This is a genomic window from Candidatus Anaeroferrophillus wilburensis (assembly GCA_016934315.1).
Taxonomy (GTDB): domain Bacteria; phylum Desulfobacterota; class Anaeroferrophillalia; order Anaeroferrophillales; family Anaeroferrophillaceae; genus Anaeroferrophillus; species Anaeroferrophillus wilburensis.
Map to the genome: position 1 here is coordinate 1 of JAFGSY010000021.1, position 57,671 is coordinate 57,671.

The 57,671-nt window shown below is 54.1% G+C and carries 45 protein-coding genes, 1 tRNA gene and 1 pseudogene (1 of these 47 running past the window's edge); 25 read left to right on the forward strand and 22 right to left on the reverse strand.

Annotated elements, in window-relative coordinates; translation table 11 throughout:
• From JXO50_05070 to JXO50_05080, 3 genes are all read right to left on the reverse strand, one after another.
• Positions 1-201: DUF3417 domain-containing protein (locus tag JXO50_05070; protein MBN2332463.1), on the reverse strand; the 201-nt coding region annotated here is incomplete at its 3' end.
• 102 nt (positions 202-303) lie between these two features.
• Entirely contained in the window at positions 304-4,629 is a 4,326-nt protein-coding gene (locus tag JXO50_05075) for a glycogen debranching enzyme N-terminal domain-containing protein (protein ID MBN2332464.1), read from the reverse strand.
• 283 nt (positions 4,630-4,912) lie between these two features.
• Positions 4,913-8,359 (reverse strand): PAS domain S-box protein, encoded by a 3,447-nt coding sequence (locus JXO50_05080; protein MBN2332465.1) that lies wholly within the window; start codon positions 8,357-8,359, stop codon positions 4,913-4,915.
• A 164-nt stretch (positions 8,360-8,523) separates the two neighbouring features.
• Here JXO50_05080 and JXO50_05085 point away from each other — a divergent pair, with 164 nt between their 5' ends.
• Entirely contained in the window at positions 8,524-9,075 is a 552-nt protein-coding gene (locus JXO50_05085; protein MBN2332466.1) for a hypothetical protein, read from the forward strand.
• A complete protein-coding gene (locus JXO50_05090) occupies positions 9,026-10,414 on the forward strand; it encodes a sensor domain-containing diguanylate cyclase (GenBank protein ID MBN2332467.1) in 1,389 nt (462 codons plus the stop codon). The genes JXO50_05085 and JXO50_05090 overlap by 50 nt, the downstream gene beginning before the upstream one ends.
• 70 nt (positions 10,415-10,484) lie before the next feature.
• Here JXO50_05090 and JXO50_05095 read toward each other — a convergent pair whose 3' ends face one another.
• The 9 genes from JXO50_05095 to JXO50_05135 all read right to left on the reverse strand — a co-directional run bounded on the left by JXO50_05095 (position 10,485) and on the right by JXO50_05135 (position 20,969).
• Positions 10,485-12,119 carry an AMP-binding protein gene (locus tag JXO50_05095; GenBank protein ID MBN2332468.1) on the reverse strand — a complete coding sequence of 545 codons (1,635 nt, stop codon included), beginning with the start codon at positions 12,117-12,119 and terminating at the stop codon, positions 10,485-10,487.
• A 1-nt stretch (position 12,120) separates the two neighbouring features.
• The gene (locus JXO50_05100) at positions 12,121-12,867 is read right to left on the reverse strand and encodes an ATP-binding cassette domain-containing protein (protein ID MBN2332469.1); all 747 of its coding nucleotides are present in this window, start codon (positions 12,865-12,867) and stop codon (positions 12,121-12,123) included.
• Positions 12,854-13,624 (reverse strand): ABC transporter ATP-binding protein, encoded by a 771-nt coding sequence (locus JXO50_05105; GenBank protein MBN2332470.1) that lies wholly within the window; start codon positions 13,622-13,624, stop codon positions 12,854-12,856. Before JXO50_05105 ends, JXO50_05100 begins: the two co-directional genes overlap by 14 nt.
• Positions 13,625-13,656: 32 nt before the next feature.
• Entirely contained in the window at positions 13,657-14,670 is a 1,014-nt protein-coding gene (locus JXO50_05110; protein MBN2332471.1) for a branched-chain amino acid ABC transporter permease, read from the reverse strand.
• Between the two features lie 2 nt (positions 14,671-14,672).
• Positions 14,673-15,539: a branched-chain amino acid ABC transporter permease gene (locus tag JXO50_05115; GenBank protein MBN2332472.1), complete on the reverse strand. Its 867-nt coding sequence runs from the start codon at positions 15,537-15,539 to the stop codon at positions 14,673-14,675.
• A 94-nt stretch (positions 15,540-15,633) separates the two neighbouring features.
• Positions 15,634-16,239, reverse strand: a complete 606-nt coding sequence (locus JXO50_05120; protein MBN2332473.1) for a nitroreductase family protein — start codon at positions 16,237-16,239, stop codon at positions 15,634-15,636.
• A gap of 163 nt (positions 16,240-16,402) precedes the next feature.
• A complete protein-coding gene (locus JXO50_05125; protein MBN2332474.1) occupies positions 16,403-17,671 on the reverse strand; it encodes an ABC transporter substrate-binding protein in 1,269 nt (422 codons plus the stop codon).
• Between the two features lie 473 nt (positions 17,672-18,144).
• The gene (locus JXO50_05130; GenBank protein ID MBN2332475.1) at positions 18,145-19,485 is read right to left on the reverse strand and encodes a sigma-54-dependent Fis family transcriptional regulator; all 1,341 of its coding nucleotides are present in this window, start codon (positions 19,483-19,485) and stop codon (positions 18,145-18,147) included.
• Positions 19,482-20,969, reverse strand: coding sequence for a PAS domain S-box protein (locus tag JXO50_05135; GenBank protein MBN2332476.1), 1,488 nt, complete (start codon positions 20,967-20,969; stop codon positions 19,482-19,484). Before JXO50_05135 ends, JXO50_05130 begins: the two co-directional genes overlap by 4 nt.
• Positions 20,970-21,251: 282 nt before the next feature.
• Between JXO50_05135 and JXO50_05140 the strand changes: the two genes are divergently transcribed.
• The 4 genes from JXO50_05140 to JXO50_05155 all read left to right on the forward strand — a co-directional run bounded on the left by JXO50_05140 (position 21,252) and on the right by JXO50_05155 (position 24,528).
• Complete coding sequence (locus JXO50_05140; GenBank protein MBN2332477.1) at positions 21,252-21,842, forward strand: HDIG domain-containing protein; 591 nt, start codon at positions 21,252-21,254, stop codon at positions 21,840-21,842.
• Positions 21,843-22,284: 442 nt separating this feature from the next.
• Entirely contained in the window at positions 22,285-22,590 is a 306-nt protein-coding gene (locus tag JXO50_05145; GenBank protein MBN2332478.1) for a helix-turn-helix transcriptional regulator, read from the forward strand.
• The gene (locus JXO50_05150; GenBank protein ID MBN2332479.1) at positions 22,535-22,915 is read left to right on the forward strand and encodes a hypothetical protein; all 381 of its coding nucleotides are present in this window, start codon (positions 22,535-22,537) and stop codon (positions 22,913-22,915) included. Before JXO50_05145 ends, JXO50_05150 begins: the two co-directional genes overlap by 56 nt.
• A 389-nt stretch (positions 22,916-23,304) precedes the next feature.
• Entirely contained in the window at positions 23,305-24,528 is a 1,224-nt protein-coding gene (locus JXO50_05155) for an acyl-CoA/acyl-ACP dehydrogenase (GenBank protein ID MBN2332480.1), read from the forward strand.
• Positions 24,529-24,622: 94 nt separating this feature from the next.
• On the opposite strand, the gene JXO50_05160 is transcribed toward JXO50_05155, so the two are convergent.
• The 6 genes and pseudogenes from JXO50_05160 to JXO50_05185 all read right to left on the reverse strand — a co-directional run bounded on the left by JXO50_05160 (position 24,623) and on the right by JXO50_05185 (position 31,589).
• A complete protein-coding gene (locus tag JXO50_05160) occupies positions 24,623-25,204 on the reverse strand; it encodes a 2-oxoacid:acceptor oxidoreductase family protein (protein MBN2332481.1) in 582 nt (193 codons plus the stop codon).
• Positions 25,201-26,049: a 2-oxoacid:ferredoxin oxidoreductase subunit beta gene (locus JXO50_05165; GenBank protein MBN2332482.1), complete on the reverse strand. Its 849-nt coding sequence runs from the start codon at positions 26,047-26,049 to the stop codon at positions 25,201-25,203. Before JXO50_05165 ends, JXO50_05160 begins: the two co-directional genes overlap by 4 nt.
• Positions 26,046-27,191, reverse strand: coding sequence for a 2-oxoacid:acceptor oxidoreductase subunit alpha (locus JXO50_05170; GenBank protein ID MBN2332483.1), 1,146 nt, complete (start codon positions 27,189-27,191; stop codon positions 26,046-26,048). The genes JXO50_05165 and JXO50_05170 overlap by 4 nt, the downstream gene beginning before the upstream one ends.
• The gene (locus tag JXO50_05175; protein ID MBN2332484.1) at positions 27,191-27,484 is read right to left on the reverse strand and encodes a 4Fe-4S binding protein; all 294 of its coding nucleotides are present in this window, start codon (positions 27,482-27,484) and stop codon (positions 27,191-27,193) included. The genes JXO50_05170 and JXO50_05175 overlap by 1 nt, the downstream gene beginning before the upstream one ends.
• 104 nt (positions 27,485-27,588) lie before the next feature.
• Entirely contained in the window at positions 27,589-29,019 is a 1,431-nt protein-coding gene (gene pyk, locus JXO50_05180) for a pyruvate kinase (GenBank protein MBN2332485.1), read from the reverse strand.
• Positions 29,020-29,029: 10 nt separating this feature from the next.
• Positions 29,030-31,589 (reverse strand): annotated as a pseudogene (locus JXO50_05185) (amino acid permease).
• 582 nt (positions 31,590-32,171) lie between these two features.
• Between JXO50_05185 and JXO50_05190 the strand changes: the two are divergent.
• Entirely contained in the window at positions 32,172-33,431 is a 1,260-nt protein-coding gene (locus tag JXO50_05190) for a DEAD/DEAH box helicase (GenBank protein MBN2332486.1), read from the forward strand.
• Between the two features lie 111 nt (positions 33,432-33,542).
• On the forward strand, positions 33,543-33,743 hold the full coding sequence (locus JXO50_05195; protein MBN2332487.1) for a cold-shock protein: 201 nt from the start codon (positions 33,543-33,545) through the stop codon (positions 33,741-33,743).
• Between the two features lie 186 nt (positions 33,744-33,929).
• Here JXO50_05195 and JXO50_05200 read toward each other — a convergent pair whose 3' ends face one another.
• Positions 33,930-34,076: a hypothetical protein gene (locus JXO50_05200; GenBank protein MBN2332488.1), complete on the reverse strand. Its 147-nt coding sequence runs from the start codon at positions 34,074-34,076 to the stop codon at positions 33,930-33,932.
• Positions 34,077-34,192: 116 nt separating this feature from the next.
• Between JXO50_05200 and JXO50_05205 the strand changes: the two genes are divergently transcribed.
• The 3 genes from JXO50_05205 (at position 34,193) to JXO50_05215 (ending at position 36,731) form a co-directional block, all read left to right on the forward strand.
• A complete protein-coding gene (locus tag JXO50_05205; GenBank protein ID MBN2332489.1) occupies positions 34,193-35,059 on the forward strand; it encodes a hypothetical protein in 867 nt (288 codons plus the stop codon).
• A 174-nt stretch (positions 35,060-35,233) separates the two neighbouring features.
• Positions 35,234-36,394 carry a UxaA family hydrolase gene (locus tag JXO50_05210; protein ID MBN2332490.1) on the forward strand — a complete coding sequence of 387 codons (1,161 nt, stop codon included), beginning with the start codon at positions 35,234-35,236 and terminating at the stop codon, positions 36,392-36,394.
• Between the two features lie 19 nt (positions 36,395-36,413).
• On the forward strand, positions 36,414-36,731 hold the full coding sequence (locus tag JXO50_05215; GenBank protein ID MBN2332491.1) for a UxaA family hydrolase: 318 nt from the start codon (positions 36,414-36,416) through the stop codon (positions 36,729-36,731).
• Positions 36,732-37,005: 274 nt separating this feature from the next.
• On the opposite strand, the gene JXO50_05220 is transcribed toward JXO50_05215, so the two are convergent.
• Positions 37,006-37,081, reverse strand: a tRNA-Gly gene (locus JXO50_05220).
• A 288-nt stretch (positions 37,082-37,369) separates the two neighbouring features.
• Here JXO50_05220 and JXO50_05225 point away from each other — a divergent pair.
• The gene (locus JXO50_05225) at positions 37,370-39,154 is read left to right on the forward strand and encodes a KamA family radical SAM protein (protein ID MBN2332492.1); all 1,785 of its coding nucleotides are present in this window, start codon (positions 37,370-37,372) and stop codon (positions 39,152-39,154) included.
• Here JXO50_05225 and JXO50_05230 read toward each other — a convergent pair.
• Positions 39,151-41,025 (reverse strand): PAS domain-containing protein, encoded by a 1,875-nt coding sequence (locus JXO50_05230; protein ID MBN2332493.1) that lies wholly within the window; start codon positions 41,023-41,025, stop codon positions 39,151-39,153. The genes JXO50_05225 and JXO50_05230 overlap by 4 nt on opposite strands.
• A gap of 69 nt (positions 41,026-41,094) precedes the next feature.
• The gene (locus JXO50_05235) at positions 41,095-41,886 is read right to left on the reverse strand and encodes a cytochrome C (protein ID MBN2332494.1); all 792 of its coding nucleotides are present in this window, start codon (positions 41,884-41,886) and stop codon (positions 41,095-41,097) included.
• A 634-nt stretch (positions 41,887-42,520) separates the two neighbouring features.
• Here JXO50_05235 and JXO50_05240 point away from each other — a divergent pair.
• From JXO50_05240 to JXO50_05300, 13 genes are all read left to right on the forward strand, one after another.
• Positions 42,521-43,963, forward strand: coding sequence for a sigma-54-dependent Fis family transcriptional regulator (locus tag JXO50_05240; GenBank protein MBN2332495.1), 1,443 nt, complete (start codon positions 42,521-42,523; stop codon positions 43,961-43,963).
• The gene (locus tag JXO50_05245) at positions 43,953-45,311 is read left to right on the forward strand and encodes a cytochrome C (GenBank protein ID MBN2332496.1); all 1,359 of its coding nucleotides are present in this window, start codon (positions 43,953-43,955) and stop codon (positions 45,309-45,311) included. Before JXO50_05240 ends, JXO50_05245 begins: the two co-directional genes overlap by 11 nt.
• Before the next feature lie 482 nt (positions 45,312-45,793).
• Positions 45,794-46,453, forward strand: coding sequence for a cytochrome c3 family protein (locus tag JXO50_05250; GenBank protein ID MBN2332497.1), 660 nt, complete (start codon positions 45,794-45,796; stop codon positions 46,451-46,453).
• Positions 46,454-46,619: 166 nt separating this feature from the next.
• Complete coding sequence (locus tag JXO50_05255; protein ID MBN2332498.1) at positions 46,620-47,720, forward strand: hypothetical protein; 1,101 nt, start codon at positions 46,620-46,622, stop codon at positions 47,718-47,720.
• Between the two features lie 75 nt (positions 47,721-47,795).
• Positions 47,796-48,404 (forward strand): cytochrome C, encoded by a 609-nt coding sequence (locus JXO50_05260; protein MBN2332499.1) that lies wholly within the window; start codon positions 47,796-47,798, stop codon positions 48,402-48,404.
• Positions 48,405-48,413: 9 nt separating this feature from the next.
• Positions 48,414-50,402, forward strand: a complete 1,989-nt coding sequence (locus JXO50_05265) for a hypothetical protein (GenBank protein MBN2332500.1) — start codon at positions 48,414-48,416, stop codon at positions 50,400-50,402.
• A 226-nt stretch (positions 50,403-50,628) separates the two neighbouring features.
• Positions 50,629-51,198, forward strand: coding sequence for a hypothetical protein (locus tag JXO50_05270; GenBank protein ID MBN2332501.1), 570 nt, complete (start codon positions 50,629-50,631; stop codon positions 51,196-51,198).
• Positions 51,199-51,451: 253 nt separating this feature from the next.
• Positions 51,452-52,054: a cytochrome c3 family protein gene (locus tag JXO50_05275; protein ID MBN2332502.1), complete on the forward strand. Its 603-nt coding sequence runs from the start codon at positions 51,452-51,454 to the stop codon at positions 52,052-52,054.
• Complete coding sequence (locus JXO50_05280) at positions 52,030-52,641, forward strand: hypothetical protein (protein ID MBN2332503.1); 612 nt, start codon at positions 52,030-52,032, stop codon at positions 52,639-52,641. Before JXO50_05275 ends, JXO50_05280 begins: the two co-directional genes overlap by 25 nt.
• Complete coding sequence (locus JXO50_05285) at positions 52,638-53,684, forward strand: 6-bladed beta-propeller (protein ID MBN2332504.1); 1,047 nt, start codon at positions 52,638-52,640, stop codon at positions 53,682-53,684. Before JXO50_05280 ends, JXO50_05285 begins: the two co-directional genes overlap by 4 nt.
• A gap of 110 nt (positions 53,685-53,794) precedes the next feature.
• Entirely contained in the window at positions 53,795-55,441 is a 1,647-nt protein-coding gene (locus JXO50_05290) for a cytochrome C (protein ID MBN2332505.1), read from the forward strand.
• A gap of 536 nt (positions 55,442-55,977) precedes the next feature.
• Positions 55,978-56,364: a cytochrome C gene (locus JXO50_05295; GenBank protein MBN2332506.1), complete on the forward strand. Its 387-nt coding sequence runs from the start codon at positions 55,978-55,980 to the stop codon at positions 56,362-56,364.
• Positions 56,365-56,454: 90 nt separating this feature from the next.
• Positions 56,455-57,671: the start of a hypothetical protein gene (locus tag JXO50_05300; protein ID MBN2332507.1), read on the forward strand. 1,708 nt of this gene lie beyond the right edge of the window; the window shows 1,217 of its 2,925 coding nt (coding positions 1-1,217); its start codon is at positions 56,455-56,457; the stop codon falls past the right edge of the window.

A 57,671-nucleotide genomic window follows, 5' to 3' on the forward strand; every position in this document is an offset into this window, starting at 1 on the left:
CTGCAAACGTTCCTGGGAAACGAGCGTTGAAAACACCAGCGGGTTGCCGCGGGATTCATCCCACAGTCGGGGATCCATCCGGCGGAAAAGTTCAACGGCATCCCGGTGCCAGGACCACCAGAGGTTGCGGGCCAGGAGTTCGAGAAAAGCAAGCGGCTGTGGAACCTTGGGAAAAACATTGAATGTTTGCAGATGACTCATGATCGTGTCCTTGGTTGGAATAGAGGTTATCTTCTTTATCTGTCATGGATTTGCCCACCAACGGCCCATGGGAAAAGTTTGCTTGCCGGAAGAATGCCAGACTTACTGTCGATCCTCCTGCAGCCGCTGGAAAACCCGCAGCAGTTCACTGACTCCCCAGGCCTGTGCGTCGCAGCCCCGCTGCCGGTGGGGAGCATTGCCGTCGGTTATTTCCGGCAGCTGGCCGATGCAGCCCCGGTTGAACAGCAGCGTGCTGCTTGCCATCCAGGAGCTGGCAGTTTCCCATCCCTGTCGGCCGTAGGTCATGGCCCAGGCTTCACAAAAGTTCGGAAAAAGCCAGGTCCAGGCGGTGCCGTTATGGTATGCCGGTTTCCGGCAACTGTCTTCATCGCCGCTGTACTCCCCCTGGTAAGGGTGCTGGGGGTTGTTGAGCAGCTGATCCCGATGAATGATCGCCAGTGGTCGGCGGACCGGCCGGTCAGCCAGACTGCGGATAGCTCCGGGAACCAGCAGCTCGGCGCAGGCGGCCAGAATCTTCTGGCAGATTTCAGGGTTACTGACCGCCCCTAAGGTGATGGTCAGCAACTGATTAGGCCGCAGGGCGTCATCAGCTTCAGCTTTGCGGGCCGGGTTCCCCGGTGGCGTATGGAGACAATCGGCAAAAAAGTTATCCTCCTTGAGCCAGAAAAGATCGACAATTGACTGCTCAACCTGCCGGGTCAGCCGGGACCATCCACCCTGTTTTTCCTCCGGGTCAAGGATGGCCAGGAAGACCAGGGAGGCCCGCCATAATGCCTGGATTTCAATGGGATATCCTTCTCTCGGGGTGCCTGCGGGGTGGTTGGTATCCATCCAGGTGAAATGTGCCGGACTGAAAATCAGTCCCGACTCGTGGTCCATTTTGACGCCGTTGGCGGTGCCGGTAATCAACGAGGTGCCGATGGAGAAGAGAATGTCACGAATCGTCCGGCCGCCGCAGCCGGTTGCCAGAAAATCCTCACTTCCTTCAGCCGCCACCAGTTCGGCACAGTCAACCAGAAACCACAAAGGGGCATCGGAGGTATCACGGTTGCCGGCATCATTGCCATGGATGGCATTGGGCAGTGTGCCCCGTTCTTCAAAACGACCGAATTGCTGGATGATCGCCTTTGCTTCACTGAGCTTGCCGGCGGCAATCAGGCCTCTGGCAACAATCAGCGAATCGCGACCCCAATCAAGAAACCAGGGGTAGCCGGCAACCACCGATTGCAGAGAGCCCCGTTTGACCAGGTAGTGCTCGATTGCCAGCGCCAACGCTGTATCAAGAGTATATTCAGTGATGGGCACCTGGTCAAGGAGGGTGGATGTGCTTTCCCGTAGGGCTGCCTGGAGGTTGCCTGGGGGATCGTCAGCAGCAAGTGCTTCAGCACTCAAGGTTGCCACCTGACCGCCGGTGAGCAGGGAGGAAAAATAACCCGGGCTGAAAAGGTCGGAATCGGGATCGAGACCACGCTCAGCCTCACGGGGATGGTAGACCATATAGTGCCACTCAGGCTGGCTTGTAAAGGCAGCATTGGCCATCCGGATGACCAGCCGGTGATCTGCTGTCGGTGAAAAGATAAAGCCGTCCGCTTGCGGTTCAACGGCCGCCGGCCAGTGGTGTTCGGCTCCCAGGAAGGCTTTGGTGGTTTCGTGAAAGCTGCGATCTTCAATGTCAGGCCGGAGAATCAGTTCAACCTGCTGATCGTCGGCCAGACGGCCGGCAATCCCCGCCGCCGGCAATCTTGCCCATTGCAGACGGACGGCATTGCGTCCAGGGAGCATCGTGAAGGTAATAGCAAAAGCCACATGCTCTCCCTGGCCGGTGGGGATCGTGTAATGCCACCTGCCGCCGGTGCGGTAGTCGAAGGAAAAGGAGTCGAGACAGTCACCGTTAATGGTCTGGGAATACCCTTGAAAAACCAGCCAGGCCCGGCAGCGGCTGAAGAGAATCTGTCGATCAACGGGAATCTCCCGGTTAAGGTTGGCGGCCAGCAGGGCGTCATAGCGACTGTTGAGGGTGTCCCAGAAAATATTGGTGCGCAGCATTCCTCCGCGGCCGTTGGTACTCAGCAGCAAAAGAGGGGTGTGCAGCAGCTCAGTCCGGCTGAAATGCCGTTTAACCAGCGCCTGCTCGATGGTTGTCAGGTAGCGCAGGGGGGCCTGCAGGTGCTCGGTGCCAGCTGGTGTGTAGAGTGACAGCGCTAGGGTTAATGACTGGTGTGCCGCCGGTGTCCGGCGGGGGAGAAAGAGGGCAAAGAAGGTTCCACCTGCTGTCGGCAGGCTTTCCTCGCAACTCAACGTTTGCTGACCTTCGGTAAGCCTGGCCCGGAAAGGATGGGCAGCTTGAACAAGCAGGGAATGGTTGGGGGGAACCATCACCTCCCGGTGCAGGTCGCGGGGCCATTGCCAGACAGTTATCCGTGGTTCCTGTCCTTTTCCCTGGCAGCTATTGCCATAGGCTTCCGGATCGGCGGCAAGCTGCCGGGCGGCCGTCAGAGCATCAAATGAGGCCAGGGCAGCATCCCCCCCCCGGTGAAAGGAAAAGATCTCCAGGGCTTTAGCCTGCAGGCATTGGCTGGCCACCAGAGGTGGCATCCCAAAAGGCTTGGCAAGCCGGTCATTGATCAAGCCAAGATCCTCTGGGTCGGGGGAAAGGCAGAGCACCTGTCCGGGCGCAAGAGTGCAGTGCTGTTGTCCGCCATCGGTGTTGACCACCACCGTTGCGCCGGTGAGCAGATCTACATAGGTGGAGGTGTCCCTAGGTAAAGGGGGTGTCTGCCACAATGCCGTAACCTGCTGTCCCTCCTCCAGGTTGACGACTACCAGGAGGAACTTGCCCGATGGCTGATGCCGGCGGTGAAGTACCAGGCAGTTTCCTTCACCTTCCTGGATGAGGGTAAGTTCAGTCAGCTGGTAAAAAGCGGGATGGGTCATGAGAATGGCGTTCAACTGCCGGATATGGTCAACCTGGTTTTTTTCAGCCCCCCAGTTCAGGGAGCCGGCATCATGAACGTTGATTTTCTCGGTGGCGTACCATTCAACCCCGTTGGCAAAGGCAAAGGCCCCGTTGGGGGCGCAGAGGGCGCAGAGGGCGGTCCGCATCCTGGCATAGGTGGTGGAGCGGTCTGCCAGCCGGTTGTTATCATGGGTTTCAGCAAAGTGAACCATTATTCCCCGGCTGCAGGAGGTGCCCAGCGCACCTGGCAGGTAGGTGGAAATCTGGCTGCGGTCATAATTTTGGAATAATTCGGAATAGGCCCAGTTGAAATTGGCGCTGTCGAGCAGTGCTTCGGTGACCTCCATCTTGCCACCCAAACCTTCAAGAAGGAAGATGGTTTTCGGGTATTGCTCCCGGACTTTGGCGATCAAGTATTTCCAGGCGGCGTGAGGAATCATGTAGCCGGCATCACAGCGGAAGCCGTCAACCCCCCGCTGACACCAGGTAAGAAAGACATTGGCCATATATTGCCAGAGTTCCTGGTGACGATAATCAAGCTTGGTCAGATCTTCCCAGTTAACCCCCCAGGCACCTGGAACTTCAATACGTCCTTTTGCATCCCTGACCAACCATTCAGGATGGGTTTCATGGAGGTTGGCGGCCCAACCGGTATGGTTGGGAGCAATATCGATGAACAAGCTGGCCTGGCGGGCATGAATGGCATCCACTAGTTCGCCGAACTGCTCCAAAGGGGTGGCGTGCGGGTCAAAGACCGCCAATGCCGGGTCGATGGCGGTGAAGCTGAGGGCTGCATAAGGGCTGCCAAAACGACCCATGCGGGCGTACGTGGTTGGTGTCGGATGAATCGGCAGCAGCTGAATAACCCGACAGCCCAGTTCACCGATGATAAAATCAAGTTCCCCGATCAGATCCCGGAAGGTCCCCGATGGCGGGATGACTGTGTAGCCGGTTTGATCAAGAGCATCAATGCAGATTTCTTCGCTGCCGGTTGGAATGTTCCGTCCTGTTTTGTTGGGGCCGAACTGCCTGACAAAGGTGTTGTAAATAATATTGGCGCCACAGCTGGCTGCGGGCTCAATGTTGATGATGGTATTGTCCCCTGCCGGCCAGACCGGGGTGGATTCTCCTTCAGGGAGGAAAAAACATTTGCCGGCCGCATGTCCCACTTCCAGCAGGGGCACCGTGAGGCTGAAATGACGGTCATCAAGCTGTTCCATGGGCAGATCAAACCAGTCTCGTCCCAGAGGTGGCTCCTGCTTTTCCACCTGACGGATTACCTCCCGGCGTGTGGTCCGCGCCTGGCCAAGATTAGTGCGCAGCCAGCAGGTTCCCGACTGGGGAGTTGTCAGGGTCAGGGCAAAGGTTAGGGTATCCCCCTGGAACTGCAGCAGGCGAACGCCGGGAGCAGGGGTTTGCTGAATATCATGCGGATAGTCTATGCTGGACATGGGTGCATCTTACCATGGAACTGGAATTTTAGGCAAACAGCAAAAACTGATGGTTGTGGAACAATTCCATCTCTTTCATTGTGCTGCAACCTGCGTTATTGTTGCGCGTACGTCTTATGTCCGCCGCTTATCTGCCTTGACTCTGGAGCTGTTACCGTGCCATCCCGTTCTCAGGGCGGTTGCCAGTTACCAGAATGAACAGCCGGCATGAAAAGGGGGACTTGGTCTGGTGGTTGTGAATGAGAACCGGTGGCGCCCCGGTTGGTCGTGTGATGTGGGGATTTCAGCTTTCTTTTTGTGTGGCAGGAAGCAGGATTTCTTGTATCCTGGCTGTCAGAACCGGCAGGGAGTAGGGTTTGTCGAGCAGCAGGTCTTTGTTCACTTCCTGTAATTCGAGGCGGTCACCGGTATATCCTGACGTGTAGAGCACCTTGATGGTGGGCCGCAGGGCAACTATCTGCTTGGCGGCTTCAAGGCCATTGATCCCCGGCATCACGATGTCCGTAAAGAGGAGGTCAAGGTGGTCATCATAGCGTTCTGCTATGGTGATGGCTTCCTGTCCGTTGATGGCTGCCAGCACGTGATAGCCGGCCATGGTAAGACTGTCTTTGGTCAGCTGCAGCAGCTTCTCCTCATCTTCGACCAGCAGGATTGTTCCCTTCCCGGTTGTAATGTCAATCTGTGCCGGGACATCAGCCGGTTGGTTACCCTGCTCCCTGGCGGCCGGCCAGTTAACCTGGAATGTTGTCTCTTTCCCCGGTTCACTGGTGACATAAATACTGCCAAGATTTTGCTTGACGATGCCATAGACAGTGGCCAGCCCCAAGCCGGTTCCCTTGTCATGTTCTTTCGTGGTGAAAAAGGGCTCGAAAATTTTATCTCTGATATCTGCCGGGATGCCAAGTCCGTTGTCGGCAATTTCCAATTGAACAAAGGTGCCGATGGAACTTCCTTCGTGATTTCTAAGGTATTCCTGATCAAAAGTCGCCGTAGTGGTGGAAATGGTGATAACCCCTGTCTGATTGTGTGGGCCGGCATGAATGGCATCGGCGGCGTTGACCACCAAGTTGATGATGATCTGCTCCAGTTGTCCAGGATCGGCCAGCACCGGTGGCAGGTTGTCGGTCAGCCGGTGATGAAGCTCAATATCTTCACCGATCAGCCGGCGGAGCATTTTTCCCAGATTGGCAACCAGGGTGTTGATCTCCACAATCTTTGGTCTGATGATCTGCTTGCGGCTGAAAGCCAGCAGCTGGCGGGTCAGGGCTGAAGCCCGGTCGCCGGCCTGAAGGATCTCCTTCAGGGCATTGTTGACCCGGTTGCCGACTGGGGTTGATAACAGAGCCAGCTCGGCATGACCATTGATGACCGTGAGAATGTTATTGAAATCGTGGGCGACGCCGCCGGCCAGCCGGCCGATACCTTCCATTTTTTGGGACTGCAGCAGCTGGGCGCTGAGTTTTTTCTGCTCGGTGATATCCTTGGCAAAATGAGCGATGGCGGTTATGGTGCCATGGTCATCATAGATGGGGGCTGCTGAGACCAGAAATGACCGGTCGAGGCTCTGGTGGACTATCTCGTTGTAATGATGACCCTGCTCGTTGATGGCTTGGACTGCCGGACAGGTTAGGCACGGGGTATTCTGGTTGCTGAACAGCTCATGGCACGTTTTGCCGATCAGCTCTTTTTCTGGCTTGCCATTGCCCAAAAGAGAGATTGCCGCTTTATTAAGTTTTCTGACCCTGAGATCGGGCTCCATAATGAGGATGATATCATCCACCGAGTCAAAGGTGCGCTGCCATTGTTCCTTGGCGGTCTTAACCTGCTGGGTCGCCATTTTGTAGGGGGTGATATCCCAGCAGACGCCGGTGCAGCTCACCGCTTGCCTGCTAAGGTCGAATTCCAGCTCAGCTTTTTCATGAACCCATTTTACCTGCCCATCAACCAGAATACGGTGCTCAATCTCATAGGGATCCCCCTTTAAGGCAGCCTTCCAGGCTGCAGCGGCCATCTCCTGATCATCAGGGTGCATGCAGTCCAGAATTAACTGGTAGGCATGGCTGCTATCGGACGGAATGTTAAAGATGCGGTAGGTCTGCTTTGAGCAGGTCAGGATATTGGTTTTCAGGTCCAGATGCCAGCTGCCGATCTGGGCTACTTCCTGAGCCCGGTTTAAGGACTTTTCACTGAGTTGCAGGGCATGCTCGGCTGCCTTGGTGGCAGTAACATCCCGACCGGCAACAATCAGGAAATTGCGGTCGCCACGGTCATTGAACAGGGGAACCTTCAGGATGTCAAAAACCTTCTCGGAACCGTCATGCTGGGGAACCCGATGAATGGTGCGGCTGGGCATCCTTGCCTGCCAGGCCATCTTATCGGTTTTGTTGCAGAAGAGCAATGATTCGCAGAAAAAGGGGCTTTCGGCTGCCAGTTCGGTGCTGGTTTTGCCCTGATAGTCAACCCCTTGGAGATCAAAAAGCTGCAGTTCGAAGGTGTTGGCCAGCAGCCAGCGGCCGGCGCCATCCTTGAGGCAGATCATATCAGGCAGGGTGTTGATGATCGTATCAAGCCATATACGCTGGGTTTCGACGATTGCTTCTGTTTTTCGCCGGGCGGTGATGTCGGTGAGGATGCAATGGGTTTGCTTGAAGTTACCTTGGTTATCGTAGCCGATTTTCCCGTTGACGGAGACCAGTCGAAGCTCACCATCCTGGCGGAACACCCCAAGCTCGACATTGTGGGTTTGCCCGCGCTGTTTAAATTGAGGGAACGTATTGGCGAAGACCAGTTTGGATTTCTCGCTCATCAAGCTGGAAAAATCCCGGTTGACAATTTCCTCGGGCTGGTAACCGAATGTTTCAGTCCAGGCCGTATTGACTTTGATGAATTTGCCTTCGTCATCCAGGGACTGGTAGCTGAGGGGAGCCTGGTCAAAAAGCATCTCAAAGCGCTGTTCGCTTTCCTGCAACGCATGCTCCGTTTTCTCCCTTTCCAGGAGATAGCGTTGCAGGTGACGATTGCTGACCCCGATTCCCAACAGTCCTGCCAGCCAGATAAGCCCGTAGGTTAACAAGATGTTGCCCAGGTGCTGGCGCAAGTCAGTCCAGAGAGGTTGCAGGGGTACCGCCAGACTGATGCCCCCCAGAATGTCACTGGCATCTTCTGTAGTTTGAGGATGGCATTTGAGGCAATGATCCTGGCGGTACATGGGACGCATCAGGTGTAACTGGCTGTTGCCGTTGACATTTATTATTTCAGTAACTTCCTTAACCCCTCGGGCAAAGGCTTCCAGGGCACTTTTTTCCCAGGCATCCGGCTGGTTTTCCGGCCGCAGCGGCTGCAGGCTGGTCATGTGACCCTGGTAACCGAATTGCTCGAAAGCCAGCTGATGGATTTCATTGCTCATATAACTGGGGGTGATGAGGGTCAGCTTGGTGCCGGAGGTGGTGGTTACTTCACGGTTTTCCAAATGGGTAAGCCAGGGGTTGGGCAGGGTTTCTTCAGTGAGAGGAACATAGAAGCCCCCTTGATCAGCAAACCGGCGCTGGTATACCAGGTCGCTGTTCAATACTGCCTGGGCATGAAGCCGAGCCGATTCCAGTTGATGTTGCCGGTGGCCATGGATATTCCACAGGGCCATTCCCACGCTCAGCAGCGTCCAGCAGAGAATAATGGCGAAAGTGTAGAGGGAAAGCAGCTTTGATGGGGTTTTCCTCTGAAGCAGCACCATATTTTTTCTTTTTCTAAAAATAAAACTGCGTAATGAAAATGTCGTTAGCATTAAATTTCACATAAGTCAAAACCAACCTGTTTGCAGCTCAATTAAGGGGTAAATTTTTTCAGCATCATGCCGGATGGTAAGAAGTATTTACCTTTGCTATGGAGTGTCCATTTATGCCCAATGCAGCAGCCGCAACTATTCGCTACTTGAAGAACCGCTCCCTGCAGGTCAAGCTGCTGGGGATCTATCTTATCGGGTTGACCATCCTTGGTTGCATCGGCTATGGCTCTTTTATTACCCTGGAGGTCAAAAATTTCCATGGCGACCGCCAGGTTTTTACCGAACAGGGAAAATTTTTTGAGCAACTGGCTTTCAATCACCTGAAGTATACCGTTCATCTGCGCAATCATCTGGTCAAAGTCTACAGTGAAGCCGACAGCCGAAAGGATGTTGGGAAGGAGGCCATTCTCAACGACTTCATAAACAGTGTCATCGTCTTAAATGATGATAACTTTAATTTTGCCCTTTTTGATTACAACGGGGCGCTGATTGCCACCAACAGCCATTCGCTGAAGGAAATCCTCGCCGACAATCCGGTGACCCAGAACCAGATATACAAGATCATTGCCCAAACCACTGAAAGCGGCATCCATGGCAGCTATATTGAGTTTGCCCATGATGATGGGGCCACCGCTTGGTTATTTTATCAACTCCATCTACTTTGAACCGCTGAATTATTATATCTTTGCCATTGCCAAAACCGTCAACAGCGAGCGCAACATTTCCCGCATCATGGGAACCAGGAAAAAAGAGGCGATCAGTGCGGTTGGATTGAGTTTTCTGCTTGGTCTGTCCGGGACCCTGGTGGTGATGATTTTCCTTTTTTTCTACCTTAAATCAATAACGGCCAACATCAACGAGATTACCAGAAGCATTGATGGCCTTTCATCCGGGAAAAACACGGATATCTCGCTGAAGCCGAAAAATGAGGATGAAATCGGCACCATGATTCAGGCGTTCAATAATTATGTGCAGCGCAAAATAAATTTGGAGAAATTCAAGCAGCTTATTGAGGAGGATGAAAATATCCATGATGTGTATTCCCGGATTTTCCATACGCTTGAACAGAGTCGGATCGGCACCTATGCTTTTTATGAAGTGAACCATGGCAAAAACCAGATTGTCCATGTGAAACCCGACTTGGAGGGAGAAACGTTGTTGAGCGACTTTTCCATGCCCTGTTCGGAAGAAATTATGGTCAATGCCGATGCCTGCCGGGCCAAACGGCTCGCCCAGATCGTTGCCGGTGACTGCGAATCAAGGGTTTGCCCAAAGTTCCTTGGCTATGGTGCCGGCAGGAAACACCTCTGTATCCCCATCATTATCGGCGGCACTGCAGGGGAAATTGTCCACATCACCATTCATCCGGACGATGAGTCACATGTGAAACGGCAAACCCCCATTCTCTTGGAATATTTTCGCAATGCGGCACCGGTGATCGAAAGCAAGAAACTGCTGGAAAATTTACGGGAAACCACGCTGCGGGATAATCTCACCGGTCTCAACAACCGTAGATTTCTGGAAGAGTACATTGAACTGCTGGTTGCTGAAGCCGCTCGGGAGCAGAAGCAGCTTGGCATCCTGATGGCTGATCTCGATCACTTTAAAAAGGTCAACGATGTTCATGGCCACCAGGCAGGAGATAAGGTGCTGAAGATGCTGGCCAAGGTTATGAGAGCCTCGGTGAGAAGTTCTGATATCGTTGTTCGCTATGGCGGTGAGGAATTTCTCATTATAACCAAGTCTTCGAAGGCGGAGGAAGATGTCCTGATAGTGGCGGAGAAGGTGCGCCAGCAGGTGGAAAACCATGAGATGAAGGTCAGCCCGACGGTAACCTTACAGAAAACCGTTACCATCGGCGTTGCTCTTTTTCCCAAAGATACCGATAATTTCTGGCAGGCAATCAAGTTTGCCGATATCGCCCTTTATCGGGGAAAAGAGGCGGGCCGCAACCGGGTGGTACGTTATCTGTCGGAGATGTGGGATAGTGACAGCGAATACTGACGGAACGTGATGGTGCCAGGCTGTCGGTGGAGGGCTTTATGGGTAACTTTTGCAGTCATCCGTGGTCTGCTTAGGCACTTTTCTCTTTGCGCTTCTCCTCATCCCTGATTTCACGACGCAGCAGCTTACCAACTTTTGATTTCGGCAGCATGTCACGAAACTCGATATAATGCGGTATCTTGTAGGGTGCCAGGCGTTTGCGGCACCAGCTACTCAACTCCTGTCCATCCACCCCCTTGGCATCTTCTTTAAGAACCACAATGGCCTTGATCCGCTCACCGCAACTGGGATCAGGAATGCCCACCGCACAGGCTCCCATCACCGTGGGATGATCCTGGAGAACCGCTTCAATTTCCGAGGCGGAGATCCGGTAGGCCTTGTATTTGATCGTATCAGCGGTGCGTTCAACAAACTGGATCTGCCCATTTTTATTCAAGCAGACATAATCCCCCATCCGGTAATAGATCTCCTCGCCGATTCTGACATAGGAGCGCTTCGTTTCATCGGGCTTTTTCCAGTAGCTTTTGATGGTGTAGGTCGAGGTTACCAACAACTCGCCGGTTTTACCCAGTTCCACTTCTTCCAGGGTTTCCGGATCGGCCACCAGGCAGCGCCGGGAAGGAAGGATGTCACCAACCGTTTTAGGGTCTGGTTCCTGGTCCAGGCGGCTATAGGTCAAATGGCCCACTTCCGTTGAACCATAGACCTGGTAGAGCGGGTGGCCGGTCAGGTCGCGCCAGCGGTTGAAGATTTCCCCGGGCAGCACATCGCCGCCGCAATAGCAATAGGTCAGGGAGGAGGTGTCATAACTGTCCAGGCGGTCGTTTTCGATAATCATCCGGTAGAGTGCCGGAACCCCCAGCATCCAGCGAATCCGGTACCGTTCAATGGCCCGCAGCACCGGATCAATTTCCGGGATAGGCATGAGGATCGTCGTGTTGCCGAAGTTGAGCCCGGCGGCCAGGAAGAAGCCTTTTGCCATAATGTGAAACAGCGGATTGACCATGATCATGGTGTCCTTCCCCTCATGCATGTGGGGGCGAAAGACGGCCATGACATCAGCGACATAGGAGACCTCGCCGGCATGGTTGCCGGCGACCCCCTTGGGGAAGCCGGTGGTGCCGCCGGTGTACATGATATAGGCCAGATCCTCCATGGGATCGATCTTTACCGCTGGCGGTTCCGGCGGGGCGCTACGCAGCAGATCATTAAACCCGAAGGTATTTTCTCCCTTCACCGTCGTACCATGGGGAATCTTGTCGAGCAGGGTGCCGAGAATTTTTTTCCAGGCCGGCAGCATGTCGGCCATGTTGGTAACAATGATATGCCGCAGGGGCTGTTGGCGGTCGACCTCTTTCACATAACCAAAATTGGTATCCATGCAGATAACGGTTTTGACATCGGCATCCTTCACCATATACAGCAGTTCATGGGAGGTGTAGATGGGTGAAACCGGGACCACCACCGCCCCCAGTTTCTGGATGGCGAAATTGGCAATCACCCATTGCGGTGTATTGTTCAGATAGATCATGACTTTATCCTGATGGCCGACTCCCAGGCGGTGCAGGGCGGTGGCGAACTGGTCGATCATCTGCTTCAGGAAACTGTAGGTGAATTCACGTCCCAAGAAGATCAGGGCCTTATGGTGTGGATATCTCTCACAGGCCTCTTCAAAGGCGGAAAAGGTGTATTCCGTTTCGTGCATATCAGACCCCAAAATAAGCTGATTTAACGTCAGGGTTGTTCATTAATTCGGCGCTGGTGCCGGCCATCACCCCGGAGCCGTTTTCCATGATATAGGCGTAGTCAACCACCGGAATAACCGGCCGGGCGTATTGTTCGGTAATGATGATTGATATCTTCCGCGTCTCTCGTATCCGTTTTACGGATTGCATTACCACCTGCTGATAGGCCGGGCTCAAACCGAGCAGAGGTTCGTCAAGCAGCAGCATGGTGGGTTGTGCCATCAGGGCTCTGCCAATGGCGGCCATCTGCTGTTCGCCGCCGCTTAAAAAACCGGCCGGTCGACGCAGCAGTTTTTTTAGAGGTGAAAAAATTTCCAGGACATAGTCCAGCGTTTCCCGGGCCTCCTGTTTGCTGGCCATGTAGCCGCCAATTTTAAGGTTTTCCAAGACGCTGCTTTCCGGGAAAAGACGTCGGCGCTCGGGGCAGAGAACCAGCCCCCGGCGGGCCCGCAGGTGGGGCTTCATCGTGCTGATATCTTCACCATTGAGGGTTATGCTGCCCATAACCGTTATCCGTTCGCCGCCGCGCATCTTCTCTTTTTTCATTAAATCAAGAATGATCCCTGACAGGGTATACATGAGGGTGGATTTGCCGGCACTGTTGGCGCCGAAAACACCAACAATCTGATTCGGCTGACAGCGAAGGTTGATATTGTTGATGGCCAGCATATTTTCATAAAAAACCATCAGTTCTTCAGCAACCAGCATCACTCTGCTCCTCCTCCACCCCGAGATACGCCTCTCTTACCTGCGCGTTTGCCATCACCTTTTCCGGCGATCCTTCAACGATTTTATCGCCGTAACTGATAGCCATCACCCGCTTCGCCACCTGGAACAGCTCTTTGAGCCGGTGTTCGATCATGATAATTGTTACCCCGGAATCGTTCAGCTTGGTGATCAGGGGAACCATTGAGGCAATTTCACTCATGCTCAGACCGGAAAACACCTCGTCACAGATCAGTAGATCAGGGTCCAATGCCAGACAGCGGGCTAGTTCCAGCCTTTTAAGATAGCCGGTGGGCAGGGTGCCGGCCAGTTTGTAGGGTATTTTCGATTCCCGTTCAAAGCCAACCTCCTCCAGTAGATCCAAGGCGATGCTGTTGCGGTCCCCATGGCGGCCGCCGCCCCGCCAGCCGCCGGTTTTGCGGGCCCGGGGACCGTAGAGAGGGATGACCAGATTTTTGTATGCCGGCAGGCTGCTGTAGGGCCGCATGATTTGGAAGGTCCGGCAGATGCCGAGGTTGACGATTCGGTGGGGTTTCATTCCCTTGATGTTTCTGCCGTTAAAGACAATGTCGCCTTCGGTGGTACTGACGAAGCCGGTAATGCAGTTGATCAGGGTGGTTTTTCCCGAACCATTGGGGCCGATAATGCCAAAAATCTCCCCTTTTTCAAGGGAGAAGCTGATATCGTTCAGGGCCGTTACCCCGCCGAATTTTTTTGTCAGGTTTTTGACTTCAAGCATTGCCATTGGGAAGTACCGTATTTGGGGGAATGTTAGATGTTTATCCAGCGTTCAAACTGGTAGTATTTGCGGGCCAGATAGCTGAGCAAACCTTCACCTTTGACAACGATAACCACGGTCAGAATCAATGAATAGAAGACGATGCGCAACGGTCCGAAAGCGCGCAGCGCTTCCGAAAGCGGCACCAGCAGAATACTGCCGATCACGGCGCCCAGCAGGGAGCCGCCGCCGCCGATCACGGTTGCTGCAATGGGTATGATGGAAAAATCCAGGGCAAACATGGACAGCCCGGCCCACATGTAAATGTGCGCCAGGTAGGCACCGGCAAAACATCCAAGAAAGGAGGCGAGAAAAATGGCCTTTGCTTTCACGGTGGTAATGTTGATGCCGGAAGCCCTGACCGACTGATCATTATCCTTGACCCCCTTGATCACCAGGCCGATATCTTCAACCGCCAGCCGGCGCAGGGCGAAAAGAAACACCAGGGTAGCGATGACCAGAAAATATTGTTCCACCCAGGGGTTGGCGAAACCGGCGATATCCATCAAGCCGTTGGTGCCGCCGAAAAGTTCAAAGGCCTCGATAATCCGGGTCATCATCAGCGGATACATGAGAGTGATAATGGCGAAATAGACTCCGCGCAGCGGCAGGCAGGGCAGCAGAGACAGGGTGCAGAACAGTGCCCCCCCCAGAGCGGCTGCCGGGATTGACAGCAATGGCGGCAGGTGGAGAAATTTATTGAGCAGTGCGGCGCCGTAGCCTCCCACGCCGACAAAAAAAGCGCCGCCAAGGCATACCAGGCCGACATAGTTGGCGAGGAAGTCAAAGGACATGGACAGCAGGGAAAAGATGCAGATGATCAGCAGCACCTTCTGCCAGTAGGGGAAGAAGAACAGCACCAGGGGAGCGGCCAGCAACCCGATGATCAACAGCATTCGCGGTGCCAGCAGATAGGAGAGCTCCTGCCATGACGAGAGGGCATAAATTCCTTCTGAGCGTACTTTGATGCCCCGGTCAATCCTTTCTTTGCGCATACCCGTTTTCATTCCTACACCCTTTCTTCCAACTCTTTATGCTTGCCGAAAATCCCTGAAGGTTTAATGATCAGGGTGAGAATGATCGCTGCCAGGGTTACCACCATCTGGAAATGGGTGGCAAAATAGGTGACTGTAATGATCTGGGCAAAGCCCAAGACGAACGAGGCGATAATCGTACCGCTCCAGCTGCCGATGCCGCCCACCATGCAGACCGCCAGTGCAAAGATCAGAGTGTTGTAGCCGGCTTCCACCACGATGCTGCCCAGGGGAAACAGCACCAGGGCGGCCAGTCCGGACATGGCCGAGCCCAGTGCCATGGCGATGGTGCCGGTCATGTCGGAATCGATGCCCAGCATCATGGCAGCTCTTTCATCTTGGGCGATGCCGCGTAATGCCAGCCCTGTTTTGGTGAATTTGGTAAAAGCCCAGGTCATGACCAGCATGGCAATGCCAATCACCACCACCATAATCCGCTGGTAATCGATAGGCACGTCACCGATGAATGTCATGCCTTCCACCAGAACCGGCAGGGTGAAGCTGGTCCCCTTGAACCCCAGCCAGCGAAAGGTTTCAATGAGGGCCACCCCGATGGCATAGGTGGCAATGATCTCATTCATGTTCATGCCCCGGATGCGTTTGAGAATGAACTGATAGATGATGACGCCGACAAGCGCGGCACTGAGCAGCGACAATAACGCTGCCGGGATGTAGGGCAGCCCCAGCGTGTGAATCATGATCCAGGCGATAAAGCCGGTGAAAACAAAAATGGCTCCATGGGCAAAGTTGGGCAGGCGGCTGATGCCGTACACCAGGGTGAAGCCGAAAGCAATCAAGATCAGCTTGAGGCTGTTGACCAGGCCATAAATCAGTATTTCCACTGCTGTTCCCTCTGTTGGAAAACCCCGGAGTGCGTGAATCCCACTATGCAAAACTGTCGGGGATAGGTTTTAAGCGGTTTTGAGCGCCGAGCAATCAATCGTCAGCCTCTTGTGCCTGTATGCCAAACTGGTTATCGTAGATGATCGGTTTGTGCCGCTTACTTCTGCCAGGGGTGCCGTTGATTGTGCCGATATAGACCAAGCCGGCAATCTCCAGGTTGGCCGGAATCTGCAGGATATCTCTGACATCGTCAGGGTTGAAGAAGGTAAACCAGAGTGTTCCCAGATTGAGGGCGGCGGCGGCGAGCAGCATGTTCTGGATGCAGGCTGAACCTGCTTGGATGCTGCCCGCTGGCTGGTTGAAATAGTGACCGATGCCGCCTTTTTGGGGATCTACCAGGACGGCGATGACCAAGGGGGCGTCTTCCATGAAGTCGATATTGAAGCCGCCCACCCACTCAGGCCCACCTTTTTCAAGGACTATCTGTTTGGCGTTTTCGCCGGCTTGACGCAATTTTTTTTTGATGGCGGCATTATCGATGACAATAAAGGACCAGGGTTGCTGGTTGAGGGGATTGGGGGCCTGCTGACCGGCCGCAATAATGGCAGTTATCGCGGCCGCGGGGATTGCCTCCCCGGCGACATACGATCGACAGCTTGTCCTTTCCCGCAGCAGATCTTGCAGGGTAGAAATATCCATATCTGTCACTCCTTGGGGTGAGCCCGCTGCCTTGCAACAGTTGCATCGGAACTGCCCTTTCCCGGTGGACACGGTCAGCATACCATAAGCTGTATGGGATGTTCACCGAGCTGATTTTCCCAGAAATGTCCGCCGGGAAAGGGTGTTGGTGTTGGCCGCTCGTCTACTTCATCCAGGGCGGCAGCATGATGGTTCCCGTTGCTCCGGCTTTGGGGAAAAACTGCACCCTTTTGCCATCCTGCCATTGGAAAATGCAGCCTGTGGCTCCTATTTGCGGATCATCGGCAGGAATGATCTGGTGGCTTTGATCAAATTTCATCCGACCGTAGACGCCCATCATATCGAGATTTTCGAGCCCTTTAATGACGTCATCGGCTGCCAGGCTGTTGCCTGCTTCAATGGCGGCTTTCAGCTGGTAGACGGCCATGTAACTGGATGACGCACCGTAGCCTTCCGGCTCCAGGCCCCATTTTTTCTTGTAGCCATCAACGAATTTCATGGTCCAGGGGGTGATGGTTGCCGAAACATTGCCACCATTGACCGCGTCGACGATGGTATATTCGCAGTTGCCGTTGGTGGCTTCCCAGAAATTCGGCTGTTCTGCCGCTGACATGAAGCCCATGGGGACGCATTTCATCTTCATGTTTTTCCACTGTTTAAGCAGAATGGCCGATTCAGGCATATCCATCCAAATGAAAAGCACTTCAGCGTTCAGTCGCCGGGCCTTCAATAACCCCATGGAGAAATCAGTTGCCCCGGTGGGGTAGATCTCTTCTCCGAGAACTTCCCAGTTGCCGGTTTCATTAAGCAGCTTGGCAATAAAGCCACCGGCCTTGCGGGCATGGGCGACATCCTGCACCATGATGAAGGCTTTCTTTAGCCCCGACTCGCTGTGCAACTGGTTGAATACCTTGATCATATCTTTGCCGATCGTGATAATCTCCGATGAGTTGCGAAAACAGTATTTATATTTGTCGTAGTCTGCCGCAATCCTTTTATGATACCCGGGACTGAGCACGCCGGTGGTCACAATGGAGACTTTCTGATACTTGTTGAGCAGATCCATGACGGCCAGAGCGGCCTCCGAACGGACGGGTCCACCAACAATGAAATCCGCCTTTTTTTCGAGAATCAGCTTTTCAACCCCAAGCAGTGCCTCGCTGACCGGTACGCCGGCTTCGAGATCCCTGGTGTCGATGACTTCAACCTGAAGGGGATGGCCGACACCATTGATGGTGACTCCGCCGGCGTTATTGATCTCTTCCACCGCCAGCTTGATCCCCCTTTCGGCATCCCAGCCATAGAGAAAGGCGGTTGACAGGGGACACCCGAGAACTATGGGTTTGCCGGGCAGCGATGCCACGGCGAGGCTGCCGACGAACAAAATCGTCAACCCAACAACAATCCCTACTAATTTCCTGCTGATGTTCATTCTTTCACCTCCTGCTTGGATTGTTCAAATTGCTTCCAAACGGAAATCCTGATCCCCGTTCGGGCAGCCAGTTCCCAGTAGGCGGCATAACCGCCTGCGTGGCGTCCTCTCCCTGAGAACTGATCGCATCCATCGGGACGCAACCATGACCGGATGAACACGGTATTGAGTAGCAATCGGTATGCCATGAAATAGTATTTTACTGAATAAAACACAAAAAATTAGATGACAGCCGGTGCGTTATTTTTCATGCAAGCTTTGTGGCCGGTTGTAAAGTGCTTATCACTATGTTTTGGTTGGTTTTTTTTAGAATACTGTTCTTCATTTCGGGAGTATTGCCGCAGGACGACGGGTGCATGGTAGAGGGTTGATGGGTGTTCCCTGTGCCGCACGTTGGTGTCGGAACATCAATAGATTGTTTTTTTAGCGAAAAAAGGCGGCGGAAGGTGGATGATTTTTTTTCTGGTGGAAAATTATTTTCCGGTTGGTGCGATTGCCAATGCCTTTATTTTGTTTCTCAGCGTTGGCCTGGTGATCCCCAGGGCTCTGGCCGTTTGGGAGATGTTGCCGTGATAATGGTCAAGAACCCGCTGGATGTGTTCGGCTTCGATCTCTTTCAGGGTGGGCAGCGCGGCAGAAGCCACGGGCTGGGCCTCCTTTTTGCGCAAGAGATCGGCAATGGATGATGCCGACAGGGTATCCCCCTTAGAGAGGACCATCGCCCTGGTCAGGACATTTTCCAGTTCACGTATATTTCCCGGCCAGTCATAATCAAGAAACTGATCGACGGCTGCCATTGGTATGCGCCGAATATGTTTGCCGGTGGTTAGGTTGATTTTTTTTACCAGGTATTCAACCAGCAGCGGGATGTCCTCTTTCCGTTTCCTTAAAGGCGGGACATGAATTTCAAAGACTTTCAAGCGGAAATAAAGATCTTCCCGAAATTCCCCCCGGTTAACCATCTGTTGAAGATCACGGTTGGCGGCGGCGATAATCCTGGCATTGAATTTTATTTTGCGATTGCCTCCTACCCGCTCAAACTCTCTTTCCTGCATGAAACGCAAAAGCTTTGCCTGGAGATGAACGGGAACTTCACTTATTTCATCAAGGAACAACGTGCCGTTGCCGGCAATCTCCAGTTTACCTTTTTTGGTTGTGCTGGCGCCGGTGAAGCTTCCCTGTTCGTGGCCGAACAATTCACTTTCAAGCAGGTTTTCGACGATAGCTGAACAGTTCAGGGCGATAAAGGGCTCATCGGCCAGCGAACTGTGGTAGTGAATAGCTCTGGCAATGAGTTCTTTGCCGGTGCCGCTTTCACCGACAATCAGGGCGGTGGTTTTAACTTCCGAAATGAGGCCGATGATTTTAAAGATTTCTTTAAGGTCGTTTGATTTTCCAATAATGGTGTTTTCTTTAAAATGCTCATCGGGTACGGTCAGACACTCTGCTTCAACTGCGCCGCTGAGCGCTTTTTCAAGGATTGCATCCAGAGCATCAATATCGACCGGCTTATGAAGATAGTCAAAAGCGCCAAGCTTGATTGCCTGCACGGTGGTTTCCATGTCCTGGTAGGCGGTGATGACCACTGACTTGCACGGTATGCAATCCTCCTTCAGGGCTTTCAGGATGGCCAAGCCATCGGTGTCCGGCAGCCTGAGGTCAATGATGGCGATGTCCGGCCTTACACTTTTGATGAGCCTGATGCCATCACTGCCATTGGCTGCGGTGGCGACCGCATAGCCTTTTTCCTGAAAGTAGATTTCCAGGCTTTCAAGCAGCTCCAGGTTGTCGTCTACGATCACAATGCTAATCATTTCATGCCTGGAAGGGAGACGGTGAAAAGGGTGCCGGTTTCAGGGCTGCTGGTGGCTATGATATGGCCGCCATGCTCCTCGATGACTCGTTCAACATTGCTGAGCCCCAAACCGATACCGTGTTTTCTGGTGGTATAGAAGGGTTGGAAAATATGCGCTAGATCGTCCTTGCTGATGCCGCTGCCATTATCATGAATTGTTATGGCAACCATGTTTTTTTGCTGCCGGCGGGTGGATATCGTCAATTTCTTCTGACCCTTCTGTTCCCCAAGGGCCTCAATGGCATTCCTGATCAGGTTGTCAAAAACCATTTCCATCATGGTGTGGTCAATGGTAAGCTCGGGAATCCCCGGCGAAAGTTGCCGTGAAAGAGTAATTCCATTCAGGTTGAGGACTTCTTCAAACCCGCTGATTACCATCTCCAGGACAGTATTGATATCATGGCTGCTGGGGCTGATTTCGATGGGTTTGGAGAAATAGAGGGTTTCCTGCAGGATTTTATCCAGCTTATCGATATCGCGAAGGATGATAGCCATCCGCCGGCTGTCATTTTCCGCCAGTTCCAGTTTGCGTTGCAAAATTCTGATGTTTACTTTAATGGAGGAAAGGGAGTTGCGGATTTCATGGGCAAAAACGGTGGCTAAACGGCCAATGATCGCCAGGCGTTCGTGCTCAAGTTCTTTTCTAACCGATTCGCGGCGTTCGGTAATATCTCGGCAAACGCCGGCAAGGGCCTGCTGGCCTTCAAACGTCACCTGGTTGACCTTGATTTCCACCGGGAACTCGCTGCTGTCGGTACGTACCGCCCTGGCCTCAAAAATTTCCGGTTTGGCAACGGCGGTGAACTGTTCGTCAAGATTGGCAAACAGATCATCGTAGTGTTTTCCGATCAGTGCGCTTGCTTCCTTGCCGAACATCTCGCCAAAAGCCCGGTTGGCGAAGATGACCTGCTGGTTACGGCAGACAAAATAACCATCGTTGATATCTTCCACCAGGGTCCGATAGCGTTTTTCCGAATTGTAGAGTTCTTCAGTGCGCTTCTTGGCTTTCTGCTCGAGGGTTTTGAGGAGTGCTTTCATCTCCTCTTCGTGCTTCTCCTGAAAGTATTCACTGAACCAGTTGATGGTTACATCGACGGAGTTGTTGATCGATAACAAGGCATGTTTCAGCTCCTCGCCGTGAAAGATCAGGGGCAGGCGGTTAATCATGATCGTCCTGAAGATGCCGAAGGCCCGCTGGACCTCGGAGAGGGTAAACTCTCGCTCAAGGCGAATCCTGGTGATGAAGACAATGAATTCTTCGATGGGCTGCCAGTTATGGTCGCAGATGACAGAATAGTTGGCATCGTATGCCCTGGTGACGGTTTTCTCCAACTCGGCAGCCGGCAATCTGTTGTAGCGTTCACTGACGCTTCGATTAAGCAGGGCAACCCATTCGGAGATAATATCCTGTCGGTGAAGCCGTAAAAATTCGCAGAGTTTCATGGCGTGCAACCATTGTGAAACAGTGGACTGGAGGTTTTGCCTGGGGCTGTCGCCAGCCTTGTTTTTTTATAGACCACCCTTCTGCGGATGGCAATCTAAAAAAGAGCTTTTTCATGCCAGTCGCGGGCATTCCCGGAAAAGGGAGGGCCCAGATGGGGTCCCGCTCCTGATGACGGAAAACTGGTGCTCTCCGGGAAATGCTTGGTTTTTGGCGGCAGGCTATGGTACATAGTGACAGTCATTGTTTCCTGACTGGTTCTCTACATGGTGAAAGGAAGAAGCATGGAAGAGCGCATCCCGACCCGCCAAGAGGCATTTGCTCTGCTGCAGGAATTCAACCGCAATCCCTCACTGATTCATCATGCGCTGGCTGTTGAAGGGGTGATGCGCTACCTGGCTGAAAAGCATGGTGAGGACCAGGAACAATGGGGTATTATCGGCCTCATCCATGATCTGGATTATGAACAATATCCCGACCAGCACTGCAAAAAAACTGCGGAAATCCTTGAAGAGCGGGGCTGGCCGGCCGAATATGTCAGGGCGGTTGTCTCCCATGGCTGGGGCATCTGCGTTGAAGTTGAACCCCGGTCCCGCCTGGAAAAGACCTTGTACGCCATCGATGAGTTGACCGGTTTGGTGGCGGCCAGTGCCTTGGTCCGGCCATCAAAAAGTGTCATGGACCTGACCCCCAAGTCGGTTCGCAAGAAGTGGACCCAGAAAGGCTTTGCCGCCGGAGTAGACCGGGGGATTATTGAAAAGGGGGCCCGAATGCTTGGTGTTGAGACCCAGGAGCTGATTGCCGATGTGATCATGGGCATGCGTCAGGTTGCCGACCAGATTGGTCTGGGAATGGGTGACGACGGTGCTTGCTGATTGAGACAATAACCTGTCACGGGGTTTCAGTTGCCGGTTGTGCATGATACTTCCTTGACGGACTTGTAATAATCGACAAAAATCCTTGATAACTGGCCGGCACAGTAGCACCTCTCTTATTTTATTTTGACAGCCTTGGACAGCTGTGGTAGGCGCCACTATGAACAATGCTTCATTTTTTTGTGCCGCGGGAAATGGAGGGATGATTGTTGCAGCAGGAAAAAACAGATGAGATTTTTTTTTCAATAAAAAACCGAGCGGGCGCTCGGTAGGCAAGGGGGATGTTTCTCTGAGAGCTGGCGGTGAGATGGAGATCAACGGTTTGCTAGCTTCAATGTGGTCCGGTTGGCGGCTTAAAAAAGTGGCCGGCAATTCTCCCAACAAAGATGGTGAGCGTGTTGTTGAAGTGGCAAGCGAAGCAGAAAATTTCCGGGGGGATTTCATGAATGCGAGTAAAGGTCATACGGCCGATGTGATTGTTGCCGTTGCCCGACAGATTTTTTTTGAAAAGGGATATGAAAAAGCGACCACCAGGGAGATTTCGGAGCGGGCCGGGATCAGCAAGGCGGCTCTGTATCACCATTTCAAAGGCAAAGAGGAGATTCTTTTCCAGATTGTCAACCGGGCATCGGACGAGCTGATTGCCAATATGAAAAAGGCCTTGAGTCAGCCGGTGGCCAAAACCGGGGGGGGTGAAAGAGATCATCGCTGCCGTCAGCCGGGAATATGTGGAAGCTTTTTTCAATAATCTTGATGCCAATAAGATTCTCCTCCATGACATCGAGTATCTCAGCCCGGAGTACAAACAGATTATTCTGCAAAAGGAAAAGGATAATGTGCATCAGTTGCGGGATTATATTGCCAGGCTGCAGAAGGATGGCCAGCTGAAAAATCAGAATCCAACCGCATTGACCTTCATCTTTATCGGTATGATGCATTGGCTGTATTTCTGGTTTGATCCTGATGGTGATCTAAAGATCGATGACATGGTGGATATTATGGCTGAGGTCTTTGTGCATGGTGCCGGCATGAACCAAAAGGACAGCGGTTGCGCGGCGGCTGAAAGGGCGTAAAAAAGAACAACAGGTGCATTGCCAAAGAGAAGGCAAGGGGATTGCGCCCTGACGGAAGAGCTGAAGATGTTAATGGTTGATTGCTGCCGTCAGCGTCAGGTCTTCGGCCGGCCTTACCCCGGCCGTCATTGATGTCTGTTTTACCATCGCCGAAATTCTCGCCCTTGAGGGCCTGTGCTTCTATGACTTTGGCCAAGGGTATGCTGCCGCCTGCAGGGGGTGGATCCCGACCGGGCGACCGCGGAACTGATCGGCCGCAAGGTGGCCATCGGCAGCCAGCTGATGAAGAGGGATCTGTGTATACCCATGGCGATCTTTACACGCTCAGCTTTACCCTGGAGTCTTGAGAGAGAATCTGCAACGCTACCCGAGAAAAAGGAGAGAAGGTTATGTTTGATTTCCTGCTTAATGATGAACAGCGGAAGCTCAAGGTTGAGGTGAGGGAATTTGTCAAAACAGTTCCCCCGGAACTGGTCAAGTCAATGGACAGTGGCGAGATTGAATTTGCCAGGGAGTTTATCCGTTCGGCCGCCGGGGAGCAGCTTCTCGGGCTGCGTTTTGCGCCCGCCGATGGCGGTCGGGGGATGAATTGGGTAGGGGAGATGACAGCCATGGAAGAGGTGGGGATTTTGGGTTCAACGTTGGGCTGTCACTATGCCATGCCCTCTATTGTTGGCGAAGCGCTTCATCTGTTTGGCACTCAGGCGCAAAAGGAGCAGTACCTGAAGCCTATCCTGACGGCGGAGCTGTTCAGTGCCGAAGCCCTGACGGAACCCCGGGGTGGTTCGGACTTTTTTGGTGCCACCACCACCGCCCGCAGGCAGGGCGGTGATTACATCCTCAATGGTCAGAAGCGTTTTGTGGTTGGCGCCGAAGGGGCTGATGTCTTTTTGGTCTATGTCAAAACCGCGCCTGACAATCCCCCCGATCAGTCCATCAGCCTGTTTATTGTCGAACGTTCCATGGGGGTTGAGGTCAAAAAACTCTACGGCCTGATGGGAACCCGGGGCGGTGGCACTGGGAGAATCATTTTTGATAATGTCCGGGTGCCGGCGGTCAACCTGGTGGGCGGAGAAAATGAAGGAGCCAGGATTTTCAACCGGATGATGGTGCCGGAAAGAATGACCAGTGCCGGTGGAGCCTTGGGTGCCGCTCGCGGCGCCCTTGAGGTGGCAACCCGCTACACGACGCGGCGCAAAGCTTTCGGCCGGAAGATCATGAAGTTCCAGGGGGTGAATTTCAAGATAGCCGACAGCATCGCACTTCTTGATGCGGCAACCTCGCTGGCTTATACTGCCGCCCTAATGATCGACAGCGGTCTGGACGCCCGCCGGCTGGTTTCCGAGGCCAAGAAAACAGCCACCGAGGCGGCCTGGGAAGTGGTCAACAATGCCATGCAGGTCATGGGTGGCATTGGCTATACGGATATTTATCCGGTTGAACGACTGTTGCGGGATATCCGCCTGATGATGATCTGGACCGGCACCAATGAGGTCATGAATCTGTTGATTCAGCATGAATATTATCGTGAACTGGCGGCCGAACAGCACGTACCCCGCGACCTTGAACAGGATGCCGTTGGTCTGGATGAAGAAGAGAAGGTCTACGAATAACGTGAAAACCGGCATGAAATCGGCAGGCTGCACCTCGTGAAGCCGCGGTGCCGGTGACAATTTTCATATCGATCGAACCGGATTGTGAGGAGTATCAGTCGTCGGCAGCTATCTCGCCAACGTCTTCTTTGCCGTCATCCAAGGCCTGGGCGGCCAGTTGGAAGCCGAAGTTCAGCGCTTCACTGTTGATGTTCTCGGTGCCTTTCGGCACCCGGGCAAGCACGGCGGTTTCTATGGCCTTGCGGGTGACGACGCCGGTGGCGCCCACCAGAACGCCGAGGGCGACAATATTGCTGAACAGTTCCTTGCCGAACTTTTCCGTGGTTTTGCCCGAGATGGGGACGGTGAGTGCCCGGCTGGTGGGAACCTGGGTGACATAGGTGGTATCGGCGATAAAGGTGCCGTCCACGGTCAGGTCGTAGAGATACTGATCGCAGGCTTTCTGGGACATGGCGAGAAAAATATCCACCCAAGTGGCTTTCGGGTACGAGATCGGGCCATCGGCGATGATGACCTCCGCCTTGCTGGCGCCGCCCCGGGCCTCGGGGCCGTAGGATTGACTTTGAACCACATTTTTACCGTCAAAAATGGCCGCTTCGGCGAGAATAATGCCGGCGGTGATCAGTCCCTGGCCGCCGCTGCCAGCCAGCCGGATCTCCGTTCGTCCCTGTTTCATGATGTCTGTTCCCCACTTGCCTGCTGCTGAGCTTCGCGGATTATTTCATTGTAGAGGTCACCGTACTCAGGCAGATCTCTCTCCACCAGCACCCCGGTGACAACTTTTCCTTCCAGTTCCTCCGACGTCAAGCTGGCCGCCTTATTTTTGGGGATGGCCACCTCTTTCTGCCACTGGAGCATCTCCGGGGCGCCCCCCACCTTGTTCAACCGACCGTAAAGGGTCGGGCAATGGGTGAGAACTTCAACTACCGAAAAACCCCGGTGGCGGATGGCTTTTTTAATCAGATCCTGGAGCTGCATGACATGATAGGAGGTGGTTCGGGCGACGAAGGAAGCGCCGGCCGCTTCGGCCAGGGCCGAAATATTAAAGGGATTTTCAATGTTGCCGGCCCGGCAGGTGGAGCCTTTGGCCCCATGGGGAGTCGTGGGGCTGTACTGGCCGCCGGTCATGCCGTAAATGTAGTTGTTGAAAATAATCGCCGTCATATCAATATTGCGGCGGCAGGCATGGATAAAGTGATTGCCGCCGATGGCGGTGGCATCGCCGTCGCCGGTGGCGATGATAACGTTGAGCTTTGGTTTTGCCAGTTTCAGCCCGGTGGCAAAGGCAAGAGCCCGGCCATGGGTTGTATGGAGGGTGTTGAAATCAACATAGACCGGTGCCCGACTGGAACAGCCAATGCCGGAGACAAAGGCGATATCATCCTTGGCCAGCCCCAGCCCGTCTATGGCCCGCAGTAAACCACTGAGAATAATACCGTTGCCGCAGCCGGGGCACCAGATATGGGGAAACTTCTTATTGTGACGGCAGTATTTTTTGACCAGTTCAGAGTTGCTGATCATCGTGCAGTCCCCTTGATAGCTTTGATAATTTCCTCGGGGGTGATGATTTCCCCGTTGATTTTATTGATTTTTTCAACCACCGAATGGCCGGCGTTGACCCGCAGGACTTCCCGGTAGATCTGCCCCATATTCAATTCGGGCACCAGCAGGGTTTTCAGTTGGGGCAGAAAACGTTCGAGGGCAAACCGGGGGAACGGCCAGAGGGTGCCGAATTTAATCAATCCTACCTTAATGCCAGCGGCCCGCAGCTGTTCCACTGCCGACTGGGCTGAGAGAACCATGCAGCCATAGGCAACAATGGCGTATTCCGCATCATCCATGTGGAGATAGTCCACCAGGCAGATCTCTTTGAAGCCCCGTTCAATCTTTTTGAACAAACTGATAATGTTTTCTTGCACTTCCCGGGGTTTACCGGTGGGGAATCCTTGCATATCATGGACCAGACCGGTGACATGGTAGCGGTAGCCATCACCGAAGCTGGCCATAGGCGAAACACCCATGGAGGTGCGTTCGTAAGGAATATACCACTCGGGCGGCATGCTGGGTTTGATCCGGCTGACGGTTTCCACCATCGACCAGGGTGGCAGGTCAACCCGGGCCCGCATGTGGCCGATGACCTCATCCATCAGGAGGATGACCGGATTGCGGTATTTTTCAGCAAAATTAACCGCTTTGATGGTGTAATGGAAGGCCTCTTCTACCGACGACGGGCAGAGAACAATGATCGGGTGATCACCATGGGTTCCCCAGCGGGCCTGCATGACGTCTCCCTGGGAAGGGCTGGTGGGCAGGCCGGTGGATGGTCCGCCCCGCATGACGTTGACAATCACAATGGGGATTTCGGTAAGACAGGCGTAGCCAAGATTTTCCTGCATCAGGGAAAAACCGGGGCCGGAGGTTGCCGTCAACGACTTCATGCCCCCCAGGGATGCCCCGATAATGGCGGCAATGCTGGCGATTTCATCTTCCATCTGGATGAATTTGCCACCCAGGGCCGGCAGCCTGGAGGAGAGAATCTCGGCAATTTCCGTTGACGGGGTAATGGGGTAACCGGCAAAAAAGCGGACACCGGCGGCCAGTGCCCCTTCGGCCACCGCTTCATTACCCTGCATCAGCCGATAGGCATGGGACTTGCTGCTCATCAGACCGTTTCCTCCTTTGTCTTGCCGCTGGCTGTCTGTTCAGGTTCTTTTACCGTGATGGCAAAATCGGGACAGCGAAGTTCACACATGTGGCAGGCGATGCATTTGTCCGGGTATTTGGCAAAAACCCGGCGGTGCTCGTCCATCGCCAGGACCTGCTGGGGGCAGAAGGCAACGCAGATGCCGCACTGTTTGCACCAGTCGGTGAAAACGGTGATTTTTGGGAGTGCTTTTGTCGTTGCCGTCGCGGTTTTAACCGGGGTCGCCAGCGTTGTTTCAAGCTGTTTTTCCATTATAATGTTCCTTCATTGTTGATGCTGCAATGTCCATTCATACCTGCTTGCCTGAAAAATTAAAAGGGAAATATGGTTGCCAATGGCTGTCCCAGGACGGAAACTCAGGGCGACTGCAGGCTATGCAGCCTTAGCATATTCGTACCGCCTTCCCTTGGCGTGGAACCTGCTATGACAACGATGTTTTCCCCTCCTTTCAGCCACCGGTTTTCTTTTAGAAATTCTTCCAGTGGGGTCAAATCACCGGCGATATTATAGCTCGTATCCAGCAGTACCGGGGTTATTCCCCAATAGAGGGCCAGCGCCCGCATCGTCTGTTCGCTGGGAGTCAGTGCGAGAATCTTCACCGCCGGGCGGAAGCTGGACATGACCTTGGCGGTCTGCCCACTTTTGGTGAATACGACAATGTACCTGGCATTAATTTCCGCCGCCGCATAGTAGGCCGAGTGGCAGATGGATTGTGAGAATTCTCTTATTGCAAAACTGCGGGATTCAACCGGGTTGAGGCGGAAGTACCTGTCCCTTTTCTCAGCCTCTTTAATGATTGCCTGCATCATGGCAACGGACTGGAGCGGATAGTTCCCGAAGGCAGTTTCACCGGACAGCATAACGGCATCGCTGCCGTCAAAAATCGCATTTGCAACATCCGATGTTTCGGCACGCGTGGGGATGGGGTTGACAATCATTGAATCCAGCATCTGGGTGGCGGTTATGACTGGTTTGCCCGCCAGGAGACATTTTTCAATGATTTCCTTTTGGACGACCGGTACCCGGGAAGCAGGAATTTCTACCCCCAGATCCCCCCGCGCTACCATAACGCCATCGGCTGCATGAATTATTTCCTCAAGATTTTCCAGCGCTTCCGGTTTTTCGAGTTTGGCAATTACCGGAATTTTTGCACTCCCTATCAACTGTTTGAGCTGGCGGATGCTCTCGGCATCCCTGACAAAGGAGAGGGCGACATAATCGACGCCGTTGGCAAGGCCGAAGTGCAGATCTTCCTTATCTTTTGCTGTCAGCGATGGTTCTGATATGTGTACCCCCGGCAGGTTGATCCCCCGCCGGTCATAGAGACTGCCGCCGTTGACAACCTCGCACAGAACATCAGTAGCCGTTTTTTCCGTTACCTGCAGCTTGATCAAGCCGTCGTTGACAAGAATCTGATCGCCGATTGCCACATCGGTGGCGAGATGTTCATAACTTGTACTGACACAGTGCTCGTTGCCCTGGATACGTTTTGTGGTGATGGTGAACCGGTCGCCGGGATTTAAAATGATCGGCGGGTCTGCAAACGTGCCAATCCTGATTTTTGGCCCCTGCAGATCCTGGAGAATGGCCACCGGAATGGCCAGTTTCGCGGACAGCCGGCGAATCAGCCTGATTCTTTTCAGATGCTCGTCATGGGTGCCATGGGAGAAATTGAGCCGGGCAACACTCATGCCCGCTTTGATCAGTGTTGTGACTAATTTTTCCGAATCACAGGCGGGTCCGATGGTACAGATTATTTTAGCTTTTGCCATGGTCAGTCCCGTCATCAAAAGACAGTTATTCCTCTTCCGGTTTGGCAGACACAATCCCTGCGGCCTCTGCTTCCCGCCTGGCGTTTTCCGCCTTGGCTGCGGCTTTGGCGGCTTTGCGGGCCAGTTTGTCGGCTAGCTTTTCAGCTTCTTCGGCTGCGTGCTCAGCCCTGGCAATGACTGCCGCCCCGGCGTCCGCAGAAGCTGCTGCAAGTTCCTGCACGTTTTTCCTGGCTTTTTCAGCTTCTTCGGCCGCCTCTGCGGCTTCGGCGGCTGTAGCAGCTTTGACTTTCTGTGCACTTTGGAGGATGTCAAGGATATGAGCCTGCTCACCGGCTTCTCCCTCTTCGGGCTCTGCAGCCAGGTCAATATCCTCGGCCGCCATGACCATTGCCGCCGGCGGTAAAAGGAGGAGGGTCTCCTCCATCGGGTTGCCGAGGGCGGTTATCCTTCAGGCGAAATGGCAGAAACACCAGGGCGGCATCGGCTGAATATGCTGTAAGGGTGTCCCTATCCTCTTGTTCCACCAGGACGGGTTCCGCTTCAATGCGTACCTCTTCAAGCATGATTCGCAGACTGTCAAGGGTTTGCTCTCCGAATTGGGAGTCGTGGACCGCCAATAGTCGGATGCTGGCTTCGCTCCACTGTTCGCTGCGAGTCATCAAGTAGGCCATCAGCAGCATGAGCCGGCTGGTGGCATTATCCCACCACCAGACATCGATGGTGCAAGCCTCCTTGCCGGCTGCCAGGGATGACCATCGTTCGGTTTTGGCGTCCAGGATGACCAGGTTGCAGCCATAGAGGCGGGCGGCCCGCAGGTTGCGGCCGAACTCCTGATCAAGGAGATGGAGAATCCGGTTGGACGGCCGTCCGAGCCAGTTAAGCAGAATAGTGTTCGCCCGCAGTGCACCGATGCCGTAAGCCTGGGCTATCGCCTGGATGCCGGTTTGGAGATCGGGGGCGACCATGACCAGGGCAAAGGCCTGGATGCCTTCTCTGGCAATGTCCAGCCGCAGTTGTTTTTCGGTTTCCTCTTTGATCCGCCGCATTTTGATCCCTTCGCCTTCGAGAATCTGAACGACAGTGCTCAAGCCGCTGCCGCCTTCGATCCACGAAGAAAACTGCAGCAGTTGGCAACAGCGTTCAGGGTTGTCGGAAAAGGCGAGAATCTGGGGACGCCAGTCACGCGGATGTTCTGGTTCAGCTTCAGCTGCCAGCAGATGAATTCTGGTTTGCTGCAGGTGGTGTGACCGGCGGCTGTCCGCCCAGCGTGAGGGTCCTGCAGTGCGCTTGAGGTATTGAAAAATGGCAAATAAAACGGCAACGGCCACGATGCCGGCGGTCAGATCAACCGCCAGCATGGTGCCCAGGCAGGCCAGCGCCCCCACGAGGCTGAACCACTGGTGGAAATAGCGAAAACGGGGCCGGAAGGACGGACTGTGTGAACGGGCTTCGTAATAGGTGGCGTAATTCAACAGGCCGTAGGAGATGAGAAAGAACATCGACACCACCGGCGCGATCAGGTTCAGTTCACCGTAGGCAACGGTGGCGTAGGCGATGCCGGTGGACAGCAGTACCCCCCTGCGGGGATTGCCGTTCGGTCCCGAACCTTTGGCAAAAAAAGTCAGAAAGGGGAAAATTCGGTCGGCAGCCAACGACTGCAGAATGCGGGGGGCTCCCAGAAAAGAGGCCATCGCCGATGACAGGGTGGCGGCAATCACGCCGGCCGTAACCAAGCTGCCGAAATAGGCAACTTTGTTCATGGCCGTGTAGTCGCTGGTCAGCACATCAGCCGGCAGGGCGGCGGCAAAGATTACCGAGGAGAGAATGTAGATGATGATTGAGAGGCCCACGGCGGCAAACGTTCCGGCAGGCAGACTTTTTCCCGGGTCTTTCAAGTCGCCGGACATGCTCACTCCTTGGGTGAAACCGGTGACCGCCGGGAAAAAAATAGCAAACAGTACCCAGAAATCCAGACCGGTGCGGGGAGCCGTCCAGTTTTTGGCCAGGAGGCCGGAATCCCAGTGCAAGAAGCCGCCGACAAAGAATGACAGGAGTGCCGCAAAGAGAACCGCCATCACCACATATTGAAACCGGGTGGCCCAGTCGGCGCCCAACCAGGCAAAAATAAAAAGCAGGGAGACCGCCAGGGCCGCGATAAGCTGGGGGAAGATGGTCAGGTCGGTAGAGATGAAACCGGCGATAGCCTCACCAAAGCCAAGGCAGTAGAAGGCAATGGAAACCGATTGTGCCAGGAAAAGGACAATTCCCAGTGCGCCGCCGAATTCATGTCCCAAGGTGCGGGAAATAAGATAATAATCTCCGCCGCCTTTAACTTTCAGGTTGGTGGTGATGGCTGAAAGGGAGATGCTGGTCAGGACCGAAATGCCGTTGGCCAGAAGCAGGATCAACAGCGCCTGCGCCAAACCCGCATTGCCGACTACATAACCCAGCCGCAGGAAGAGGATGATGCCTAAAATGGTCAGCACGCTGGGAGTAAATACCCCGGCAAAGGTTCCCAAGGTTCCTTTAGGTGCTGGAATCTTGTTTTCTCCCTGTTGTGCGTTGTTGACGGCCACTTTCTCCATCCCTTCTGCTCATCAGAGTCCCGGCTCACCATGTGATGTTAGAATCTACCATAGCCTTTTCCTGCTGACCAGCAAAAAGGGCGCTGAAAATGGGTGCCGGGAGGTTGGCCGGCTGCCGGTAGATGACAGGGATGGTATGAGTTTTATTGTTTTTTATGTTGCGCTAGCATTTTTAATGCTTTTTTACTTGCCAAGAGGAAAACAAGGGCGTATAAACGGCCTACATAGTACTTTAAGTAGTAGCACACTCCTTCACGTTTCCCGCCACGTTGTTTTCTCTCACATCGTCCGCCACCGTAGAAGTTTTTTGCTGATTGCTTAAGTTCGTGGAGTACGGCATGAAACTCTCTGTCGGCAATCTTACCTGCATCATGAGCGAGCTCGAATTGAAAGACTCTCTTCCTTCTATGGCATGGTAGAAAACGCCCACATCATCAGTGCTCATTTCACAAACAATCCAGTAGCCACGTACTCTCAGCTGCTTATTTCCATGCAGTCAGCCATTGTTGCTGCATGACAGCGGCCAGGACGACAAAGAGAGTTTATCATCCTGGAGGTGGCTGCTTATCACAAGGAGTTTCCATGAGTTTCACCGCGTTTACGTTCCACCCCCAGATTCAAACAGCCCTGGATGCTTGCGGGTATGAATCACCCACCCCTATCCAGGCAGAGGGCATTCCTCCGGTGCTTGCCGGCCGCGATCTTCTCGGTCTGGCCCAGACCGGGACCGGCAAGACGGCGGCCTTTGCCCTTCCTATTCTTCAACGGCTTTATGCAGGCCCCAGGAACAAAGTCCGGGCGCTGATCATTGCCCCCACCAGGGAGCTTGCCGAGCAGATTCATGAGTATTTTGGTAAAATGGCCGTTCACACCCACCTGCGGAGCATCGTTGTGTATGGCGGAGTCAGCAGACAGGCTCAGGTCAATAAAATCCAGCGGGGGGCGGAGATTGTCGTTGCCTGTCCCGGCCGCCTTCTCGACCTGGTGAATGATAAGGTTGTCAATCTGTCGGCTGTGGAAATGCTGGTTCTGGATGAGGCGGATCACATGTTCGACAAGGGGTTTTTGCCGGATATCCGCCGCATTCTAAGAAATCTGCCCAGACAGCGGCAGACCCTTGTTTTTTCCGCCACCATGCCCAAGGAGATCCGTTCTCTGGCCGAGGACATTCTGACCAATCCGGTTACCGTGCAGATCGATCACGCCAAGCCGGTGGAAGGCATCTCCCATGTGTTTTATCAGGTTGAGCAGCAGAACAAAATCAGCCTGCTTAAAAAAATTCTCCAGGAAAAAGATGTTGCCACCGCGCTTGTTTTTACCAGAACAAAACACAAGGCCAAGAATCTGGCCCTGCAGCTGCAAAAAACGGGCTGTAAAGCCACTTCATTGCAGGGCAATCTGTCGCAGCAGAAACGGCAGCTGGCCCTTGATGGCTTTAAACGCGGCACCTACAATATCCTGGTGGCCACCGATATCGCTGCCCGTGGTATCGACGTGTCCGGGATTTCCCATGTGATCAATTTCGATATGCCTTCAACGGCGGAAACCTATACCCACCGGACCGGCCGTACGGGCCGGGCCAGCTGCACAGGGACGGCCTTTACCTTTGCTTCCTCCGATGACCGGACGATGGTCAGGGCTCTTGAGCGGACGCTCGGCAGCAACCTGGTTTATGAAAAGTCTGCTGATTTTCAGCCGACCTCCAGGATTGCCGGCGAAAACGAGGCAAGACAAAGACCGGCTCCAAGGACCGGAAGAGAGTTTGGCACCGCCCGCGGAAAAAGGAGTTCTCAACGCAGCCGGCCCGCGCTTTCGGCCGTCGGCTTGGCAACCAGGGCGTAATATCATTAATACGGTTTTGGCAACAAAACCGCAATGCCGGGTTGTCTGTTGATGATCCGGTTCATTAAAAAGCGGTTCCCATCGGAACCCCACACAGAGGAGAAGTAGAAGATGGCACAAGGAACAGTGAAATGGTTTAACGATTCAAAAGGTTTTGGTTTTATTGAAGAAGATGGCGGCAAAGATGTGTTTGTGCACCATTCAGCAATTCAGGCCGAAGGGTTTAAATCCTTGGATGAAGGCGCCCGGGTAACCTTCGACATCGTCGATGGCCCCAAGGGACCGTCTGCAGCCAATGTTGTTCGGCAGTAAGCATAGCGTCCAAATCACCCAACTCGGGTGATGCTTTGTTGCCTCCGGCGGTGAAGTCGGCCGGCAACGAGGTGCAGCTTAGGGTGCTATTGCCGGAGCTGGCTGTAACAGCTTATTTTCTTATGTACGCAATAAAGAGGGCCACGATTATCGTGGCCCTCTTTATTGGTGATGATGCCGTTGGCGCTACCAATACCGGTCACGGAGATATTTAATATCACGTTTGATGGTGGCAGGGGAAACCTCCCTCTCTGCCATAAACCGGGAAGAGGGACGATCTGATTTCCCTTGGGGGGGCAGGTCCATTCGGTAGAAACGCTCGGTACAATCCATGCATGCCACCTCCAGGATACTTTTTGCGTGACTATAACATTATTTTATTGTAATAGCCATATTTATATTATGGTTTATGATCTTTAAAAAAATGTGCCTGAGAGAGGAGGGGGAGGATGAATGCCCGTGAGTATATCGTTGCCCGCCAGATCAGCTGGGCCGAGAATCGGGGCCTGAGGCTGATCGGCAGCCTGGGAGTCAAAGGGCGCAAGGCCTATACCGAATGCCTGGCTGATAATCTTTTTGAACCCCTGATGCCGGAGGTGCGCAACAGTTTGTTGGCCGGCGACGGCAATGAGTTGGGGGCTGATCCCCACCGGCCGGCAAAAATGCAGGCGGTCCACTCCTCTGCCGCCATTGGTATCAACCTGTTCCAGTATTGGCAAAAGATCGATCAGGCGCCGGTGATGGCGGCTGCCTGCGGCTTCTGCAACAAGGGTAACTGTACGTCTGAAAGAATTGTCTTTGAGGATAAGTATCCCATCGATTGTTCCCTGCCTGCAGCTCCCAACATCGATATGGTTTTTCACAATGCTTCCAGTTTCAGATACCAGCGGTTTGCCGTTGAGTGCAGGTTTGCCGAGGCTTATGGTGGCCGCCAGCATGGCGGTCTCAAACCAGTTTATCTGGAACTGGCAGATCTCTGGCAGGACATTCCCCGGCTTAAGGAACTGGCGCAAGCTATCAGTCCTGATGACAAAACGTTCAGCCACCTGCATGCCGCCCAGTTGATCAAGCATATTCTGGGTCTGAAAAAGGCTTTCGGCAGGACCGGTTTCCGGCTGCTCTACCTGTGGTATGACGCCCTGGGCAAGGAAGGCCATGACCACCGGCGTGAAATCTGCCGTTTTGCCAAAACCACCATTGCTGACGGGATCAAATTCCACGCCCTGTCATATCAGGACCTCATTGGCAAGTTGGTCCAGGAACACCGGAGCGGGCATCCCGTCTACATTGGCTATATCAGTGGCCGGTATTGGTGAGGTGATCATTTGTTGTGCATAATTGAGAGAGCTGGGGATCATTGTCTCTAGAGAAACGCCCGGGCAACCCCCGGGGAGTTTTTCTGGTACATTTTTCGATTGCCATTAACTCTGAATCCGAGTTTCGGTGATTGGGGCAAAATTTGGTAAAATTTTTAGGGAGAAGGAGAAAAAATGGAATTTTATGGTTATCACAGGCCCGATGGCAGGGTTGGCTCAAGGAATTACACGGCAATTATCCCGTCGGTTGGTTGCGTTAATAATCTATGCGCTCACTTGGAACGGTTGATTCGAGGCACAAAAGCGATCCGGCATGATCAGGGTTGTCTGCACCCTCCCGCTGATACTGAACAGGTAACCAGAACGCTCATAAATCTTGGCAAGAATCCGAATGTGGGGGGTGCTCTCGTTGTGGGTCTTGGTTGTGAAATGGTTGAGGCTGAAAAGATCTATGAAAGCATCAAAGAAACAGGCAAACCGGTAGATATGGTCGTCGTTCATGAGATCGGCGGCATGATAGATACTTTGGCCAAAGGTGCCCATGCACTGGTGAACATCGTTGCCGAAGTCAGCGGGGTGCAAAGAGAAAAGGCAGGCTTGGATAAATTGGTTTTTGGAACCAAATGTGGTTCTTCAGATACCACCTCAGGTTTATCCTCAAACTTGGTTACCGGTGAAGTGTGCCGGTTGATGACCCAAAACGGCGGTAAATTCATTCAGGGTGAAATTTGCGATATCATGGGCGGAGAATATGCCCTGAAAAAGTTAAGCGTTGATCAACAGCAGGGTGAGGAAATCGTCGATTATGTCCGTGATCTCTATATGCGGGGTTATTATGTCGGTGCAGACACCAGAGGGTGCCAGATGACTGCGGGAAATGTTGCGGGCGGTTTGACGACCCTGGTGGAAAAAGCTTTGGGTGCAAATGCCAAGGGGGGCAAGGTTGCAATCCAAGGAACCCTTGATTATGCTGAAATACCCCCTGATAAGCCAGGCAGATACATTATGAACTTCCCTGGGCACGGTTTCGAGAATCTTACCGGGTCGGCTGCAGGTGGTGCTGTTGTGCATCTGTTTACTACCGGCAGGGGCGCTCCAAACGGTAATCCGATTATGCCTACGGTAAAGGTTTGCGGTAATAGCAAAACCAACAAAACCATGTTAGAACATATCGACGTAGATGTTGCATCGGTAATTGAGGAGACGGAAAGTATCGAAACTGCGGGTGAGAGATTATACGAGTTTGCCGTGGCTGTGGCTAATGGCAAATTGACCAAATGCGAAATCCTCAATTTTGAAGGCATGGAGATTCTTATCAAGGGCCCGGTGATGTAACTCAACGGAGGAAATAAAAATGACAAAATATGCAAAAAAAATGGCGGAGCAGGATAACGTGGTGACTGTCGTGGCAGACTGTGTTGCCGGCGATGAAGTGACTGTGAAATTCCAAGGAAAGGGAACAAACTATACGTGCAATCAGGATATTCCCTTTGGACATAAAATTGCCGCTGTGGATATGGCAAAAGGAATCAAAATCATTAAATATGGTGAGGTTATCGGCAGCGCATCGCTGGATATCAAAAAAGGTGACTGGGTGCATATCCACAACGTAAATGATGATTATAAATGTCTCGATACAGACGGCAATCCCTTGCCTGGTCAGGGTGATTAATGGGGCAGATTATGCATCCTGTCTACCTTTGCTATGTCAGTGACCGGTTTTAGTGAAAACTGTTTCTGCGACCACTCTTGGGCAAAATAATTTTCTTCCGGCAGCCAATACTTCTTTTGGGGCTAAGAGGTAAAAAATTGCGACTGGGCAGAGTCTGGTTTTGAGTCCGGTTTTAGTGGAAACTACCGGATATTAGGGGCTGAAAACAGCAAAATGGGAAGTCATAGTGACTTCCCATTTTGCGTTCTAACTAACTGAATTTATAAGAATTTTTTGGAGCGGGGTACGGGATTCGAACCCGCGACTTTCAGCTTGGGAAGCTGACACTCTACCAGCTGAGTTAACCCCGCAGCTAGCAACTGATGAGGCCCTTTTCATACCGGTAAAACCGACAGATTGTCAATGATTTTTTGGCCCCCTTTTGCCAGCGTTGCAAAAATATGCTATAGCTTCTTTTTAATCGTTCAGTAACGGATATCCCAGCGCATTCATGCGACGATCATTGCTGCCGGATGGATGCACTTAGGGTGCAGATGGGTATGCCTTGATATTTCCGTGACAATCCCCATCTTCGGTCACTTGTTCGGCAAATTGCCATTTTTTGCTGAAAACATATACTAATCTAGGGTGCAATCATGATTGACTATACAATGTTTACCGCCGAATATCTGACTACCAGTTTCCCCCTTTTTTTCACCATTGCCCGCCAGACCTTTGATCTGGGTCAGGTGCGGGATCGACTGGCACTGCTGGTGACCCAGCTGGAGAACGACGCCTACCACGGAGCATCTTCTGGTAATAACAGCTCCCGGGTATGCGTCCGTGATTGTGCCAGGGTCATGCGTGGCATGCTGCGCAAACGTACCGACAGGCTGGCGGGTTTCAGCATTGCCAGGGTTATCAGTGATCTTGCCAAGGGGAAACCGCGTCCTGACTTGCAAACGGCGTTTTTTGCCGATTTTTATCATGTGCTTGCAGGACTCCACGGTTTGGGGCCAAACCATGTGCTGATGGATATTCCACTTGAGGTTGACGATCTCCAGGGGCGGGAGGCGGCCGTTGCCCGTTCCCAGCAATTGGACAGCCTTTGGGAGGAAGTGGAACAGCGGCTGGCGCGCTATGTCTGCGGTCTGGAACCGAAGGTTGTCAAACAGCGGCAGGAGCGGCGGGATGTGATCCTGGCAGGTTTGGCGGGGACTTTATCGCAGTGGCAGGACTGGCGCTGGCAGTTGCGGCACGTTGTTCAAGGTGCCGATCAGCTGGCTGATCTGATTACTCTTGATGGCCGTGAGAAAGCCGCCGTGAGCCGGGCTCGCCAACTGAAAGTTCCTTTTGGCATCACGCCCCACTACCTCTCGCTGATGGATGCTCAGACAAAAGGGTTGGATCGGTCAATTCGGGCCCAGGTGCTGCCGCCCGCTGACTATGTGGAAAAAATCTCAATCTCCCGTTCTGGTGGTGACCTGGACTTCATGCGGGAAGAAGATACCTCGCCCATTGACCTGATAACCCGGCGCTATCCGGCAATTTGCATCTTCAAGCCCTATAATACGTGTCCCCAAATCTGTGTTTATTGTCAGCGGAATTGGGAAATCGATGATGCCATGGCACCGGGAGCTTTGGCGGCGGAAGAGCAGATTGATGCCGCAGTCGACTGGCTTCGAGCCCATCCGGCGATTCGTGAAGTGCTGGTGACCGGCGGCGACCCCCTGGCTCTTGATGATGGTATGCTGGAATCGATTCTGAGCCGCATTGCTGCTATCCCGACGGTAGACCGGCTGCGAATCGGCACCAGAACGCTGGTGACCATGCCCATGAGGATAACGGCGGAATTGGCCCGGATGCTTGGTTCATTCAGGAAGCTTGGCCGGCGGGAAGTGGCCGTGGTAACCCATGTCCAGCATGTCTATGAGTTGACTCCCGAGGTCGCTGCGGCCGTCAATAACCTGCGGCTGGCCGGGATTCCGGTCTATAACCAGCTGGTCTATACGTTCTATACTTCACGGCGTTTTGAAGCGGTGGCCTTGCGGCGTCAGCTGCGGCTCATCGGCATCGACCCTTACTATACCTTCAATACCAAGGGTAAGGAGGAAACCTTTGCCTACAGGGTTCCCATCGCCCGGTTGCTGCAGGAGCAGAAAGAGGAAGCTCGGTTGTTGCCCGGCCTTGGGCGAACCGATGAGGCTGTCTACAATGTGCCGGGGCTGGGGAAAAACTACCTGCGAGCCCAGCAGCAGCGTGACCTGCTTTCCATCCTTCCCGATGGGACCAGGGTGTACGAATTCTATCCCTGGGAACTGAACATTTCCCAGGTCAGCCAGACCTATGTCGGCCATGATGTGCCGATTCTGGACTATCTTGAAAGGCTGGAGAAGATTGGTGAGTCGGCTGCGGACTACTGGTCCATCTGGAACTATTACTAGCTGAGGGTGCTGACCGGCAGGGAAAGGGTAAAGGTGGTGCCGTGTCCCGGCCGGCTGGTGGCAAAGATGGTCCCCTGGTGTTGTTCGATGATCCGGTGGGTAATGGAGAGGCCGAGGCCGGTCCCCTGGCTCTTGGTGGTGAAAAACGGGTCAAAAATGGCATCGAGGTTTTTGTCGTCAATGCCGGGGCCGCTGTCGCTGATCTCCACCACCAGCTGGTCGGGGGCCGGGGCGCAATAGATCGGCTCCTGGATGGGTGACTCCTGCCACATGGTTTTGATCTGCAGGCTGCCGCCGGCGTTCATGGCATCCAGTGCATTGATGATAATGTTCAGAAAAACCTGCTGCAGCAGGGCCTTGTCTCCTTGAATCTTTGGCTGGGTGTTTCCGTGGACCACTTCCAGGCTGATATTTTTCTTGTTCAGCTGATTGGAAACCAGAAACAGGGCGCTGTCGATAATATCCTCAATTCTCAAGGCTTCAAGCTTCGGCGTGTTGGGGCGGGCGAACTGGAGCAGATTCTTGACAAAGTCATCCAGCCTGACAACCTGTCTGAATACCTCGTTGAAAATTTCGTGGCTGGGGTTCTCCTGGCTGAACTGCTTGCTGAGAATCTGCAGGGCGCCGGCAATGCCCGCCAACGGGTTTCTGATTTCGTGGGCAATGCCTGACGCCAGCTCACCCAGGGATGCCAGCCGATCCATCCGTGCCAGATGGGCTTCCATCTTCTTCCGTTGGGTGATGTCCAGAAAAATGCAGCTTAAGCCGGCCGTCTTGCCATTTTTGTCGGTGATTGTCGAAAAGCATACTTCGGTGGGCAGCGGATCATCATTTTTGCGGATCATTTCAAATTCAGACAGGTAGCCGGTCCGTGGATCAATGCACTGGCCGCCGCCGGCAAAAATCGTTTTTATCTCCTCCTCGCCGGCGCTGAACAGGGTATGGATCGGTGCACCAATCAGCTCCTGTTCACTGAATCCCAGCAGGTTGATGGCCGCCTTGTTGACCTGGGTGATCTGCAGGCTGTTGTCGGCGGTGACCAGGCCGCTGCGCAGGCACTGAAAAATGCTTTCGTAAAAGCTTTTCAGTTCTTCAATTTCTTCCAGGTGATGGCCAAGTTCCCGGTTCTGTTTGGCTATCCGCTGCAGCATCTCGTGATGTCTGACCGCCCGTCCGATTGCCGTAGCCGAATGGGCAACGATGGCAGAGGCAATCCGTGCGTCATCATAGCTTACCGCCGACTTGGCCGTCGGCTTGTCGGCCAGGACATAGCCGTAGAAGTTTTGATTGTCAAAAATGGGGATGATGAGGAAGGAACGGGCATTGCCGATCAGTGATTCAACCGTCTGGTCGTTATTATGGTAGGTGAGCACTGAGTAGTGCCTGAATTGCCCCTGCTCACTGATAGCGGCATTCTTGCTGGCGGCGTCGATATCCTTGAAGCAGAGGTTGATGTGGCGGCGCCGGTTCTCCCCCTGCCGGTTGGGATAATCATCCTTGAAGATGCCGCACTTTACCGCGGCATCTTTAGGGGGCTGTTCGCCGCTCTTGCTGGGTGATTTCAGGACATTGAGCGGTTCCCGGTCGGCATAGGCCCGTTTCAGCAGACCGTTGACCTTGCTGAAAGGAATGCTGATATCGCTGATCTGCTCAAAACCATAGAAAACCCGGCTTTCCAGGTTTTTTTCCTGCTGGTCAAAATAGAGCACCACCAGCCGCTCAAGGGCAGTGGCCTCAATGACATCCTCGACGATATGGTTCAGCAGGGTATCAACCGTATCGGAACGGGCCATCTTGGTGATGCTGCGATAGAGATGGCGAAGATCAATGACCCGTTGTTGAATGACCGGATCCCCAGATGAATGCTCCATGGTTTTTTTCCGTATAAAAGGCTCCCTGGCGGCTGCCGGAAAACTCCGACGGCCGCCAGGAAACATTGTTCAGCGATTCAAGTCATGGGCTGTGTTGTGACACTGGCCGCATTGGGGAAATTTACTGAGAATGCCGGCTGAATGAGGTGTGCCGTGGCAGTCCTGGCAGGCCGGTATTGTTTTATGGTTGGTCTTATGACACTGGGCACAGGGCAGGTCACGGTGTTTGGCGGCGCTGGCAGTCAGCAGGTTCAAGGCTTCATCATGACAAGCGCCGCATTGCTTCGAGGCGATGTCATCGGCGTAGACCACCACCAGCGGCTTATGGGCCTGGTGGCAGAGACCGCAATCGGCCTGCACCATGTCAGTAGCATGGGGTTCATGGCAGCTGACGCAATCGGGGATCTGCCCGTGCTCGTTGTGGCAGGCCGTACAGGCCATGGTGGAGTGAAAACTTTTGAAACCCTGCAGTTTCTCATTCTGTTCCGTGTGACAGGTGAGGCAGGGAGCGGTCATATCCTTGGTCAGTGTCAGCACCAGCGGCGCATGGGGGTTGGTATGGCAGCCCAGACAGTTTTCCAGTTGAAAATGGGGGGTGTCACTGTGGCAGGCATTGCAGGCGGGGATGATCTCCCTGACCGTCGGCGGATGCCCTTCATGACACTCCATACAGGTAACCGCGGTCTTGTGGGCGCCACCCTGGGCGGCCACATCCATGGGGGCTTCCGTATGGCATTTAATGCAGTCATCATTGCTCAACTGGTCGTTTGCCGCAAAAGCCGCCGACGGTGCAGCAGCGCTGCAGGCCAGCCAAAGACAGACGGCAATCATGGTTGCTGTTAATCCTGAAATCCTCTTCATCGTATCCTCCCTTTGATGGTCTGTATGCCCCGCAGAGATGCCGTCTGCGGGACAAAGATAGTCCAGTGTGCAATGATTGTGCCCACCCCCGTTGCTTCACAGTAATAACCTAATATCATTAACAAACTGTAATGTTAAGATGTTTTATGGCTAAAATGATAGTGGGTTATATACCCCTTTGTCTGGGTCGGATGCCCAATAGATGCTTTTCCTCCCGCTGTCTGCCATCATCAACCGGTAGACAAAATAAAGGAATCCGGTTGCCGGGGTCTTGTGCCTGACCTCGACTCTCCAGGCGCCGTCCAGGATTTTCAAAACATTGCTTACGGACCCGTTTTTATTGTTTTTACATCGCTTCCGAGGGTTGCCTGCGTTCTATCCCTTTCGCTCGGTGGCAGATTTGCCGGTGGTATTCTGGTGTTGTTGAGTGTGCCGATGGATGAAGCGTGTGGTTGAAGAACATTGCCCGGGCTCTGCTGTGCATGATTATTGCTTGGAGCAGAAAGCAGACAGGAAATAATGTTTTCAGGTTGATTTTAGCTCAGTCAAGCTGGTAGGTAGTATCCTAAGGAGTGCAAGGTTGCAGATTCTGGCTGGAACGGGGAATGAAGATCATATTCATTGGGAGTGCTGCATGAGTCAAAAACGGATTCTGGTCGTTGATGATGAACATCTGATCCGCTGGTCGTTGTCGCAGATGCTGGCCGAGGGCGGGTATCTGGTGGAAACGGCTGAAGATGGCCATGAGGCTGACATCAAGCTGCGGCAGTTCAAACCCCACATGGTGCTGCTGGATATCTGCCTGCCGGATGCCAATGGCATGGATCTGCTGAAAAAATTCAAAGCGGTTGATGAAGATCTGCTGATCATCATGATTACCGCCTACTCCCATGCTGATTCGGCCGTCAATGCATTGAAGCTGGGTGCCGAGGACTATATCGGCAAGCCGTTCAACCTGGAAAGTGTTCAGCACTGCATTGATCAGGTATTTGAAAAATGGCGTCTCAAAGAGGAGAATGCCTTCTACCGGCAGGTCCTGCAGAAAAAATTTGAAACAGACAATCTGGTTGGCAACTGTCCGAAAATGATCGAAGTGTTCAAAATGATCAAGGTTGCCGCCGATGCCGATGACAAGACGGTCCTGGTCCTCGGGCCAAGTGGTACCGGCAAGGAGCTGGTGGCCCGGGGCATCCATATGCACAGCAGCCGTGCTGAGCAGCCGTTTATCGAGGTCAACTGCGCAGCCATTCCTGAAACCCTGCTGGAAAATGAATTGTTCGGCCATGAACGGGGTGCCTATACGGATGCTTCCCGGAAGCAGAAGGGGATGTTCGAGCTGGCCCAGCGGGGAACGGTGTTTCTTGATGAGATTGGCGATATGCCCATCGGCATGCAGGCAAAAATTCTGAAAGTGATAGAGGACAAGCGCTACCGTCGCCTGGGCGGTGAGGATGAGGTGGCCATTGATGCCCGGATTATTGCCGCCACCAACCAGAACCTGCAGAAACTGGTGAAAGAGGGGAAGTTCAGGGCCGACCTTTTTTATCGCCTGGATGTGATGACCATTTCGCTGCCGACCCTGCGTGAGCGCAAGATGGATATTCCCCAGCTTGTTGCCTATTTCATTGAACGGTTCAACGACGAGTATGGCCGCCAGGTGGAGGATGTTGATGCGCGGGCCATGGACTACCTGATGAACTACAGCTGGCCCGGCAATGTCCGGGAGCTCAGGAATACCATTGAGCGGGCGATGATGTTGGAAGAAGGAAGAACCCTGGGGCTTGATCACCTCTGTGCCGAGGTGGTTCGGCACCATGAAGGCCGTGATGGGGAGGATTGTCGAACGCCGGCCGGCAGCCGGCGCTTCTCCCCGGATCAGCTGGAACTGCCGGCTGAAGGGATCTCGCTGGAAGAGGTGGAAAAACGGCTCATCCAGCTGGCTTTGGAACGCTGGGACGGCAACCAGACCAAGGCGGCTGAGTGCCTGCGCATGAGTCGGGATACCCTGCGCTACCGGATTAAAAAGTTCAACTTTGGTAAAGCTGAAAAACAGGGGCGGGATGATAATGGGAACTGAACAGCGTTGTGTTCTGGTGGTGCTGTTGGTGATTGTACTGGGCTGTATAGTGTCGGCAGGCGAGGGGTGGGCCGGTTGCATCACCACCGAATGTCACCAGACTCTGGGTCAAATGACCCTTGCCCATGCGCCGGTGGCCGAAGGGGAGTGTCTTGCCTGCCATCGACAGCAAAAATCCGAGCATCCGCTCAAGGGGGAAAAATCCTTCGGTTTGACCGCTGACGGTGCCGCCCTTTGTTTTTCCTGCCATGAACGGTTCCCGGCCGGCACAACGGCCCATGCGCCGGTGGCCGAGGGGAACTGCCTCAGCTGCCACAACCCCCACGGCGACCTGGGCGAAGCCCGCTTGGTGGTGAAGGATGGCCAGCAGGCATTGTGTTTCCAGTGTCATGATGCGGCCATGGTTGGAGAGCAGTTTGTCCATGGTCCCGCTGGGGCCGGGGCCTGCAGCCAGTGCCACAACCCCCATGGTGCGGATCAGCCGGCCTTGTTGCGCCAGGAATCGCGGCAGTTGTGTCTGTCCTGTCACCAGGAGCTGGCCGCCGGCGAGCGGCAGGCAGCCGTTCTCCATCAGCCGTTCGCCAAAAAGCCCTGCACCGCCTGCCATGGCGCCCATGGTGCTGCCAACCCGGGTCTGCTGACCGAGAAGTATCCTGACTTGTGCTTTACCTGCCATCGGCAGGTTGGCAAAATCTATCAGCAGGCCAGGGTGAAGCACACCGCCCTCTACAAGGATGACCGCTGCGGCAACTGTCATGCGGCTCATTTCTCCAAGGTTTCCGGGCTGCTGCAGGAGCGTGAGCAGGATCTCTGCCTGCGCTGCCACGGGGTGGACGATACGAAACGATCCAAACCTCTGAAAAATATCGCCAAGGAACTCCAGGATAAAAAGGTTCTTCATGGGCCCGTGGCGGACGGCCGCTGCGCCGCCTGTCACCAGCCCCATGGTTCCGATTATTTCCGCCTCTTAAGCGCCGCCTACCCGGAATCCTTTTATGCCCCCTACCGGGACAGCGACTATGATTTCTGCCTCTCCTGCCATGAAAAAAACCTCCTCCGTTTTGCCGATACCACCATTTATACCAGCTTTCGTAATGGCAAACAGAATCTCCACTACCTTCATGTGGCCAACCGCCGCAAAGGGCGGACCTGCCGTGCCTGCCACCAGGCCCATGCAAGCAATGGCGAGAAATTGATCAATCAGGAAGGGGCAGCTTTCGGTGACTGGCGGATTCCCCTGCGCTTGGCCCTGACCCCCACCGGCGGCAGCTGTGCCCCCGGCTGCCACAGCCGCAAGGCCTATGACCGCCAGCAGCCGGTTGATTATGGCAGCAAAGAGGTCCAATAGGATTATAGCAGTTCTTATCTTTGCCCCATTACCCAGCCAAGGTTAGCGTGGTTGTCTCTTTACTCTTTTCTCGCCGCTCGCTTCTCATGATCTCCCTGTATTTGATCAGCCCAGTCTCTATTTGGTAAAAGATGTGTTGGGTATTTACCCCAGTCCTTGATGGTGGTGTGGGGTAGATGCCCAATAGTCATATCGGTCTTTCTTGGTCTACGTCTTGGCAAATTCAGCCCCTCTCCTTCGTATTTTTGTGCATCTGTTTGAATTGTTAATAGTTTTTAATAATATTTGACAATAACAGTAGGCGTTGAGTGCTTTGGCACGTATTGTGCAAAGTTTCATTTTGTAAGAGCCAAGTGACCCTCTTTTGGGGAAGGGAGTCGCAGCAGGAAAGAGGAATTTTTTTAAAGTTCGTAAGAAGAAGGCCAATGTAAGGGAGAAAAGGTTTAACTTTTTATAATGGATGGAAGTAAAGGAGAGGAACAATGAAGAAATTAATGATGGCGTTAAGCATTATGGCTTTGGTGCTGGTTGCGGTGCCGGCGTTTGCCCTTCCCGGTGATGGAATAGTGGGTTCCCCGCACGATATGAATGTTGTTTCAAACCCTGATGGTCAGGGACGGGTGTGCGCTTTCTGTCATACGCCACACCATGCTTTGGATGATGCAAATGCCGATTATCTGCCGCTGTGGTCCCATACGATGACTACACAGACTTTTACTCCCTATGACAGCGTTACTTTGGATGCTGCGGTTACTGATGTTCTGGCGGGTCCTTCCCGCCTGTGCATGAGCTGCCACGACGGGGCCATTGCCGTTGATCAGCATTATGCCATTGTCGGTACGGACTACCGGACCGGTGATTCCTGGGGCAATATCGCTGTTGGCCAAAATGGCGACCTGACCAACGACCATCCCATCGGTTTTGACTATACCGCAGTCGCCGCGGTGGACGATGAGATCAGGCCTGAAACAACCGCGACTACCAATCCGGCCATTCCCACTATTGCCGACCTGCTGCTGGATGGTCAGATCATGACCTGCTCCTCCTGTCATGATGTCCATAATACTGATAATAATGATGTGGATTTCCTGATCAATCTGCAAGCCGGTTCCGCTATCTGTCTGACCTGCCATGATAAATAGGGTTCAGGAGTTGTGAACAGTGCCGGATGTACATGTTAATCAGGGCAGCCGCCGGTGAACCGGCGGCTGCCTTTTTTTGACTTGCGCTGCCGGTGGTCAGGGTGCTATCGTCAATTAAAGCAATCTGAAAGGCGAAGATTGATTTGGAAGGGTGCGAGGCAGGATCATGCAGAAGGTAAAGCAGAAAACGGGCAGGATCGGGTGGACATTCCTTGTTATGCTGCTGGTTGTGGGTAGTTTGTGGGGTTGTGCCGGTCCCCAGGTGGTTGAGGACCACGGTCCGGTTTTCTTTCCGCCGCCGCCGAATCCGCCACGGCTGCAGTATCTTACCAGCATCTCCTCCTCCCGCGATGTTGACCAGAAGAAGAGCAGCGGCTTTGCCCTGCTGGCGGTGGGTGATGTCCAAGCTGATCAGGTGAAGCCGGTCGCTAAACCTTATGGTCTGGCGGTTTTTGGTACGAAGCTTTATGTTTGTGATACCGGGTCGGCGCGGGTCATCGTCATTGATTTTGCCGCCAAAACCTTCGAATATCTCAAAGGGGACTACAGCTTTGGCAAGCTGAAAAAGCCCATCAATCTGGCCGTCGACCGGGAAGGGACGCTTTATGTTGCCGATACGGCCCGTCAGGAGATCCTCGTCTATGGCCCCAGCGGTAATTTTTTGCGGACCATCGGTCGGGAACAGGAGTTGAGACCGGTTGATCTTGCTGTTGATGGTGACTTTCTTTATGTCACTGATGTCAAAAAGCATCAGGTGATGATTTATGACCGGTTGACCGGCACATTCCTCCAGGGAGTGGGGAACCATCCTGAAACACCTTCGGAAAGTTTGTCCATGCCTTTGGGGTTGGCCGTCGACAGCAAGGGCAGCCTGTTCCTCTCCAACATGGGGCACGGACGGATGATCAATCTTGACCGCGACGGCCATTTTCTTGGCTCATTCGGTAAAATGGGAGATGGCTTTGGTCAGTTTGCCCGGCCCAAAGGGGTGGCTATCGATGACCGGGACCGCATCTATGTGGTTGATGCCGGCCACCAGAATGTTCAGATTTTCAACCATGAAGGACGTTTGTTGATGTTCTTCGGTGATCCGGGATTGCCTCTTGGTTCCATGAACCTGCCGGCCGGCATCGCCGTCACCAGTGAAATGATTGACTTTTTTCAGCCGTATGTTGATCCTTCATTTCGCGTTGAACAGCTGATTTTTGTCACCAACCAGTTTGGTGACCACAAGATTACCGTTTATGCCCTTGGTGAACTGAAATAGTACTTATGGTTAGCGAGGGGACAGCCGCAGTGCTGTCCCCTTTTGTTTTTTTAACCCACATGTTCCGTGAATGGAATGGCTGGCATGCCTGGGAAACAATGGTCGATTCTGGTGCTGGGGAGCATCGCTCTGGTGTTGCTGCTTCTTGCTGGTTGCGATCCCACAACCCGCCATAAGGTTCTGACTACCATTTTTGACGGGGTTCCCAGTCCGCTGCCGCCAGAGCAGGTGCTGGAAGACTATTACCGGCAGCGGCTGGCGGCGGAGGCGGAGCAGGCTGCCCAGACAAATGCCGGTGTGGCAGTTGGTGGCCTGGCGATCGGTTCCCGTCATCGGCCCTATACGGAAAAGAAATGTACCGACTGCCATGATTTCAGCAGTGCCGTCGGCCTGGTTCGTCCTCCTCGTGAATTGTGTGTCATGTGCCACCGTGATTTTGTGCTTCAGGGAAAAGGGCTTCATGTTCATGGGCCGGTGGCCATCGGCGACTGTTCTGCCTGCCACCTGCCCCATACCTCTGTCCATGGCTCCCTGCTGGAGCAAGATAAAACCGACATTTGCAGCAAGTGCCACCAGGAACAGCGGCTGGCGGCTCTTATGCATGATCGGGTCGTGACCCGTGGGATGGCCTGCACCGACTGCCATGATCCCCATTATGGCGCCGCCCGGTATTTCCTCAAGTAGGGCCCGGTAATGTGGCGTCTGAGCGGGGTACTGATCGGTATTGTTCTCTGTGGACTGCTTGTTCATGTCACCCCGGTTGCCGCCCGGCCAAGGGTATTGTTGATGGTTCGGGACTTCCATAATTGGCTCGATTTCTCCTATGAGTATGACGCCCGGGAAAGCACCGGTGGTCGAGGTGAGGACCTGCAGGAGCGGGATCACCGGCTGGAGGAAGTCTACCATTTCGATATGGCCTATGCCGTCTATCATCCCCGGCTGGTGAACGGCCGCCTGGGCATTGACCTCGGCCTGAATGAAAATTGGTATGACGGCGGCAACGGCGAGTCGGAGAGTGATGTGGGCACGCTGCTGGAATATGACCTGACGGGAACCTTTTTTGACCGTCGGCCCTGTCCGATAAGTTTTTTTTCCCGGTCTGCAAGACGATCTATCCAGCGCCGTTTTGCCGGTAACTATGATTTGGATACGGTCAATCATGGTCTTTCCCTGACATGGCGCAATCAGCAGCTGCCCATCAGCCTGGGTTTTCGCCGCTACAGCAGTGAAACCGATGGCCTGGAGCTTGACCGGCAGCAGACCAGCGACACGGTGACCGCCTCGGCTTCCCATTTTTATGGTGACCTGAGCCGTACGGAGTTCAGTTTATATCATGCTGACGATGAAACGGATTATGGTGTTTTTGGCCGGACTGAGGATAATCGAACAACCGAGTACAATTTGACCAATGCCCTCACCTGGGGCGATCATAATCGGCCCAGTACTCTCTCCTCTGCTTATCTCTACCGCAATGAAAACGGAACCAACGATTCCTCATCGTCTGACTGGCGGGAGTTGCTGCGGCTGCAGCTGGGCAAGGCTTTGCGCTGGACCCTTGACTATGACCAGCGCCGGAATGAGTATGAGGATGTAGAACGGCGGGAGGAGACTGTTGGCAGCCGGTTGGAGCACCAGCTATATGACAGTCTTTCTACCCGCCTTTCCTATGAAGAGCGGACCCTTGAGATTGACGACGGCTCGGAAGATGAGTGGGAAGGCGGCATCGGCTTCTCCTATCAGAAACAACTGCCGGCGGCAAGCCACCTTGCCCTTGGCTATGATTTTACCTACGGCGAAACCGATCGCCGCGGGACCGCCGATGACCGGTTTGTCATCGGCGAACCACTGATCATGGAGCTCCTGGGGCCTAATGACTTGGTTTTTGCCGATGTGGTTGCTGGCAGCATCACCGTGCTTTCCGCCGATCGCCTAGTTACCTATGTGGAGGGTGTTGATTACACGATTACCCAGATGGGCCGACAGACGGAACTGCTGCTTACCGCCGGCAGCCTCATCAGCCCAGGGGACCAGGTTGTGGTTGATTACCGCTATCGGGTTGATCCCGGCATCTCTTTTGCCACCACCACCAACCAGGCATTTGCTTCCTTGTCGCTTTTTTCCCGTCGTTACCGTCTCTATGCCAGCTTCTACAATCTTGACCAGGAGCTGCTTTCAGCCAATTCTGGCAGCGGTGACCCCATGCTGCTCAGCGCGGTGACCAGTACTATGCTGGGAATGGAGGCTGTGAGGGGTTACCATACCTGTGGTTTGGAGATTGCCGATTATGACTCAACTACCGATGCCAGGCAGTATGTCCAGGGGGTCTGGCGCTATGCCCGCTATTTCCGGATCCATTACCTGATGCTGATGGTCCGTGACCGTTATACCCGCTATGAGGCGATGGCTGAGGATGTTGGTGGTGATGACGGGGAAAATGTTCTGGACGCCGGTTTTGCCTACCGGCGGCGCCTGCCCTATGGCGCCATGGCCGGGTTCAGCGTTAATTATCTCAACCAGCGTGGCCGGGATAATGACCGTGACGAGCTGGATATTGATTGTTCCTACAAGCTGCGGGTCGGCCGTTTGGAGCTGGAGCTGCAGGCCACCCAGCAGTGGGAGTGGCAGGCCAGCCGCCGCGACCGGGACGACCGGGTAATGCTGACGTTCCGCCGCTATCTCTAAGGGCTTTGTAAACAGTCCATGTAAGAAGCTGTCAGGTTTCAGGTTTGTGGTCATTCTCGCCTGCCATCCCTGGCCGGCTCCGAGGTGTCCGCCGCGAATCACCATCCGGGTGATTCGTCCGGCGGCCAAAACCGCTTAAAACCTGAAACCTGACAGCGTATTTCCCCCGGCTCATGTGCCATAGGTTTATGTCAAGAAAAGCGGAAAAATTGACGAAGGGATAGCTATGATGGCCGATATTGAACCCACCTATAGACGTCGTTTTATCCTCAAAATCTGTACTTGCTTTCTGGTGACCGTTGCTGCCGTCAGTTTTGGCCTCTACGGTTATCTTGATCGGCCATTTGCCGGCGGTTATCTGGCTGCCATTTCCACTCTCGACCAGCTGCAGCATGATATTCTTCTCGGTGTTGTGGTGTCCATTGCCGTTCAGCTGCTGGTGTTTGCCGTGCTGGTGTTTGCCATCTCTCTTTTCTGGACCCATAAAATTGCCGGTCCTCTCTATCGCCTGAAAAAAACCTTTTGCCGTATTGGTGTCGGAGACTTTTCTCCCATGGCGGGGCTGCGCCGCGGTGATCAGCTCCAGGAGGTGCCGTCCCAGTTCAATGCCGGCCTGGCGGTCTATGGGGAGACCATGGCCCGGACCAGCCGGGAACTGCAGGCCCTGCTGGACGAGCTTGCGACCATGGAACGAGATGTCCCTACCGCCCGGATGGTCGAGCGGGAGCGGCTGTCGGGGGTTGATGCCCGTATCCAGGCACTTATACTCGAACAGGAACGGCTGCTGCATGCGTAAAACTCTTGGCCTGATAGTTATGTTGCTGGTGGTTTCGTTGTTTCTTTGCCAGCTGGGATCAGAAAATACCAATCCTCACTTGGGGGAGGTGGCCTGCGATGAATGTCACCTGGGTGTCCCGACGGCCGGCGATGCCGGCAGCAAGCTGTTTGTTGCCGATATCGAGACCCTCTGCCTCCGCTGCCACCGCGATATTACCCTCGCCATGTCTCATCCCGTGGCCCTCAAGCCCACGTTTTCCCTGCCTGTCGATATGCCTCTTGACTGGAAAGGGGAACTGACGTGCTCCACCTGCCATTACATGCATGAGCATGATGACCAGCCGTACCATGACCAGGCTGTTTTTCTCCGACGCAATTCGGTCGGCCAGGCGTTCTGTCAGGAGTGCCACCAGCAGGGCTTCATGATGAATCGGACCCTCGGTCACAGCCTGGCCAAAAGTGATGCCCATTACACGCCCTATGGCAGCAGTGCCGCCGCCGACAGTTTCGGTGGAACTGATGCATCCCCTCTGCTGGATGAGTCGTCATCGGCCTGCCTCACCTGCCACGATGGTTCCATAGCCCGTGATGAAGGGACAACGGAGATGAGTGCCGGGGCAATCTCCCTGGGAGCAGGAATCTGGCGTCATGACGGTGATTACGGCCGCAACAGCCATCCCTTGGGGGTCAGGTATGGTGATGCCCGACGCCGGCGCAGCGGCTACCGTGATGCCGCCATGCTGCCCAGCGTCATCCGGTTGCCGGGGGGGAAGGTTGAATGTGTTTCCTGCCATAATCCTTACTCTACCAATGATTCACTGCTGGTTATTGACAATCGCGGGAGTCGGTTATGTCTGACATGCCATCTCAAATGAAGAAAAAGTCCTATGTCCGGCGAACCTACCTGGTTGACCGGACTTTCCAGGTTCGTTTTTCGCTGCTTTTTTTCGGTGGCGTAATGGTGCTCGGCCTGCTGGCCGGGGTGGCCACCTATGTGCCGGCCAGAAATATGCTTGTCCGCCATCTCTATTCACCCCATATTTCCTTTGCCGCCTCCGGCGAGATTCTCGCCAGGCTGTTTATCTGGCTGAATGTCGGTTTTGCCTTACCGTTGATTGTCTTTTCTCTGATGCTGGTTACCTGGTATGTCCGGCGGACGGCCGGTTCTCTGCAAAGGCTGCGGGCCAGCCTGGCAGTCTTGGCCGCCGGCCGGATTCCCCCAGCGCTTTTTTTTCGCCGTCGTGACCCTTTAAACGCTGTTGCGGCGGACCTCAACCTGATGGTCGTGAGCTTTAGGGACCGCCAGCAGATCATTATCCAACACCTGCAGGCTGCCAGAGCGTTGTTGAAGATTGAGGATGAGCGTGAAGGTTTGTCTCAGCCTTTACCAGTCTTGGAACAGGTGCGGCGGGAGGTTCAGGCAGCCCTGGAGGTCATTCCCGAGAGGGAGGCTCTGCTATGAAGGGGGGATGTGGCGAACAGTGGCGATGCATCCTTTTTCTGATGTTGTTTATGCTGGCCTCCTGTTCAACCGGAACCCTGCAGGAACAAGGTGGCCTCGAGCCCGTGCCGGTGTGGCCGGCACCGCCTGCAGCAGCTCGGATTGTCTGGGTAGAGGAGGTCAGCCGGTTTCAGGATATTTGTGGCCAGCCAGGCTTCTGGCAGCGGCTCAAAGAGGTCCTGGTGGGCAAAATAAGCACCGGCATGGTTAAACCCTATGGCATCTATATAGACGAGGAACAACGTCTGTACGTGGTTGATTCAGGCAGCGGTTTCATCCACCTGATGGATCCTAATGCCGGCTGCTACCGGGCCATCCCCGGGCCGGATGACGGCTTGGTGCTGCCGTCGCCCATCGGTGTTGCCGGTGATGATCAGGGGCAGGTGTTTATCACCGATTCCAAGTTGGGGAAGGTGTACCGCTACCTTCCCGATGATGGTTCCCTGCAGCCGCTGACCAGGATGACCCTCAAGCGGCCCGCCGGGATTGCCTACCACCGGCTCAACCGGCTGCTCTATGTGGCTGAAGCGGGTGTACACCAGGTGGTGGCCTTTGACCGTCAGGGGATCGAACAGTTTCGTTTTGGCAGCCATGGCAAGAGGCCGGGAGAATTTAACTTCCCTACTGCTGTCTGTGTCGATCAGCGGGGCCAGGTACTGGTGACGGACGCCCTTAATGCCCGGGTGCAGATATTTACCCCTGAAGGCCAGTTTGTCGCTGCTTTCGGGGAGCCCGGTGATACTTCCGGGACCTTTGCCAAACCGAAAGGGGTGGCGGTCGACAGCGAGGGGCATGTCTACGTCTGTGATGCCCTGTTTGATGCCGTCCAGATCTTTGACCAGGAGGGCAGGCTGTTGCTAACCTTCGGCCAGAGTGGCTCTGCGCCCGGAGAGTTCTGGATGCCCAGCGGTATCAGTATTGACAGCCGCGATTATATCTATGTTGCTGATTCCTATAATCGCCGGGTCCAGGTATTCAGATATGTGAGGGAAGGCGAAAGGTGAAAGGCGAAAGGTTGAAGGATCAAGGCTCAAGGATAAGAGAGAAAGGTTGATGGCTGGCGGAAAGGGACTGTCGGGTGAGTCGGAGACTGCGGGATAAAGGTAGGAAGCAGATGAAAAAGAATGCTGAAGGTTGCAGGATGGTGTTGGCGGTTGTCCTGGTGATGCTGCTGGGTATCTCGACGGGATGGGCGGCCGGGGTTGCCGATACCCGGCACAATTTGTCGGTGAGTGGCCCCGGCGAGATTGTAGCCACCGCTGAGGTGCGGATCTGTATCTTCTGCCATACGCCCCACCATGCCAGTCCCACCCAGCCGTTGTGGAGCCGGGAGCTGAGCGGAGCTTCCTACGACCTTTATGCCTCGACCACCATCAAGGCCCAGCCGGGGCAGCCCACCGGCGCCTCCCGTCTCTGTCTCAGCTGTCATGACGGCACCGTGGCCCTCGGGCTGCTCCACGATGCCGCAGTACCGATCACCATGGCCGGCGGCATCACGACCCTGCCGTCGTCCCGATCCACCAACTTGCAGACCGATCTTGCCGATGATCATCCCATCTCCTTTGCCTACACCGCTGCTCTGGCTGCTGTTAATGGTGAACTGCGGGATCCCGCAACCCTGCCGGCGGCCATTAAATTGGAGGAGGGCAGCCAGCTCCAGTGCACCGCCTGCCACAACCCCCATAAGGATCCATACGGCAAGTTCCTGGTGATGGACAACGCCGGCGCGGCGCTCTGCGTCGCCTGCCATGATAAAACCGGCTGGGCATCAAGCACCCACGCCACGGCTTCGGGGGTTGCCGGCCAGGGCTGCAATGCCTGCCATGTACCCCATAATGCCGGCGGCCGGGAGCGGCTGTTGAAAAGTCAGCAGGAAGAGCAGAACTGTTTTCCCTGCCATGACACCAGCGGCAGCGAGATCGATGTGCTGACCGATTTTACCAAGTTGCACCATCACCCGGTGGAGGCAACAGCCGGTGAGCATGATCCCCTGGAGGACCCGCTCACTGCCCTCTATCACGTGGAGTGCAGCGACTGTCACAATCCCCACCGGCTCAACGACACGGCGGCGACGCCGCCTTTAGTGACCGGCCAACTGGCTGGCGTCAAGGGGGTTACCATTGCCGGTCTGGTGGTGGCCGAATCCCAGTACCAGTATGAGATCTGCTTCCGCTGCCACGCCGACAACTCCTTTTCCCCGGTGGTCGCCATTCCCCGGCAGATCCAGGAAGTCAACGAGCGGCTCCGCTTTGACCCGGCCAATCCCTCCTACCATCCGGTGGCCGCCATCGGCAAACAGCCCTCGGTTCCCAGCCTGAGGCCGGAGTATTCGTCTGCCAGCATGATCTACTGCAGCGACTGTCATAACAGCGACACCGGAAGCATGGTCGGTGGTGCCGGGGCTGATGGCGTCCATGGCTCCAGCAATCCCCGGCTGCTGGTGGCCCGCTATGAGCAGGATGCCTACCCGCTGAGCTACGCGGAAAGCAATTATGCCCTCTGTTTCCGCTGCCATGATCCCAATGTGCTCATGGACCGTTTCCGGTCCAACTTTCCCAGTCACCGTAGTCATGTGATTGCCAAGCAGACTCCCTGCTCCGTCTGTCACGATCCCCATGGGGTGCCGCTGGTGGGGGGCGCTACCACCACCGGCAACGCCCATCTGATCAACTATGATAGCCGCTTTGTTACCGGCACCTATAATTCGGTGACCCGCAGCTGCACGGTAAACTGTCATATGATGAACCCCCGCAGTTATTAAGCCCCTACCTCTCGCCGGCATTTGTCCGTCTTCCCTGCTGGAGCAGATCCCTTGTGCCAGGGTGATTCGTAAAAAACCGCCGCTGTTTTGCCGCCGGCGGTTTTTTTATGGCCGCGGCGGGTCAAATCCCCCTTAAGGGGAAGGGGATGGGTTATTTAGCCTGTGCTCTATCCTGTCATCATGAGTTATATCCCTCTCTCCACTCACTTGCCTTCTTAGTTCCTTGCATATCTCATTAAAATTATTGATTTTATTAGATCCTGAAAAAAATTAAAGAAAGTTAAGAATATTCTGTTCTACGGTATACATTGTGCATTTTAACTCAGTCACAGTTGCAAGGCCTTCTTCAGGTTGTAACAGTAATCTGCCCTTAACGTCATCCCCATACCCCAATATGAGTGATGATCAAAAGCGGCTGGCTTTATGGAGGTGAACTGCAAAAAAAAGAGATTACCGAACAGATGATATGCAAGCAACCAGTCTGTGGCGAATAGTGATGCCGCCGGCAGACAACGGAAAACTTTTGGAGGGGAACAATGAAAAAAATTCATCTAACCACCGCTTTGCTGGCGGCAGTGATTCTGCTGTTTGGTATGGTGGGCAGTTCCATGGCAATCCATCCCGACATTGATTTGTTGGATGCCGACGGAAATCCCATTTCCTCGGCCGGTGGGCTGCAGCCGGCATTCAGTTATAAAACAACCTGTGGCGCCTGCCACAACGGGGTCAACCTTGACGGCGAGGGCAATGTCCTGCTGAGCTACGATGACATCGAACAGCACAGCCTGCATGCCCAATTGTCTGCCAACCAGTTCATGGGTTGGAACATCTGGAATCCCGATTCAGCCAATTCCTACAAAAAAGGCCCGGCTCCGAAAGGCAAGAACTGGGTCCAGAGTCCCGGCCATTTCGGCAAGTGGTGACCGCCGTCAGCGCGCCAGTTGGCGCATCTTTTTGCTGACGCTTCAAATCCCACCTACGATGCCGCGAGCGCCAAATATAATGACGGCGGCATGAATCTAAACTTTACTCCTTATAATTTTGGCAGCGAGGCTGCTTTTAAACAGCAGGTTGACCTGGCCATTGCCGGCATGATGCAGGATTGCGCCGAGTGCCATGTGGGCGGCGGGGCGATGGAATATGTTCCGGCCCCGACGGCCAACGCCAATGACCGGGTTTCTCTGCGTGACATCTATGCCACGCCGCTCAGCTATACCAAAGATTCCGGCGGCAATACAGTTCCTTTCGGGCCGTTTGACAGCAATATGTTTACCGCCTTCAACAAGTTCATCGATACTTTCGATGTTGACGGCGACGGTGATAAGCTGGAAGTGCTGGATGCCGACTGGCCGAATACCGGAGTCATCGAAATGGACTGTTTCCTCTGCCACCTCCAGGGCTACAAGTACCAGGACCGGGTTGCCGCCCAGCGGGCAGCCAAGTTCGACGTCTCCCGGGTGGTCGGCAGCGGTGTCGGGACGGCCAACACGCTTGCCTGGGATCCGAATTCCACCGTGCCGCCTGAAGGCTATGGTACCGACGTGACCTATAACAACTATGTTCAGGATAATGGTTCCGGCAACCTTAAATTCCACTATGCCATCAACTATTACCTGAAGGAATTTCCCCCCAGTGACAACTGTGCCTTCTGCCACTTCGGCAAACCCGCCGTCGACTGGAAGAAGCGCGGCGACAACTGGGCCAATGCCACCCAGACCTATGAGGTCCATAAGGCTGTTGGCTGCATAGGCTGTCACCAGGCTAAAGTTGGCACGGTGATCGGTACTGACAACGTTGCCGACGGCAACCTCGGTCAGTGCGATCCGGCCAAGGGGATTGCCCCCTACAGCAGTGCCTGGAATAATACCGACGGTACCGTCAAGACCTGCGAAGACTGCCATCTCAATTACGGTTATGATGAAGATCTCGGCACCTACAGCCCCGCATACGGCGCTCCCAACCCAACCGGTGCCCATCAGGCTGCCGGGTTGACGGCGGTGCTCTGTCAAACCGGTGAAAATGGGGTGGCCAACGCCAGCCACCTGGATATTATCGACTGTGCCGCCTGTCACGTTCGCAAAATTGCCGATCCGGCCACCAACCCCTGGAACACCGGCGGTGCCATCGTTGATGCCACTGGCGCTGACATCGAAGGCCGCATGGCTGACCATGAAAACGAATATGTCCATCGGGAGATGTATGACCCCGACGACGATGCCACCAACATCAC

Coding starts and splice junctions, on each gene's coding strand:
- JXO50_05075 (MBN2332464.1), bottom strand. CDS start 4,629: ATGTCCAGCATAGACTATCCGCATGATATTCAGCAAACCCCTGCTCCC.
- JXO50_05080 (MBN2332465.1), bottom strand. CDS start 8,359: ATGGTGCTGCTTCAGAGGAAAACCCCATCAAAGCTGCTTTCCCTCTAC.
- JXO50_05085 (MBN2332466.1), top strand. CDS start 8,524: ATGCCCAATGCAGCAGCCGCAACTATTCGCTACTTGAAGAACCGCTCC.
- JXO50_05090 (MBN2332467.1), top strand. CDS start 9,026: ATGATGATGGGGCCACCGCTTGGTTATTTTATCAACTCCATCTACTTT.
- JXO50_05095 (MBN2332468.1), bottom strand. CDS start 12,119: ATGCACGAAACGGAATACACCTTTTCCGCCTTTGAAGAGGCCTGTGAG.
- JXO50_05100 (MBN2332469.1), bottom strand. CDS start 12,867: ATGCTGGTTGCTGAAGAACTGATGGTTTTTTATGAAAATATGCTGGCC.
- JXO50_05105 (MBN2332470.1), bottom strand. CDS start 13,624: ATGCTTGAAGTCAAAAACCTGACAAAAAAATTCGGCGGGGTAACGGCC.
- JXO50_05110 (MBN2332471.1), bottom strand. CDS start 14,670: ATGAAAACGGGTATGCGCAAAGAAAGGATTGACCGGGGCATCAAAGTA.
- JXO50_05120 (MBN2332473.1), bottom strand. CDS start 16,239: ATGGATATTTCTACCCTGCAAGATCTGCTGCGGGAAAGGACAAGCTGT.
- JXO50_05125 (MBN2332474.1), bottom strand. CDS start 17,671: ATGAACATCAGCAGGAAATTAGTAGGGATTGTTGTTGGGTTGACGATT.
- JXO50_05130 (MBN2332475.1), bottom strand. CDS start 19,485: ATGATTAGCATTGTGATCGTAGACGACAACCTGGAGCTGCTTGAAAGC.
- JXO50_05135 (MBN2332476.1), bottom strand. CDS start 20,969: ATGAAACTCTGCGAATTTTTACGGCTTCACCGACAGGATATTATCTCC.
- JXO50_05140 (MBN2332477.1), top strand. CDS start 21,252: ATGGAAGAGCGCATCCCGACCCGCCAAGAGGCATTTGCTCTGCTGCAG.
- JXO50_05145 (MBN2332478.1), top strand. CDS start 22,285: ATGAATGCGAGTAAAGGTCATACGGCCGATGTGATTGTTGCCGTTGCC.
- JXO50_05155 (MBN2332480.1), top strand. CDS start 23,305: ATGTTTGATTTCCTGCTTAATGATGAACAGCGGAAGCTCAAGGTTGAG.
- JXO50_05160 (MBN2332481.1), bottom strand. CDS start 25,204: ATGAAACAGGGACGAACGGAGATCCGGCTGGCTGGCAGCGGCGGCCAG.
- JXO50_05165 (MBN2332482.1), bottom strand. CDS start 26,049: ATGATCAGCAACTCTGAACTGGTCAAAAAATACTGCCGTCACAATAAG.
- JXO50_05170 (MBN2332483.1), bottom strand. CDS start 27,191: ATGAGCAGCAAGTCCCATGCCTATCGGCTGATGCAGGGTAATGAAGCG.
- JXO50_05175 (MBN2332484.1), bottom strand. CDS start 27,484: ATGGAAAAACAGCTTGAAACAACGCTGGCGACCCCGGTTAAAACCGCG.
- pyk (MBN2332485.1), bottom strand. CDS start 29,019: ATGACGGGACTGACCATGGCAAAAGCTAAAATAATCTGTACCATCGGA.
- JXO50_05190 (MBN2332486.1), top strand. CDS start 32,172: ATGAGTTTCACCGCGTTTACGTTCCACCCCCAGATTCAAACAGCCCTG.
- JXO50_05195 (MBN2332487.1), top strand. CDS start 33,543: ATGGCACAAGGAACAGTGAAATGGTTTAACGATTCAAAAGGTTTTGGT.
- JXO50_05200 (MBN2332488.1), bottom strand. CDS start 34,076: ATGGATTGTACCGAGCGTTTCTACCGAATGGACCTGCCCCCCCAAGGG.
- JXO50_05205 (MBN2332489.1), top strand. CDS start 34,193: ATGAATGCCCGTGAGTATATCGTTGCCCGCCAGATCAGCTGGGCCGAG.
- JXO50_05210 (MBN2332490.1), top strand. CDS start 35,234: ATGGAATTTTATGGTTATCACAGGCCCGATGGCAGGGTTGGCTCAAGG.
- JXO50_05215 (MBN2332491.1), top strand. CDS start 36,414: ATGACAAAATATGCAAAAAAAATGGCGGAGCAGGATAACGTGGTGACT.
- JXO50_05230 (MBN2332493.1), bottom strand. CDS start 41,025: ATGGAGCATTCATCTGGGGATCCGGTCATTCAACAACGGGTCATTGAT.
- JXO50_05235 (MBN2332494.1), bottom strand. CDS start 41,886: ATGAAGAGGATTTCAGGATTAACAGCAACCATGATTGCCGTCTGTCTT.
- JXO50_05240 (MBN2332495.1), top strand. CDS start 42,521: ATGAGTCAAAAACGGATTCTGGTCGTTGATGATGAACATCTGATCCGC.
- JXO50_05245 (MBN2332496.1), top strand. CDS start 43,953: ATGGGAACTGAACAGCGTTGTGTTCTGGTGGTGCTGTTGGTGATTGTA.
- JXO50_05250 (MBN2332497.1), top strand. CDS start 45,794: ATGAAGAAATTAATGATGGCGTTAAGCATTATGGCTTTGGTGCTGGTT.
- JXO50_05255 (MBN2332498.1), top strand. CDS start 46,620: ATGCAGAAGGTAAAGCAGAAAACGGGCAGGATCGGGTGGACATTCCTT.
- JXO50_05260 (MBN2332499.1), top strand. CDS start 47,796: ATGGCTGGCATGCCTGGGAAACAATGGTCGATTCTGGTGCTGGGGAGC.
- JXO50_05265 (MBN2332500.1), top strand. CDS start 48,414: ATGTGGCGTCTGAGCGGGGTACTGATCGGTATTGTTCTCTGTGGACTG.
- JXO50_05270 (MBN2332501.1), top strand. CDS start 50,629: ATGATGGCCGATATTGAACCCACCTATAGACGTCGTTTTATCCTCAAA.
- JXO50_05275 (MBN2332502.1), top strand. CDS start 51,452: ATGCCTCTTGACTGGAAAGGGGAACTGACGTGCTCCACCTGCCATTAC.
- JXO50_05280 (MBN2332503.1), top strand. CDS start 52,030: ATGTCTGACATGCCATCTCAAATGAAGAAAAAGTCCTATGTCCGGCGA.
- JXO50_05285 (MBN2332504.1), top strand. CDS start 52,638: ATGAAGGGGGGATGTGGCGAACAGTGGCGATGCATCCTTTTTCTGATG.
- JXO50_05290 (MBN2332505.1), top strand. CDS start 53,795: ATGAAAAAGAATGCTGAAGGTTGCAGGATGGTGTTGGCGGTTGTCCTG.
- JXO50_05295 (MBN2332506.1), top strand. CDS start 55,978: ATGAAAAAAATTCATCTAACCACCGCTTTGCTGGCGGCAGTGATTCTG.